The sequence below is a fragment of the Paraburkholderia sp. XV genome, assembly GCF_020177535.1.
Classification (GTDB): domain Bacteria; phylum Pseudomonadota; class Gammaproteobacteria; order Burkholderiales; family Burkholderiaceae; genus Paraburkholderia; species Paraburkholderia caribensis.
In genome coordinates this window covers 1-57,531 of the sequence record NZ_JAGUUD010000014.1, presented here as the reverse complement: position 1 = coordinate 57,531, position 57,531 = coordinate 1, and the positions used below count along the sequence as shown (strand labels likewise).

The following is a 57,531-nucleotide window of genomic DNA, read 5'->3' as shown; positions in this document are numbered from 1 at the left end:
CTAGTCGGGATTCGGCTATTTTCGTGATATAAAGCCGTGCGCACAACCCATTTCGAACGGAATAAGCCCGGACGCACACCTCACGGCCGGGGCGGACAGACCGCAGCGAGGAAAGCATCGCATCAGATGAAAAAAGGTTTTTACACCATTATGGCCGCGCAGTTTTTTTCGTCGCTGGCCGACAATGCGCTTCTGATCGCTGCTATTGCACTGCTGAAAGATCTTCACGCCCCGAACTGGATGACGCCGCTGCTCAAGCTGTTTTTTGTGCTGTCGTACGTCGTGCTCGCGGCTTTTGTCGGCGCCTTCGCGGATTCCCGTCCGAAGGGCCGTGTGATGTTCGTGACCAATACGATCAAGGTGGTCGGTTGCCTCGCGATGCTGATCGGCGCGCATCCGCTGCTGGCGTACGGCATCGTCGGCTTTGGCGCCGCCGCCTACTCGCCCGCCAAGTACGGCATTCTCACCGAACTGCTGCCGCCTGACCGACTCGTCGCCGCCAACGGCTGGATAGAAGGCACGACCGTCGGCTCGATCATTCTCGGCACCGTGCTCGGCGGCGCGCTGATCAGCCCGCATATCGCCTCGCATATCATCAAGCACACGCCCGCCGCGATCCATACGCCGGCGGAAGCCGCGATGCTCATCATCATCGTGATCTACGCTATCGCCGCGCTCTTCAATCTGCGCATTCCCGACACGGGCGCCCGCTATCCGCGCCAGGCACACGGCCCGATCAAGCTCATCACCGACTTCGCCGACTGCTTCGTCGTGCTGTGGCGCGACAAGCTGGGCCAGATCTCGCTCGCCGTCACGACGCTGTTCTGGGGCGCCGGCGCGACGCTGCAATTCATCGTGCTGAAGTGGGCAGAAGTGTCGCTCGGCATGTCGCTGTCGGAAGGCGCGATCCTGCAGGCCGTCGTCGCCGTGGGCGTCGCGGCGGGCGCGATGGTCGCCGCCGCGCGCGTGCCGCTGAAGAAGTCGCTGTCGGTGCTGCCCGTCGGCATCATCATGGGCATCGCGGTGATGCTGATGGCCTTCTATACGAAACATCTGTTTCCGACTCACTGGGGCTTTTACTTCGGCAGGATGCACGTCCCCGGTTATCTGATTTTTGCCTATATCTTCCTGATGATCGTCGGTGCGCTGTCGGGGTTCTTCGTCGTGCCGATGAATGCGCTGCTCCAGCATCGCGGGCACGTGCTGCTGTCGGCGGGTCACTCGATCGCCGTGCAGAACTTCAACGAGAATCTCTCCGTGCTCGTCATGCTGTGCCTGTACGCCGTGCTGGTGTGGCTCGACGTGCCCGTCGCCATCGTGATCGTGCTGTTCGGCACCTTCGTGTGCGTGATGATGTGGCTCGTGATGCGTCGCCATCAGGCGAACCAGCGCGCGTTCGATTCCGTGTCGCTGATCGGCGAAGCGCGGCACTGACGCCGCGCTGACACCCGCCGCTGCCGCACCTTGGCTGCCGCCGCGCATCCGTCTTCTTTCAATGCGTCACGCGCGCTCCGCTTTTCAGGTTCTTCCATGACCCGACCGATTCCCAACGTCCTGACGATCGCCGGTTCCGACTCCGGCGGCGGCGCCGGCATTCAGGCCGATCTCAAGGCTTTCTCGGCGCTCGGCGCGTACGGCGCGAGCGTGATCACCGCGTTGACGGCGCAGAATACGCGCGGCGTGACGGCCATCCACACGCCCGATCCCGGCTTCGTCACCGCGCAACTGGACGCCGTATTCGACGACATCCGCATCGACGCGGTGAAGATCGGCATGCTGGCGAACGCGTCGATCGTGCGCGCCGTCGCCGATGCGCTGCGCCGTCACCAGCCGAAGCACGTGGTGCTCGATACCGTGATGATCTCGAAGAGCAATCACGCGCTGCTCGCGCCCGAAGCCGTCGACGCCGTGCGCAGCGAACTGCTGCCGCTCGCCGATCTGCTGACGCCGAACCTGCCGGAAGCGGCCGCGCTGCTCGGCACATCGAGCGCGGCCGACGAAGCCGCGATGGTCGATCAGGGCGAAGCGCTACGCAAGCTGGGCGCGCGCGCCGTGCTGATGAAAGGCGGCCATCTCGCCGCTGCCGACAGCCCCGACTGGCTGATCCAGGACAGCGGCACGATGCGCCTCGCCGGACCGCGCGTGCCCGTCAAGAATACGCACGGCACGGGCTGCTCGCTGTCGTCGGCGATCGCGGCGCTGATTCCGCAGCGCGACGACCTCGCGAGCGCCGTCGCCGACGCGAAAGTCTGGTTGACGGGCGCGCTCGAGCAGAGCGGCCGGCTCGACGTCGGTCATGGCGTCGGGCCGGTGCATCATTTCTATCGCTGGTGGTGACGCCCTGGCGCTGAGCGCCTGGTCAGCGGCGCGTCGGCTCGCGCGCAAATGCCTGCGCGCGCTCGGGCCAGTCGTCGGGCACGATGAAGCCGCGCGAGCGCTCGGTCCACTGTCCATCGGCACGCTCGACGAACGCCGCGACCATCGTGGGGCCGGTCTGTTGCGCGAGTTGCTGCGCGAGCGCAGCCGCTGACATGAAACCCGGCGCGTGACGCCCATCACGCACGCGCGGTGCGAGCCATTCGAGCCTGGGCAGCAGCATCCACGCATCGGCCTGCGTGCCGGCAAACGACGCCCAGTCGGCGCGCGTCGTCCACCAGCCGCGCGCGTGCGCCGGATCGATTTCGACGGGATCGCGCTCCGCGCGTCCATTCCGATAGAACAGCCAGCCCTTGACGAACATCTGCGGCGCCCACGGCCCCCGATGTCCGAGCGACGCAAACTCTTCGCGCGCACTGAGCGGCAGTTGATGATCGAGCAGATGCGTGAGCTTCAGATCGAAGCGGTCCTGCAGATTCGGGCCCACGTAATCGGCCAGCTCGCCGCGGCCATCGCCCGCGTGCAGATAGCATTTGACAGCCAGTTCCCAATGCAGCCGCCTGCCCGCCTGCGTCTCGACGAGAAAATCGCATTCGCCTAGCGTCACGCCCGCGCGGCGCAGCGCGACGTTCGCCGCAATCAGGTGGGCCGCCGGGCCCTGCTGCAGAAACCATCCGAGCAGGCACTCGGCGTAGCGCCCGAGGCGCGTCACGCGCGCCGCCGCGATATGCCGATGCAACGCGGCGGGGTCGGCATCCTGCGCTTCGAGCCAGTCCAGCGACGCAGCGACTTCATCGGGCGATTCGAACGGCGTCGCGAGCACGCCGGGTGGCCGTTGGGCGCGCAACAGACCGGGACTGAACAGCAACCACGCGATGTCGCGTACGGCGGCATCGGCCAGCGCATCGAGCCGGACCGTTGACGGCGCATCGAGTGAGGCGGCCGGCCCGGCGTCCTCGCTCATTTCGCCGCTTCTCCTTGCGCGGCTGCGTTGCGCCAGGTGTCGCGAGCGAGGCACAAGTCCTGCCAGGACTTCGCCTTGTCGCCGAGGCTGCGCAGCAGATACGCGGGATGATAAGTAACGATGACGGGCACGCCTTCGTATTCGTGAACGCGTCCGCGCAGCGACGAGATGCTCGCCTCCGTCTTCAGCAGACTCTGCGCGGCGAAACGCCCAAGCGCCACGATCAGCTTCGGCTTCACGAGCGCGACCTGGCGTTGCAGATACGGCTCGCAGCGCGCGACCTCGTCCGGTTCCGGATTGCGGTTGCCAGGCGGCCGGCACTTGATCACATTGGCGATGTAGACGTTCGTGCCGCGCGCGAGATCGAGCGATTGCAGCATGTTGTCGAGCAGCTTGCCCGCCTGACCGACGAACGGTTCGCCCTGCTTGTCCTCGTTCTCGCCTGGCGCTTCGCCGATCAGCATCCAGTCGGCTTCGCGATCGCCGACGCCGAACACCGTGTTCGTGCGCCGCTCGCACAGACGGCAGCGTTCGCATGCCGACACGCGAGCTTCGAGCGCGGGCCAGTCGAGCGTATCGATGGCGGGCTGCGCGGGGCTGTCCGCTCTGGCTTCGACCTCGGACGCAGGCGACGGCGGTTCGGCGGGAAGGTCGTCGAACCAGGCGAAGTCGTCGTCGGCCGGCGGCGATGGCGTGTCGGCTGCGGGTGGCGGCGCGCGGCGGGATTGGGGTGCAGGCGCCCCTTGCGCTTCGGCTCGCGCAACGGGTTTGATTGCAGGCTCAACGATGTCACCCGGCATTGCAGTGCCCGATTGCGCTTCGATCGGACCCGTTGCTTCCGCGCGAACCGCCTGGTTGCTACCAGCCGCGTCCCGATCGGCGCGCGCAAGCGGCGCTTGGCTCACCACGGCATCGGCGGAGATTACGGGTGGAGGCTGGTCTGCCGCGCCTTGCGTGATCCCGCGACGCACCCACATCGGCGCCAGGCCGAGTTCTTCCATTGCAGATTCATGCAGCGCCATCTGCGCCCTCCTTTGCGAAACTGAAACGCATGACGATGGCGTCCTCCCGACTGCGATGCCGCGCCGGATAATAGTTCTTGCGACGGCCAATCGACGTGAAGCCAAAGCGCTCGTACAGCTTGATCGCGCGATGGTTCGACGGCCGCACTTCGAGCAGCATGCCCGCGAGCTTCTCGCCGCGCGTGATGCGCACGGCTTCGCGCAGCAGTGCGAGCCCCGCGCCCGCATGCTGCGCCACGGGCGCGACACACAGGTTCAGCAGATGCATTTCATCGACGACGGGCATCAGCACGCAATAGCCGATCAGCGTACCCGTCACGTGCCGCAGGCACATGCCAAAGTAACCGTTGCGTAGCGAGTCTTCGAAGTTGCCCCGGCTCCATGGAAATTCATACGCGAGCTTTTCGACGGCGGCGACCTCATCGAGATCGCCTTCCGTCATTGGCGACATGTAGCGGTCCGCCAGCAACACACCACTCATCGCGTGCCCTCGTCGTGCGCGGTTTGGGCCGACCGGCCCGTTTTATCCGTTTTACCCGGCTGGGACTCGTTGCCCGGCTGACCCGTCAGCGCTGCCGCGGCCCGCACTTGCGCCGCTTTCGCGGCCATGCGCTCTTCCGTGGTCTGCGCGACCTTGTCGCGGATGTATTCCGGCGCGGCCTGGTCGGCGGGTAGCGTGCGGCCCGCGCGGAACGCCCGCAGCGCGGCGAACGCAACCGGCAAGGCGTGCGGCACCGCTTCCCGATCGACGCTGCGCGCCGCCGACGCCGCCGTCAGACGCTCGCCGAACGCAGCTGCGGCATTGCCCGCGAGCGTGAACGGCTGATCCGGCAACGTCAGCGCATCCGGCGCGCCAAGCGACGCGGGATGAACCGTGTGCCATTCGCCCGCGCCGTCGTCCCACGCGTAGTCGGCCCAATAGACCTCGTCCATGCGGGCGTCGAGCGCGGCAAGCACGCGCGTCACCGACGGATCGCGCAGCCGCGCGCTTTCGGCACACGCGAGCAACGTGCCGACGGGCACCACCGGGCAGTCCAGCCCGAACGCGAGGCCCTGCGCGACGCCCGTCGCGGTGCGCAGACCCGTGAACGAGCCGGGACCAGCACCGAACCCGATCGCGTCGCAATCGGCGAGCGCGAGGCCCGCTTCGTCGAACAGTTCGCGGATCGCGGGAAGAAGCCGTGCGCTGGAGACCGCGCCCGTCGCCTCGTGGCGCGTCCACACACGCGGCGCGGACGCAGGCGCGCGCGGACCGGCCGGTGACGCAGCGTCGGCGGATTCGGCGGACAGGAGTGCGACCGAGCAGAATTCGGTCGAAGTATCGAGGGTAAGCAGCACGGTTTTCGTCATGACCGCTATTGTAATGCGGCACCCTGCGTCGCCGGATGCGAACAAAAGCCCATCCGCGCCCGGCGTTTGGAAGGATCGCTCCAGCCCCGCGTGACCGCGCGCCGCGCGTCGCTTGTTATGATCGACGCCCTATCTCGAATAAAGCATGGAGAATCTGATGAGCGACGTGGACGGTCTCTTCGCCAAGGCACAGGAAGACGTGAAGCAACTGCCGGAGCGTCCGGGCAATCTCACGCTGCTGCGCCTGTACGCGCTCTTCAAGCAGGCCACCGACGGCGACGTGCACGGCGACAAGCCCGGCTTTACGGATATCGTCGGCAAGTACAAATACGACGCGTGGGCCGCGCTGCAGGGCACGTCGCAGGAAACCGCGCGCCAGCAATATGTCGAGCTGGTCGAGTCGCTGAAAAACGGCACGGCCGCCTGATACGGCCGGCATTGAAGGCACGGCTGAGCATCTATTCGTCCCACGAATCAGCCATCTTCGTTCAGAAAGTTCTTAATGGTGGCGCGGTGCAGCAAAATTCGGTACAATGCTGACTGCGCTTCACCGCTTATGTCCGGCCTGTTCCGGCGACGCTGCGGAAAAGCGTCTCGTAGCGTTTTGCTCCAATCCAGTTTAGAACCTGTCCCCTCCTGCATGGCCCTACGGGCCGTCAAGTCCAGGCTGGCGGCACGCCAATTCCGGCATGTCGCATTCGATACAGCTTCTAACGAGAAACTCGCCTTCATTGTTGCGAGTTGCCCCCGTTTTTCGATTTGCTCGCTGATTTTTTGCTCGCTGAATCCGACGACTTGGGTATGCCGATTGGCGCCGACGTGTTATTTCCCATGTTTCAAGGATTCTCATGACTTCGAGCAATACCACCAGCCCGCTGAACGCCATCGCCGAACAAGCCCTCGGTCTCGACACGCCGGAAACGGCCGTGCAAGCCGTTGAAGCTGAAGGCCCGACGTTCGCTGAGCTGGGTCTGTCGGCGGATATCGTCTCTGCGCTGACGGCAGCCGGCTACAAGACGCCGACGCCCGTCCAGCAGCGCGCCATCCCCGCCGGCATCGCGGGCCGCGATCTGCTGGTCTCGAGCCCGACGGGTTCGGGCAAGACGGCGGCGTTCATGCTGCCCGCGATCGAGCGTTTCGCACAGCTGCAAAAAGCCCAGGCCAGCCAACCGCGCGAGCCGCGCAGCGACAGCGCCGCGGGTGGCCGTGGCCGCCGTCCGATGCCCGTCGCGCGTCCGGGCCTGCTCGTCCTCACGCCGACTCGCGAACTCGCGATGCAGGTGACGACGGCAGCGTCCACGTACGGCAAGCACCTCAAGCGCCTGCGCACCGTCAGCATTCTGGGCGGCGTCGCCTACGGCCAGCAGCTGATGCTGCTGGCGAAGAACCCCGAAATCCTGGTTGCCACGCCGGGCCGTCTGCTCGACCATCTGGAACGCGGCCGTATCGACCTGTCGCAACTGCAGATGCTGGTGCTCGACGAAGCCGACCGTATGCTCGACATGGGCTTCATCGACGACATCGAGACGATCGTCGCCGCGACGCCCGCGACGCGTCAAACCATGCTGTTCTCGGCCACGCTCGACGGCAAGATCGGTTCGCTGACGGGCCGTCTGCTGAAGGATCCGGAGCGTATCGAGATCGTCCAGCGCATGGAACAGCGCACGAACATCGCGCAAACCGTGCATTACGTCGACGACCGCGATCACAAGGATCGTCTGCTCGACCATCTGCTGCGCGCCGACGGCCTCGACCAGGCCATCGTCTTCACGGCGACCAAGAGCGACGCCGACTCGCTGGCCGGCCGTCTGGCCGATGCCGGTTTCGAATCGGCTGCGCTGCACGGCGACCTGCCGCAAGGCGCGCGTAACCGCACGATCCGCGCGCTGCGCGAGCGCCGCGTGCGCGTGCTGGTGGCTACCGACGTCGCTGCGCGCGGCATCGACATCCCCGGCATCACCCACGTGTTCAACTACGACCTGCCGAAGTTCGCCGAAGACTACGTGCACCGTATCGGCCGTACGGGCCGCGCGGGCCGCTCGGGCATCGCGGTGAGCCTCGTGCATCACGCGGAACAGGGCGCGCTGAAGCGCATCGAGCGTTTCGTGCGTTCGCCGCTGCCCGTCAACGTCGTCGAAGGCTTCGAGCCGCGTAAGTCACCGCCGGCCAACGGTCGCGGCGGTTTCGGCGGCGGCCGTGGCCGTCCGGGCGGCGGAAATGGCGGCCGACGCTTCGGCAGCGGCGGCGGCAAGCCGGGCTACGCTGGTTCGCGTGACGGCAACGGCGGCGGCTATGGCGCCCGTGAAGGCGGTAATGGCGGCGGCTTCGGCGCGCCGCGCGAAGCCGGCAGCGGCGGTGGCCGCAGCTGGGGCAACAAGCCGGCAGGCGGTTCGCGTGAAGGCGGCTTCGGCGGCGGTAACCGCGAAGGCGGCTATCGCGGCGGCAATCGCGAAGGCGGTTTCTCGCGCGACGGCGGCTACGGCGCTCGCCGCAACGACGGCCCGCGCAACACGCGCCGCGGCGACTGATTGTCCGCACGGGCGCCCTCACGGCGCCCGGTACGCACTGGCGAAAATCTGCTGCATCCCGAAAAACCGACGTTCCGGCGTCGGTTTTTTTTCGTCCCCGTCGTTATTTCACGATGCGAAAAATTTTTTTGCGTCGTAAAAAATCGTGTTGCACGGCACAACAAGCGCTGTTGCAACATGGAAAATTTCATTTCTTATTGTGAAATGACTAACGTAACCCGTTGAAAAACATCAAATAAAAAACACCGAAAAAGCTTCGATGGTGTCTGGCCCGCCCAATGTCTTTTGCCTAGACTCTTATATAAGACTTCACGAAACGGAACGCCGCCGGCGGTCTCGCCTCGCGGAGGTCACGAGTCCAGCGAACCCTCTTACAAGGCAAAAGGAGCACACCATGACGCGCAACGAACAGGCAAAGCAGCTTCAACAGCAATGGGAAACGGACAGTCGCTGGAAAGGCATCAAGCGCGGCTTCACGGCGGACGACGTGGTGCGCCTGCGTGGCTCGCTGCAAGCCGAACACACCATTGCCCGCCGCGGTGCTGAAAAGCTGTGGAACGACATGCACGAGCAGCCGTTCGTGAACGCGCTCGGCGCGCTGACGGGCAACCAGGCGATGCAGCAGGTCAAGGCCGGCCTGAAGGCAATCTATCTGTCGGGCTGGCAGGTCGCTGGCGACGCCAACGTGGCAGGCGAAATGTATCCCGACCAGTCGCTGTATCCGGCGAACTCGGTGCCGCTCGTCGTGAAGCGCATCAACAACACGCTCACACGCGCTGACCAGATTCAATGGTCGGAAGGCAAGAATCCCGGCGACGAAGGGTATATCGATTACTTCGCGCCGATCGTCGCGGACGCGGAAGCCGGTTTCGGCGGCGTGCTGAACGCGTTCGAACTGATGAAGGCGATGATCGAAGCGGGCGCGGCCGGTGTGCACTTCGAAGACCAGTTGGCGTCCGTCAAGAAGTGCGGCCACATGGGCGGCAAGGTGCTCGTGCCGACCCGCGAAAATGTCGCGAAGCTGACGGCCGCGCGTCTGGCCGCCGACGTCTGCGGCGTGCCGACCGTGCTGATCGCCCGCACCGACGCGGAAGCCGCCGATCTGATCACGTCGGACGTCGATGACAACGACAAGCCGTTCCTCACGGGCGAACGCACGGTGGAAGGCTTCTTCCGCACCAGGCCGGGCCTCGAGCAAGCCGTGTCGCGCGGTCTCGCCTATGCGCCGTACGCCGACCTGATCTGGTGCGAGACGGGCAAGCCGGATCTCGAATACGCGAAGAAATTCGCCGAAGCGATCCACAAGCAGTTCCCCGGCAAGATGCTGTCGTACAACTGCTCGCCGTCGTTCAACTGGAAGAAGAACCTCGACGACGCGACGATCGCCAAGTTCCAGAAGGAACTCGGCGCGATGGGCTACAAGTTCCAGTTCATCACGCTGGCGGGCTTCCACGCGCTGAACTACTCGATGTTCAACCTCGCCCACGGCTATGCGCGCCAGCAGATGAGCGCGTTCGTCGAACTGCAGCAGGCCGAGTTCGCCGCCGCCGAAAAGGGCTTCACGGCCGTGAAACATCAGCGCGAAGTCGGTACGGGCTACTTCGACGCCGTCACGCAGACGGTTGAGCGCGATGCGTCGACGACGGCCCTGCACGGTTCGACGGAAGACGAACAGTTCTTCGACAACAAGAAGGTCGCCTGAAACGTCTGCCGTCCTTCGACGTCGACGGGTGTCAGCGGCAAGAAGATACGCGCTTCTCACTCGCAGCATCGTAAAAAACGGCCCCGAAGAGGGCCGGTTTCCAATACTTCCAGGGAGGAAGTTCGGGTGGTCTGTCCATGACGCCCGATATGAATGAGACGAATCTGAGAGAACCGAAAGGACGCATTCGTCGGTCAGCCCGATCAAGGCTGCCGACGTCATGAATTCGCGCGCCGGCGATCCGCTGGCGCGCGTTTTTCAGACACACCGGGCGAAGACCCGGCATCCACAAAGACGACGGCCGAGAGCGCCGATCACCGATACACAATCACGGGAATTTTCGTATGTGTGAGCACGCGCTGCGTCTCGCTGCCGATCAGCAGACTCCCGAGCCCCCGCCGCCCATGCGACGCCATGAAGATCACGTCACAGCCGCCCGACTCGGCCGCTTCGATGATGCCCAGATACGGCGACGGATGCACGCTCGTCTGGCTCGTGCATTCGACACCCGCACCGCGCGCGGCCTCCTCGACTTCCTGCAGATGCTGGCGCGCTTCGCGCTCGCTGCGGTCCTGGAAGTCCACGGGCGGCTCGATCACGACTTCGGAAAACGGCGAGTACGGATATTGCGGCAGGCACGCGTACGCAGTCACGCGCGCGCCGACGGCCTGGGCGAGATCGATCGCCCCGTCGATCGCCTTCTTCGACAGGTCCGAACCATCCGTCGGAACGAGGATGTGCTTGAACATGGTGCCCTCCGTCGTCGACTGCAGGTGTGGAATGCGCGCGCATGCGATTCGCGTCTCGCGGCCTGGCAAGCAGGAACGCGAATACCGGTATGCGCGTGCAACCGCCTGCGCCGCAGCGGTCGCGATGCCGCGCGGCGGGCCGTCAAAACGATTGTAGTGCGCCGAAAAGTCGCGCAAGCGGCGCGTGCGGGCATGTCCGCATATCGGAAACCCGCGCGCCATCTGGGCTTCGCAGCACGGCGCGCGCCGCGCTCAGCCCCAATACGCGGGATTGCCGTACGTATGCTTGAGGAAATCGAGAAAAAGACGCACGCGCAGCGGCAGATGCCGCCGTTGCGGGAACACCGCGTGAATGCCGATGGGCGGCGCGGCGAATTCGTCGAGCACGCTGACGAGGCGCCCCGCCGCGATGTCCATGCCGACTTCCCACCACGAGCGCCACGCGAGCCCATAGCCTTCCAGACACCATTCGTGAAGCACCGCGCCGTCCGAGCATTCCATCGTGCCCGACACCTTGATCGTGACGACCTTGTCGCCCTGCTGGAACACCCAGCCGCGCTGCTGGTTCGCGCTTGCGCCGAGCGCGAGACAGTTGTGATGCGCGAGATCGGCGAGCGTCTGCGGCGCCGCGCGGTGCGCAAGGTAAGTCGGCGATGCCACGCATACGCGCTTGTTCTCACCGAGTCTCAACGAGACAAGCGACGAGTCAGGCAATTCGCCGAGCCGTATCGCGCAGTCGAATCCTTCGTTAACGAGATCGACCATGCGATCGGACAGATCGAGAGAAATCGACACGTCGGGATGCGCGACGGTGAACGCGGGCACGAGCGGCGCGACATGCCGCCGCCCAAATCCTGCCGGTGCCGACACGCGCAGATGGCCGCTCGCCTTCACGCCGCCCGCCGACACGCTCGCCTCGGCATTCTGCATGTCGTGAATGATGCGCTGACAGTCTTCGAGAAACGCCGAGCCTTCGTAGGTCAGCGTGATACGGCGCGTGGTGCGCACCAGCAACTTGACGCCCAGCCGCTCCTCGAGCGCGTCGATGCGACGCCCAATGATGGCAGGTGCGACGCCTTCGGACTGGGCCGCCGCCGACAGGCTGCCACGCGCCGCGACGGTCACGAAGGTCTCGATCTGTTTGAATCGGTCCACGGCGGATGATGGCGCGCGTCGATCGCGCACGAATAAGAAGTGGCGTCAGATTAGGTTGATGAAAGTAAAAGATCAAGTGATCTTTAGAGTCTTTTTTAGCACAAGCCGTCACGAATAGAATCGATCCTGACCTCTGATGGAGCGCAAGGCAATGTCGGCCACAACGACACTCTTACCCAAGGCAGTGATTTTCGACGCATACGGCACGCTGTTCGACGTGCATTCCGTCGTCGCTGCCGCGGAGCAGATGTTTCCGGGCCACGGCGATGCGCTTTCGCAGTTGTGGCGGCAAAAACAGATCGAATACACGCAGCTGCGCACCGCCTCCGATCCCGCCGGCGCACGCTACCAGCCGTTCTGGAACATCACGCTCGACGCGCTGCGTTTCTCCGCGCGCAAGCTCGGCCTCGCGCTGAACGCGGCGGGTGAAAAACGCCTGATGGACGAATACGCGTGCCTGTCGGCATTTCCCGACGTGCTGCCCGCGTTGCGCCAGTTGCGCGACGCGCGCACGGCGGGACGCCACGCGCCGATCGGTCTCGCGATCCTGTCGAACGGCAACCCGCAAATGCTCGACATCGCGGTGAAGAGCGCGGGCATGTCGGGACTGTTCGATCACGTGCTGTCGGTCGACGCCGTGCGCGCATTCAAGCCTGCGCCCGCGACCTATGCGCTCGGCACGCAGGCGTTCGGCGTGGCCGCGCGCGAGATCGTATTCGTGTCGTCGAACGGCTGGGACGCGAGCGGTGCGAACTGGTTCGGCTACACCGTGTTCTGGTTGAACCGCCAGGGCGCGCCCGCCGAAGAACTCGGCGTCACGCCGCACGGCACAGGCACGAGCATGAGCGATCTGATGACGTTTATCGAGCACCAGACGCCGCCCGCAAAACCAGCGAAACGGGGGGCAAGCCGCCCCGCGCGCCACAGCCCTGGCACGTGACGGCAGCCAACCCCGTGAAGCAACGCAGTGGCATCACCACGCATTTTTGAAACTGACCGACCAAGGAGAAATCATGGCGAACACGTTGTCGCTCCCGCAGGGCATGAAAATTACCGGTGAGATCAAGCCCGGCTTCGAAGCGATTCTGACGCCGCAAGCGCTCGAGCTCGTTGCCAGCCTGCACCGGACGTTCGAGCCGCGTCGCCAGCAACTGTTGAAGGCGCGCGCCGAGCGGGCCCAGCGTCTCGACGCGGGCGAGCGCCCCGATTTCCTCGCGGAAACGAAGAACATCCGCGAAGCCGACTGGACGATCGCCCCGCTGCCGCAGGACCTGCAATGCCGCCGCGTGGAGATCACGGGTCCCGTCGATCGCAAGATGATCATCAACGCGCTGAACTCGGGCGCGGACTCCTACATGACCGACTTCGAGGATTCGAATGCGCCGAGCTGGGACAACCAGATCACCGGCCATATCAACCTGAAGGAAGCCGTGCGCCGCACCATCGCGCTGGAACAGAACGGCAAGTCGTACCAGCTGAACGACAAAATCGCGACGCTGATCGTTCGGCCGCGCGGCTGGCATCTCGACGAGAAGCATGTGAGCGTCGATGGCCAGCGCGTGTCGGGCGGCATCTTCGACTTCGCGTTGTTCCTGCATCACAACGCGAAGGAGCAACTGTCGCGCGGCACCGGCCCCTACTTCTATCTGCCGAAGCTGGAGAGCCATCTCGAAGCGCGCCTGTGGAACGATATCTTCGTCGCCGCTCAGGAAGCCGTGGGTGTGCCGCGCGGCACGATTCGCGCGACCGTACTGATCGAAACGATCCTCGCTGCGTTCGAAATGGATGAGATCCTGTACGAACTCCGTGAACACAGCTCGGGTCTGAACGCTGGGCGTTGGGACTACATCTTCTCTGCAATCAAGAAGTTCAAGAACGACAAGGACTTCTGCCTGGCTGACCGTTCGCAGATCACGATGACCGTGCCTTTCATGCGCGCGTACGCGTTGCAACTTCTGAAGACGTGCCACCGCCGCAAAGCGCCTGCCATCGGCGGCATGAGCGCGCTGATTCCGATCAAAAGCGATGCGGCCGCGAACGACAAGGCGATGGCAGGCGTGCGCTCGGACAAGGCACGCGACGCGACGGACGGCTACGACGGCGGCTGGGTTGCGCACCCGGGACTCGTGCCCATCGCGATGGAAGAATTCGTGAAGGTGCTCGGCGACAAGCCGAACCAGATCGGCAAGCAACGCGTCGACGTCCAGGTGACGGGCAAGGATCTGCTCGATTTCCGTCCGGAAGCGCCCATCACCGAGGCAGGACTGCGCAACAACATCAACGTCGGCATCCACTACCTCGGCTCGTGGCTCGCGGGCAATGGCTGCGTCCCCATTCACAACCTGATGGAAGACGCGGCGACGGCGGAAATCTCGCGCTCGCAGGTGTGGCAGTGGATCCGCTCGCCGAAGGGTAAGCTCGACGATGGCCGCAAGGTGACGGCCGGACTCGTGCGCGACCTGACGGCGCAGGAACTCGACAAGGTCAAGGCCGCGATTACTGGCGATACGAAGCCGTACGATCGCGCCGCGCAGATCTTCAGCGACATGTCGACGTCGGAGAATTTCACCGAGTTCCTGACGCTGCCGCTTTACGAAGAACTCTGAGCAACACCACTGCTCGATGGTTGACCGACCGGGATGGCCTGGCGGGCGTCATGCCTGCTGGGCCATTCTTTTATAGACTGCGTCCTGCCGATTGCGGCGCGGCCCTTAGCGCCCGTTCGAACGCCGGTGCTCGACCCAATCGCCGCTGCGTATCTCCGGCAGTCCTTTGACAGCGTCCCGCTGCACGGGATAGTAACGGCACGTGACGGGCGTGCCTTCGACGTCGACGGTCACTTCACGCGGCATGAACAGCCCCTCGATGCCCGGATACACCTGCTCGATCTCATCGAGCACGGCGACGAGTTCGTCGTCGATCGCGTAGACGTCGCCGCGCACGTGCACGCCGGCGTCGTCGGGCACCAGGCCCGGGTACGCGCCGAAATCGAACAAACGGCCACGCAAGGTGGCCGGGCCGACCAGCGTCGGCGAAGCGATGTCGTTACGCGCCGCCGCCGCGCCAATGTCATTGATCTCACCGGCACGCAAAGTGCCATATACAAAGACGTTTTGCATCAGTTCACTACCCTCCGTTCAGACACCATCCATTCATGACGCGACGCCTTACATGAGCGGTGCGCTCGCCGCCAGTACCCCGTCGCCGTCCGCATACACCCATTCGCCCGGCCGCACGGCCGAGCCGGGCAAACGCACGGGCACATCGCGCTCTCCGCCGCCGCGCTTCTCGCTGCGCTGCGGATGGGTCGCGAGAGCGACGATGCCGATGTTGCATTCGTTCAGTTCGAGCACGTCGCGCACGCAACCGAACACGACGATGCCTGCCCAGCCATTCTTCTCGGCAAGCTTGCCCAGATTGCCGCCGACCAGCGCGCAACGCAGACTGCCGCCTCCGTCGATCACCAGCACACGGCCTGCGCCCTTTTCTTCGAGCGTGGCGCGCACCAGCGTGTTGTCTTCGAACACCTTGAGCGTGACAGCCTCGCCGCCGAAACATGACGCGCGCCCGAAACGGCTGAAGACGGGATCGAGCACGCGCAACGTGCCGGCGGCTAGCTGATCTTCGTGCGCGTCGCACAAGTCGGCTGTGGCAAAGTTCATGAGCTTCTCCCGTTGACGAAAGGAATCGGGAGCATTATGCCGTGCCATCTTTTCGATGTCGCATCGTCCATTCGGCCAATGTTCGGATGACCTGCACGACCCTACAATGACAAGCGTCATACGGCAGATTCGCTGCCGCCCACTCCGTTACGCCATGACTGAAGCCGCCCCATCCACTACCCGCGCGACGCCGCCCGCCACAAATGCGTCCGCCGAAATGTCGACGCGCGTCGATTTCGCCGACATTCCGCCGGAGTTCGCGCCCACCCCGACGCATCCTATCCGCGTGCGCTCGCGGCCCATGCCGGCTGGCGTGCGCATCGCGCGGCACACCCACGCGTGGGCGCAAGTCGCGTATGCGTCGCGCGGCGTACTGCGGGTGGGCACGTCCGGCACGACGTGGATGGTGCCGCCGTCGCGCGCAATCTGGGTGCCGCCGTACGTGCTGCACGAAGTGACCATCGTCGAAGAGGCCTTTTTGCGCACGCTTTATGTCAACGAGACGGTCGTGCCGCCGGGACTGGACGCGTGCCGGGTCGTCGAAGTCTCGGGGCTGCTGCGCGAGGTCATTGCCTCGCTGGACACGCCCGGCTTGCCACCCGGCCGCGAACGCCTGCTCGGCTCGCTGGCGCTCGACGAAATCACCCGGTCGCAGCCTCTGCCGCTATCCGTGCCCATGCCGACGGAAAAACGTCTGCGTGCGTTGTGCGAGGCGGTGCTGGCCGATCCCGCGAATACGGAGTCACTGGAGCGATGGGCGTCGACGGCGGGTGCGAGCACGCGCACCATCGCGCGGCTTTTTCGTCAGGAACTTGGGGTGAGCTTTTCGCAATGGCGTCAGCAAGCCGTGCTGGCTCGCGCGATCCCCTTGCTCAGTCAGGGGTGGCCGCTGTCGCACGTCGCGCGGGAGCTGGGCTACCAGAGTCAGAGTGCGTTTTCCGCGATGTTCCGGCGCGCGTTCGGCGAAAGTCCACGGGCATTCATGGTGCGAGGCGCGGAGCATAGGCGTGACGAACGGGAGCGGGACGAAGACGACGATCAGGACGAACAGCGTTGATCAAATGGGCTGCCGCGACGAGCGGAAGTACGCAGTCGATGCGCCCGCAACGTCCTCAGACGCGCCGGGCCATGTGCCGGATCGAGCCGAGCTGCGCGAGTCGTGGGCCGGCGAGCCGGTAGCCCATCCGTTGATAGAGTCGCGCCGCAGGGTTGTCGACGAATACGCGCAACTGCAGTTCGGAGAGACCGCGGGCGCGCGCCCAACGGTGCGACGTATTCAGCAGATAGGTGCCCGCGCCGCGCCGCCGATGCCCCTCGGCGATCTGCACGTCGCGGATATGCAGCGAGTCACCCTCTTCCGTGATGCGCAATACGCCGATCCGCTCGCCGTCCGCTTCGAGAATGAAATTTTCCGACTCCCGCCAGCTCGCCAGAAACAGATCGCTGCGCCACACGAGGTGATGCCGGCGGTAGTACCCGCCCATGTTGTTGCGCGTCAGCGCCTCGGCAAACGAGAAGTCGTCCATGCTGGCCTTGCGCAAATGGAAGGGAGATGGATCGTCAGTCGGGTCGAGCATCGTGCAAGGACGAAAGAGTCGGTCCGCTCAACGTTAAGACACGCGGACCTCGCTGGCAATGGCTGTTTGCCCCACGGCGGCGCACCCGGCGACCTGGCTGCCTTTGCAAGCGGTGTCGAATGGTAAGCAAGATAAGCGCAAAACAAAAAGCCCGCTGACAATTCAGCGGGCTTCTTATTTCTGGCGGAGCGGACGGGACTCGAACCCGCGACCCCCGGCGTGACAGGCCGGTATTCTAACCGACTGAACTACCGCTCCAGTCTTGCTACCTGACTTGCGAGCGTCGGTTACTTCTCGCAAGCGCATTACTTGAATCTCAAGCAACGCCAGTATTTTGGCGTCCCCTAGGGGATTCGAACCCCTGTACTCACCGTGAAAGGGTGATGTCCTAGGCCTCTAGACGAAGGGGACAACGTACTTCACATGCTACTGCTTACACCTTTAACGAAAAAGCCCGCTCACCGAACGGGCTTAATCTGGCGGAGTGGACGGGACTCGAACCCGCGACCCCCGGCGTGACAGGCCGGTATTCTAACCGACTGAACTACCACTCCAGTCTTGCTACCTGACTTGCGAGCGTCGGTTACTTCTCGCAAGCGCATTACTTGAATCTCAAGCAACGCCAGTATTTTGGCGTCCCCTAGGGGATTCGAACCCCTGTACTCACCGTGAAAGGGTGATGTCCTAGGCCTCTAGACGAAGGGGACATAATCTTTTCAGATCTGTCTCGTTCTTGCTGCTAACTTCATTCATCAGCAGCGAAGACCGCCATTCTAACAACTTTACTACCGTTTGTGAAGTCTTTTTTCTACAACTTCCGGCTAACCGGAAGACTTCACTCTGCTCTGATGGTGGAGGTAAGCGGGATCGAACCGCTGACCTCTTGCATGCCATGCAAGCGCTCTCCCAGCTGAGCTATACCCCCTTGCAGAACAGAAGCGAGATTGTAGTGAGCAAATTTCGCTTTGTAAATACCTCTTGAGTCGCTTTCTACAATTTTTTTGCGAGGCCGCGCAACGATCTCCGGCGGCCCCGCTTCGCCTGTTCAGGCAAGCGCCTTTTCGATGCGGCTCACGACCACGTCGCGACCGAACAGCATCAGCACGCTATCGATGGACGGCGTATGCGTCGTGCCTGCCACCAGCAGACGCACGGGCATCGCGAGCTGCGGCATCTTCAGTTTGTGCGCGCCGAGCGTCGCCTTCAACGAGGCGGCGATACCCTCCTTCGTCCACTCGCAGGTCTTCAATGCCGTAGCGAGATCCGCGAGCGCGGGACGCACGACGTCCGTCACATGCTGTGCGAGCGCGTCGGCATCAGGATTCGGTTCGCGATAAAACATCGCGGCGTTGTCCACGATCTCCTTCACCGTCGACGCGCGATCCTTCATCAGCCCGATCACCGCCGCCAGATCCGCGCCCTTCGCGAGCGTCGCTTCGTCGATGCCGAGCGCCGCGAAGAACGGCTTGCTCAGATCGGCGAGACGCGCGTTGTCCGCTTCCTTGATGTAGTGGTTGTTCAGCCAGTTGAGCTTGGCGTGGTCGTACTGAGCCGGCGACTTACCGAGGTGCTCGAGATCGAACCATTCGATCAGTTGCTCCCGCGAAAAAATCTCCGCGTCGCCATGCGACCAGCCCAGACGCGCGAGATAGTTCAACACGGCCTCTGGCAGATAGCCCGCGTCGCGGTAGCCCATCACGCTCATCGCGCCATGCCGTTTGCTCATCTTCTCGCCCTGCTCGTTCAGCACGGTCGGCAGGTGCGCGTAGACAGGCGGCTCGGCGCCGAGCGCACGCAGGATATTGATCTGGCGCGGCGTGTTGTTCACGTGGTCGTCACCGCGAATCACGTGCGTGATCTTCATGTCGAGATCGTCGACGACCACGCAGAAGTTATAGGTCGGCGTGCCGTCCGGACGCGCGATCACGAGATCGTCGAGTTCTTCGTTCGAGATTTCGACGCGGCCCTTCACGGCATCGTCCCACGCGACCACACCCGTCAGCGGATTACGAAAACGCAGCACGGGTTCCACGCCGGCGGGCGGCTCGGGCAGCACTTTCCCCGGCTCTGGACGCCACGTGCCGTCATAGCGTGGCTTTTCGCCCGCGGCACGCTGACGCTCGCGCAACGCGTCGAGTTCTTCCGTCGACATGTAGCAGGGATACACGAGCCCCTGCTCCTGCATCTGCTTGAGCACCTCGCGATAACGGTCCATGCGCTGCATCTGGTAGAACGGACCTTCGTCGTAGTCGAGGCCGAGCCATTGCATGCCTTCGAGAATCGCGTCGACGGATTGCTCGGTCGAGCGCTCGACGTCGGTATCCTCGATACGCAGCACGAACACGCCCTTCGTTTTGCGCGCAAACGCCCACGGATACAGCGCAGAGCGAATGTTGCCGAGGTGAATGAAGCCGGTGGGGCTCGGTGCGAAGCGGGTGCGAACGGGAGTGGTCATGTGCGGTAACTCGGAGGCAGACGCCTGCGCCGGCGAACATCGAAGCCAGGCGCGGCAACGGAAACGGATCGCGCCCGGCAACGGTGACAACGCCTGCCGACGGCGCGAACGCGATTGAAAAGAGAGACGAATTATACCCGTCGAATACTGACAACATCGGTTTGCAGGCGCGTCCGGCAGCGCGCCGGAAGGCATAAGCCGAAACATCGGACCGAGGATGCCGTCAGCACACGAGACTGACCACTGCACATGTAGACGGTTTCCTCGACGGATTGTCGCCGCGCGTCTGCTTTGCATTATGATGTGCGCGCGCTGCCTGCCTGCTCCCGCCGGCTCCGTGTAGCGCGCCAAGGATCGCCGCCGGCGATCGCTTTTGCATGACCCGCGGCACGACACTTCCGCCTGGACGTCGGCGCCGTCGCTGGAGAATTCGTTGAAACCGTCATCGCCACGCTTGTCCCGCCGCACGTTCTCGATTGCCGCGGCCTCCGCTGTTCTCTCCGCCTGCGCGTCGACGGGCAGCAAGCCCGACACGGTCACGCCCACGCCCAGCACCGCGTCTGTCCCGCCGACGCCGACCGTCAAGCCAGAACGGCCGCTGCGCATCGGGCTCGCGCTCGGCGGCGGCGCGGCGCGCGGCTTTGCGCATATCGGCGTGATCAAGGCACTCGAGGCGCGCAACATCCGGATCGATCTGGTGTGCGGGACGAGCGCCGGGTCGGTGGTCGGCGCGCTGTATGCGTCGGGCCTGAACGGTTTCGCGCTCAACAAGCTCGCGCTGACGATGGACGAAGCGTCGATCAGCGACTGGGCGATGCCGTTTCGCACACGCGGCTTTCTGCAAGGCGTCGCGCTACAGAACTATCTGAACAAGACGCTCGACAATCGGCCGATCGAAAAGATGGCGAAGCCGCTCGGCGTCGTCGCGACGGATCTGAAAACGGGCCAGCCGATTCTTTTTCAGCGCGGCAACACGGGCATCGCGGTGCGCGCGTCGTCGAGCGTGCCGTCGGTGTTCGAGCCGGTGAAAATCGGCGGGCACGAATATGTCGACGGCGGTCTCGTCAGCCCGGTGCCGGCGTCGTTCGCGCGCAAGATGGGCGCGGACTTCGTGATCGCCGTCGATATTTCCGCGCGGCCCGAAACGGCGCTCACCGAAAGCTCGTTCGACGTGCTGATGCAGACGTTCACCATCATGGGTCAGACGATCAAGGCATATGAGCTCGACAAATACGCCGATGTCGTGATCCGTCCGAATCTGAACGCGATGAGCGGCACCGACTTCGGACAGCGCAATGCGGCGATTCTGGCGGGCGAGGAAGCCGCCGCCCGTATCGCGCCGGAACTGCTGCGCAAGCTGGCGGCGGCGCGCGCGACCGCCTGAGCGGCGGCGGCCTCATACGCGAAAACGGGCGCGGCAAAACAAAAGGCCCGCTTCAGATGAAGCGGGCCCTTCTTTTGAAACCAGTCAACCGACGATCGTCTTAGTTGCTGCCACCGATCGTCGCGCTCACGCGTTGGCGCAGCTCCTGCTGCTGCGGCACCGTCGATTCGATACGACGCGCGCCCGTGAAGCGCTTTTCCCAGTAACCGTCATCCATGTCGTCGACGCGGATCGTGCTGCCCGTAGAAGGCGAATGCACGAACTTGTTGTCGCCGATGTAAATGCCGACGTGCGAGAACGTACGGCGCATCGTGTTGAAGAACACGAGGTCGCCCGGCTTCAGGTCGGAAACCCGAACCTTCTCGCCGACCCGGCTCATTTCTTCCGCGCGGCGCGGCAGTGCCATGCCAAGCGTGTCCTGGAACACGTAGCGCACGAAGCCACTGCAATCGAGGCCGGAATCCGGCGTGTCGCCACCCCAGCGGTAACGCACGCCGATCATGTTGAGGGCGCCGACCACCACATCACCCGCCTTGCCGGCCATGCCGGACAAAAACGAACGAGCGCCGCTCTCGGAACTCGAGGCAGCGCTTTGCGTGCTTTGTGTGGTGGAGGACACGGAACTCGACCCGGAAGAGGTCGAGAATGAGGCATTCTGGTTAAAGCTGCTTACTTCATCGGCGAAAGCGCCGGGAGCTGCGGCCATCAGTACGCCAATGAACATCCCGGCGACGACGCGCGTGCAAGCCTGGGTTAGGTTTTGGTGCTGCATTGGTCTGGTGGTTGGTCTTGGTTAGGGCTTGGGGTGCGGCGGTAGTTTTTGCCTGAAAATCAACAGGCTAGGAAAAAAGTTTGGTCGATACTAGCCAGTAAGTATTCCAATGTCAAAACAAATAGAAAAAAACAATGACTCGTCGCACCCAATTGGTGAATGTCAAGTCGTCAAGGCCGCTTTCAACAGCTTACGTGTGTAAGGGTGACTCGGTTCCGCAAAGATCCGCTCGACCTCGCCCGTCTCCACGATCGCCCCGTTCTGCATCACCGCGACGCGATGCGCCATGGCGCCAATCACGGCCAGATCGTGGCTGATGAACACGAACCCCAGGTTGTATTTGCGTTGCAAACCCGCGAGCAACTTCAAAACCTGTTGCTGGATCGAGACGTCCAGCGCGCTCGTCGGCTCGTCGAGAATCAGGATGCGCGGCTCCAGCACCAGCGCACGCGCAATCGCAATGCGCTGCCGCTGTCCGCCGGAGAATTCGTGCGGATACCGCTGCAGCGCCGTCCGGTCGATGCCCACTTCGCGCAGCACGCCGATCACCTTGTCGCGCAGCGCGTCGGCATTCAGCTGCGGGCGATGCAGCGCGAGCCCTTCGCCGACGATCCGTTCGATCGTCTGCCGGGGTGAAAGTGAACTAAAAGGGTCCTGAAAGACGACCTGCATATTCGAGCGCAGCGTCGTCTGCTCGCGCCCCCGATAGCTGCCGAGCGCCCTGCCCTGAAAATCGATTGCGCCGTGTGAGGTTCTTTGCAGGCCGAGCAGCGCCATCGCAAGCGTCGATTTTCCCGAGCCCGACTCGCCGACGATACCCAGGGTTTCGCCCTGCCGCACCGACACCGTCGCGTCGTTTACCGCACGAAAGCGCCCCGACTGGAACCAGCCGGCGATGCCCGGCAGTTTCGTCCTGAAATCGACGCACACGTCGCGCGCGTCGAGCAGCACGGGGGCGATCGGCAGCACGGGCACGACGGTGCGCTCCGGGCGGCTGCGCAACAGCCGCTCAGTGTACGGATGCTGCGGCGATGCGAACAGGGTGTCGACCGGCCCGCTCTCGACGAGCACGCCCTTCTCCATCACCGCGACGCGTTGCGCGAAGTGGCGCACGAGGTTCAGGTCGTGCGTGATCAGCAGCACGGCCATGCCGCGCTTTTCGGCTTCCTCGCGCTGCAGTTCGAGCAGCAGTTCGACGATCTGCGCACGGATCGTCACGTCGAGTGCCGTAGTCGGCTCGTCGGCGAGCAGCAGGCGCGGACGGCACGCGAGCGCCATCGCGATCATCGCGCGTTGGCGCTGGCCGCCCGACAACTGGTGCGGATAGCTGTTCACGCGCTTGCCCGGCTCCGTGATGCCCGTGCGGTCGAGCAGCGCCACGGCGCGCTTGCGCGCCTCATTGGCGCTGACGCCGTCGTGCAGCACGATGGTTTCCGCGATCTGGTCGCCGACCGTGTAGAGCGGATTGAGCGCCGTCATCGGCTCCTGAAAGATCATCGCGATATCGGAGCCGCGCATTCCGCGCATTTCGCGCTCGCTCTTCGCGAGCAGATCTTCACCGTCGAAGCGCACCACGCCGCTCGTCTGCGCATCGTTCAACAGACGGAGGATAGACAGCGCCGTCACGCTCTTTCCGGAGCCCGACTCGCCGACCAGCGCGACGCGCTCGCCGCGGCCGATCGTGAGCGACACATCGTCGACGGCCACCGTGTCGCCGAAGGTCACGCGCAGATGTTCGAGTTCGAGCAGCGGTCCGTCGTGTTTCGTCGCGCCTGGCCTCACTGGTTGCCTCCCGCCTTCATCGCATCGGAGATACGCGTGTCGAGCGCGTTGCGCAGCGCGTCGCCCATGAACGTCAACAACAGCAGCGTGACGACCAGCACGCCGAACGTCCACATCGAGATCCACCATGCATCGAGGTTCGCCTTGCCTTGCGCGAGCAGTTCGCCGAGGCTGGGCGTCGGCGGCGGCACGCCGAGACCGAGAAAATCGAGGCTTGTCAGCGCGAGGATCGCGCCGCTCATGCGAAACGGCAGGAACGTGATGACGGGCGTCAGACTGTTGGGCAGTACATGCCGCCAGATGATCTGCCAGTTCGACAGGCCCATGGCACGTGCGGCGCGCACGTAGTCCTGTTGCCGGTTGCGCAGAAACTCGGCGCGCACGTAGTCGGCAAGGCCGATCCAGCCGAACAGCGACAACAGCACGATCAGCAGGATGAAGCCCGGCTCGAAGATCGACGCGAAGATGATCAGCAGATACAGCTCCGGCATCGCACTCCAGATTTCGATCAGACGCTGCCCGAAGATGTCCGTCTTGCCGCCGAAGTAACCCTGCACGGCGCCCGCCAGCACGCCGAGCACCGTGCCGATAAAAGTCAGCACCAGCGCGAACTCCACCGACACGCGAAAGCCGTACACGAGACGCGCGAACAGATCGCGGCCCCGGTCGTCGGTGCCGAGCCAGTTGTCGCGCGAAGGCGGCGCCGGATTCGGCCGCTTCGAAAAATAGTTGAGCGTGTCGTAGTAGTAGCGGTTCAGCGGATAGATCGCGAAGTTGCCCGGCGCGTCGATGCGCTGCTTGACGTACGGATCGAGATAGTCGGCGGGCGTCGGGAAGTCGCCGCCGAAGGTCGTCTCCGCGTAGTCCTTCACGAGCGGGAAATAGTAGTGGCCGTCGTAGCGCACGACGACCGGCTTGTCGTTCGACCACAGCGGCGCGGCAAGGCTCGCCGCGAAGGCGACGACGAACACGATCAGACTCCAGTAGCCAAGCCGCTGCTGCCGGAAACGCAGCCACACCCGGCGTGCCGGCGACGGCGACACGAACGCGCGCACCGGCTGCGCGCGCGATACTTCGGCATCTGTACGAACGCGGCTCAAATCAGCGCTCCAGTTGTTCGAATTGAATGCGTGGGTCGACCCACACATAGCAGAGATCGGAGACGAGCTTGGTCGCGAGTCCGATCAATGTGAAGAGATAGAGCGTGCCGAGCACGACGGGATAATCGCGCCGCACGACCGACTCGTACGACAGCAGCCCGAGGCCGTCGAGCGAGAACAGCGTTTCGATCAGCAGGCTGCCCGTGAAGAACGCGCCGATGAACGCGGCCGGAAAACCGACGATCAACGGCAGCAGCGCGTTGCGGAACACGTGCTTCCATAGCACGCGCCGCTCGGACAGCCCTTTCGCGCGCGCGGTCAACACATACTGCTTGCGGATTTCGTCGAGGAACGCGTTCTTGGTGAGCATCGTGACGACGGCAAAACTGCCGACCACGGAAGCCACGATCGGCAACGTGATGTGCCACAGGTAATCGAGAATCTTGCCGAACAAGCTCAGCTGATCCCAGTTGTCGGACGTGAGATTGCGCAGCGGAAACAGTTGCAGGAACGAGCCGCCGCCGAACAGCACGAGCAGCAGCACGCCGAGCACGAAGCCGGGAATCGCATAGCCGATCAGCACGACGAGGCTCGTCGCGACGTCGAAGCGCGAGCCGTTGCGCACCGCCTTCGCGATGCCGAGCGGCACCGATATCAGATACGTGAGGAAGAACGTCCACAACCCGATGCTGATCGATACGGGCAACTTCGACACGATCAGCGACCACACGCTTTGATGCCGGAAATAGCTTTGCCCAAGATCGAAGTGAGAGAAGCGCTTGAGCATCAGCCAGTAGCGTTCGAGCGGCGGTTTGTCGAAGCCATACAGTGCCTTGAGTTGTGCGATCTGCTGCGCGTCGACACCGCTATGGGCGCGCAGGCCGAATGGCGTGCCGCCTTCGGCGGTACTGCGCCGCAACTCGTGCACCGCCTGCTCGACGGGCCCGCCCGGCACGAACTGGATCACGACGAAAGTCAGCGTGAGGACGCCGATCAACGTCGGGATCATCAATAGCAGACGTTTGAGGATGTAGCTCCACATGGCGGCCGTCCAGAATCAGAAGTACATGTTGGGGTACGCGGTCAGCGCGCTCATTGCGGCGTGGCGAACCACCACATCGAGGTGATCCATCCCTCCGCCGAATAGTACAGCGGCAAGGTCGACGGCCACGCCATGCCGCGCTTGAACGCCACGCGATGCGTCGCGCTGTACCAGTGCGGGACCATGTAGTAACCATTGATCAGCACGCGATCGAGCGCGTGCGTGGCATCGACGAGTTGTTCGCGGGTTTGCGCGCCGACCAGCGCGCGCAGGATCGCGTCGACGGCGGGCGATTTCAACCCGATCAGATTGCCCGAGCCCGGTTCGCCCGCAGCCTTGCTGCCGAACCGGTCGATCATGTCCGCGCCCGGCACTTGCACGTCGGGAAAACGGATGGTCGTGACGTCGAAATCGAACGCGTCGAGGCGCTTCTGGTACACCGCGAAGTCCGCCGTACGCGTGCGCGCATCGATACCGAGCTTCTTCAGATTGCGGATGTAGGTGGCGTAGACCGGGTCGAACGTAGACGACGAGCCCGAGTCGTCGAGTATCTCGAACACGAACGGCTCGCCCTTCGCGTTGCGCAACGCGCCGTCGCGATACGTCCAGCCGGCCTGCGCGAGCAGCGCGCGCGCTTCGAGCAGATTCGCGCGCAACGAACCGGGCGGGTCCGTGTCGGGTTGTTTCGGCGGCACGCCGAACACGCCCGGCTCGAGCTGCACGCGCCATGGTTCGAGCAGTTTCAGTTCGCCCGGCGACGGCAGACCTTTAGCTTGCAGATCCGTATTGACGAAGTAGCTGTCGATCCGCCTGTACTGGCTGTAAAACAGTTGCCGGTTGAGCCACTGGAAGTCGAGCGCGAGATCGAGCGCCTTGCGCACGCGCACGTCCGAGAAAAGCGGCCGGCGCTGGTTCAGGATGAAGCCCTGCATCCCCGTGCCGTTATGTTGCGGAAACTCGCGCTTGATCAGTTCGCCGCTGTCGAATCTCTTGCCCACGTCGCGGCGCACCCAGTTACGCGCGACGTACTCGACGAGCGCATCGTATTCGCCCGCCTTGAACGCTTCGAGGCGCGCCGTCGTATCCGAGTAGAGCTTGTAGTTGATGCGCTCGAAGTTATACATGCCGACGCGCACGGGCAGCTTGTCGCCCCAGTACTTCGGGTCGCGCTTATACGTGATCGTGCGGCCGTTGTCGTAGCTCTCGATCAGATACGGCCCGCTGCCGATCGGCTTTTCGAACGCGAGCTGATCGAACGCCGTGCGGCGGCCGTCCGGCTTCATGCCCCACTTGCGCGAGAACACGGGCATGCCGCCCGCGAGCAGCGGCAACTCGCGATCGTGCTGCTTGAATTCGAAGCGCACCGTCGCCGGATCGACGATCACGACGCGCGCGATCTCTGCGAAATACGCGGCGAATTGCGGCGCGGCCTGCGGGCTCTTCAACGTATCGAACGAGAACTTCACGTCTTCGGCCGTGACAGGATCGCCGTTCGAAAAACGCGCGCGCGGATTGATGTGGAAAGTCGTGGACAGGCCGTCCGGCGCGACGGCGATGTCGTCTGCCAGCAGGCCGTAGGCGGACGCGACTTCGTCGGCGCTGCCCGTCGTCAGGCTCTCGAACAGCAGGCCTATGCCGGGCGCCGCGCTGCCGCGCATCGTGAACGGATTGAACTTGTCGAAGCTGGTCGAGCGGTCGGGATTCGCGAGTACCAGCGTGCCGCCGCGCGGGGCGTCGGGATTGACGTAGTCGAAGTGCTTGAAGCCGGGCGGATACTTCGGATTGCCGTACTGCGCGATCGCATACGCTGCCTGCGCATGCTGCGCCGTCACGGACGACAAGGCGAGCAGCGAGGCGACACACGCGGCGAGCACGGCGCGCGGCGTCGCATCGCAACGGATACGCGGGAGGGAATGCAACAGCGGACGAATCAGAGTGCGCCATCTCCGGCGTGGCGCTTCAACCCGTCGCGTGCCTGCGGTCATAGGTGCCTTGTTGGTCGGTGGGCAGTTGCAATGTGAGAGAATTCTACCCAAAATCCCGCGCGTTCCCGCACTCTGTCATCGCGGCGCACTGACCTCATTAGGAGAATCCATGGGCATCCTCGCTGGTAAACGAATCTTGCTGACGGGCCTGCTGTCGAACCGTTCGATCGCGTACGGTATCGCGCAGGCCTGCAAGCGCGAAGGCGCAGAACTCGCGTTCACGTATGTCGGCGACCGCTTCAAGGATCGCATCACCGAATTCGCGAACGAATTCGGCAGCAATCTGATCTTCCCGTGCGACGTCGCCGACGATGCGCAAATCGACGCGCTGTTCACGTCGCTGAAAACACACTGGGACAGCCTCGACGGCCTCGTTCATTCGATCGGCTTCGCGCCGCGCGAAGCGATCGCCGGCGATTTCCTCGACGGCATGACGCGCGAAAACTTCCGCATCGCGCACGACATCTCCGCCTACAGCTTCCCCGCTCTCGCGAAGGCTGCGCTGCCCATGCTGTCGAACGACGCGGCGCTGCTCACGCTGTCGTACCTCGGCGCAGAAAAAGCCATCCCGAACTACAACACGATGGGTCTCGCGAAGGCATCGCTCGAAGCGAGCGTGCGTTATCTCGCCGTGTCGCTGGGCGGCAAGGGCATTCGTGTGAACGGCATTTCGGCAGGCCCGATCAAGACGCTCGCGGCAAGCGGCATCAAGGGCTTCGGCAAGATTCTGGATTTCGTCGAGGGCAATGCGCCGCTCAAGCGCAATGTCACGATCGAACAGGTCGGCAATGCAGCCGCATTCCTGATGTCGGACCTCGCTGCCGGCGTGACGGCTGAGATCATGCACGTCGATAGCGGCTTCAGCGCCGTGGTCGGCGGGATGGCCGCCGTCGCCGAGTAAGCACGCGCGCTGATGCGCGTGCACGCGTCGTTGCGCGTGCAACCAGAAAAAAAACCGCCCCTTGGGGCGGTTTTTTGTTGGGCGCATGCGACCCAGTGCGGGATCAATGCCAGCCGTTGTGACGGCCGTTGTCCCAGTGGTCGTGACCATGGCCACGATCGTAGCCGCCGTGATGACGATAGTAGTCGTCGCGGCCCCAGTAGCGGCGGCCATCCCAGTAACGATCGCCGTGCCAGCCGATCACGATGGCAGGTCCAGCCACGACGGGCACGGGCTGATACGGCTGATACACGACGGGCGGCGGCGGGGGCGGCGGAGGCGCATACACAGGCGCCGGCGCGACGTAGACGGGAGCGGGAATACCGATGTTGACACCGACGTTCAGTCCCCCAGCCATCGCCGCACTCGACGCGCTAATCGCGAGCACGCCAGCGATCAACGGGATAAGACGCGTGGACTTCATGGTTTCACCTTTCTTTGCGGGAGTTGTGTTTATCGACTGCTTGATTCGAATATAACAAAGCGACGCTTAACGCGTATTTCAACTTTGTAATAACTGATGCATAACTTCGCGTCGCAAGGCGCTTCGTAACGTACTGTTACATGCGATGGTATTTGGTGATATGCCCAGCGCTTGCACTGTTGCGTGCACGCACATTTCGCGCGATCTTGCCGGTTTCTTTGCGATTTGCAAACGGCAGACAGTTCGTTTGGTTATCCCAAACAAAAAGACATCCCACGTAAATCGCGTGAATGGCGCATTCATCGCGAACGCAATTCACCAATACCGATGTTTACGGGCAATGGAATGAAAAGTTGAGCCTGAACGGAGAAAATCACGCAGGCAAATGAAACAGGCGCGCAAAAAACAAAACCCCGCAGAGCCGCAGCTCTACGGGGTTCCACCGCCATTTCTGGCGGAGACGGAGGGATTCGAACCCTCGATCCAGGTTTTGGCCCAGATGCTCCCTTAGCAGGGGAGTGCCTTCGACCTCTCGGCCACGTCTCCCAAACTTTCGCTTGCGCCAGGGAGGCAGCGCAACGAAGCCAAGATAATAGCGGGTTCGAAGGCCCAGGTCAATTTTTACTTCACACTTTTTGTGCCTGAAACGTCATTTCGATGACATCTCAAAGACCCGGCGCAACAACACCCGCTTCACCTTCACCAACCTTCACACACATGCCCTTCGCCGCAGCGAACGGACATGTCGTGCACATCACGCCTGGTCGAGTTCGAATGCCTTATGCAGCGCGCGCACGGCGAGCTCCATGTACTTCTCGTCGATCAGCACCGAGATCTTGATTTCCGACGTCGAGATCATCTGAATGTTGATGCCCTCTTCCGACAACGTGCGGAACATCTTGCTTGCGATGCCCACGTGCGAACGCATGCCGACGCCGACCACCGACACCTTCGACACCTTCGGATCGCCAAGCACCTGCTCCGCACTCACGTGACCCTTCACCTGGTTCGTGAGGATCTCCATGGCGCGCTGATAATCGCCGCGACCGACCGTGAACGTGAACGCCGTTTTGCCTTCGACGCTCTGGTTCTGGATGATCATGTCGACATCGATATTCGCATCGGCAACCGGGCCGAGGATCTGATATGCGATGCCCGGCTTGTCGGGCACACCCATCACGGCGATACGGGCTTCGTCACGCTGAAACGCGATTCCCGAGATGACTGCTTTTTCCATGGTTTCGTCTTCTTCAAAAGTAATCAGGGTGCCCGACTTCATTTCTTCGTCGAGCGACATCAGCGGATCGGTCAGGCTGGACAGCACGCGCGTCTTCACCTGATATTTGCCGGCGAATTCCACCGAGCGGATCTGCAGCACCTTCGAACCGAGGCTGGCCATTTCCAGCATTTCCTCGAACGTCACGCGATCCAGACGGCGCGCTTCTTCGACCACGCGCGGGTCCGTCGTGTACACGCCGTCAACGTCCGTATAGATCAGGCATTCGTCCGCTTTCAGCGCCGCGGCAACCGCGACGGCCGACGTGTCCGAGCCGCCACGGCCGAGTGTCGTGATGTGGCCTTCGGGGTCGATGCCCTGGAAGCCCGTGATGACGACGACCTTGCCTTCGTCGAGATCGCGCAGCACGCGTTCGCCGTCGATGTCGCTGATACGCGCTTTCGTGAATGCGCTATCCGTTTTGACGGGCACTTGCCAGCCGGTATAGCTGACGGCATCGACGCCTGCGTCATGCAGCGCGATGGACAGCAGGCCGACGCTGACCTGTTCGCCCGTCGACGCGATCATGTCGAGTTCGCGCGGGCTGGGCTGGGGCGAAATCTCTTTCGCGAGACCCAGCAGGCGGTTCGTTTCGCCGGACATCGCCGAAGGCACGACGACCATCTTGTGGCCTGCCTTGTGCCATTTCGCGACGCGCTTCGCGACGTTCTTGATGCGCTCGACCGAGCCCATCGATGTGCCGCCGTATTTGTGTACGATGAGTGCCATTGTCGTTCTGAACTGAAGGGAAACTGATACGCCAACCGGCGCGCGCCGGGCGCGCTGGAGACGGCCGCACATGAAAGCACAGGGCACAACGTTCGGGAACGACGGCGCAGTGTGGCGGCGCAGATGCAGCGTGCGTAGGGTACGCGCGGATTTGCCGGGTTTGCTTTTTCCGGCCCTGCCGAAACCTGCCGGTAAACAGGGCTGACGGACGCTAACGGGGTGGCTAACGGCTTGGAGCGCGCCCCGGACGTCCGCGTAAGAACAGCCAGGTAACACGACAAAAAGCGAGTCGGGCAAACAAGTTACCCTACCTGATCGGCAATAAAAAGACAAGCCGCAATCCGGGCAAAGGCCGTTGCAAATGCTTGTCGTAGAAGGATTTGCGGCGATTGTTGCGCGCGCATGACAATGTCCGTCCGGCCGGTCGGGCGTCGGCCGCGGGCGACGCGAAGGTCCGTCAAACGGAATGCGCGCCTAACGCGAGCGTTACGCGAGCGTCAGATCCTCGCGCCAGTCGATCCGGATGTAACGCGCGCCCGCAGGCTGAGCCGGGTCGAAGCGCGCGGCGCGGTTGACGCCGATCAGCGGCACGAACAGCAGTGCATCACCGGCGAAAAGCAACGGCACGTCGCGCTTCCACGACGGCACGCCGCGCTCCTGAAACAGATTCTTCAACGTGCGGCTCGGGCCGTTCGCGACGCAGCGCAGCCGTTCGCCGCCGCGGCGCGAGCGCGCAATGAGCGGCGCGCGTGTGAGCGCATCGGCGGGAATCGCGTCGGGCGAATCGGCGCTCGCATCGCCGAACACAAACGTGCCGCGCCACTGCGGCAAACGCCACACGCTTTGCCCTTGCCATACGAGAACGCTTTCGGCGCGTTCGACGAGTGCCGTTTCGTCGGCGGGATCGGCGCTGTCGCCCGCTTCCCAATAGACCTGCCCGCGATAGCTGCGCAATGCCTGGCCGGCGTGATCGACTCGCAAGCTGTGTGCATCGCCGATCGCGCGCAACTGCCGCAGCGCATCCGTCAGACGCGCAGTCGATGCAGCGGGCAAGCCGAGCATGCGCATCCAGTAACGCAGCAGATTCGCCGCGCGATCGTCGTCGAGCGCGAGCAGCGCGTCGCGCGACAATGCGCCCTCTTCTTCGCCACGAGCCGTTTGCAGATCGATGCGCGCAAGCTCGTCGAGCAGGCGCTGCGCCGAAGCCGCGTGCGCCGCCGTGCGGGCGAGCGCATCGCGGAAGCCCGGAAAATGGACGGCGAGCGACGGCAGCACATCGTGACGCAGCGCGTTTCGCGCGTAGCGCGTGTCGGTGTTCGACTCGTCGTCGATCCAGCGCAGATCGCGCGCGTGTGCGTATTGCTCCAGTTGCGCGCGCAGCAGATGCAGCAGCGGACGCACCCTTGGAACGGACGCGCGGGACGGCAGATATTCCGGCGCCATCGCCGCCAGCCCCGCAAGCCCTGCTCCGCGCAGCAGTTGCAGCAGCACGGTCTCCGCCTGATCGTCGGCATGCTGCGCGAGCCACAGCGTGCGCACGTCATGCTGCGCGCAAAGCGCATCGAGCGCACGATAGCGCGCGTCGCGCGCCGTGGCTTCGAGGCTCAGACCGCTCGCGCGTGATACGTCGACATGAAGCGACGCAAACTCGACACTGCGTTCGCGCGCAAACGCGTCGCAATGGGCAAGCCATGCGTCGGCATTGGCGCTCAGACCGTGATGAACATGAAACGCGAGGCAGCGCGACGCACCAGCGACACGCACTGCGGCGTCGAGCAGCACCGTCGAATCGACGCCGCCGCTAAACGCAATCGCGATGCGCGCATCGTCGGGCAAGGCAGCAAACGCAACGCCGACCGCATCGAGAACGAGGCGGTCGGCGGGCGTGTCAGCGGAGGGAGTCACGGTGTGACGGCGCTTGCGGTACGCAAGGCGCCTTCGAAAGAGAACGCAAGGCTTACGCGCCCGGCGTCGTTTCCTTGAACTTGCCGTAGGCCATCAGGCGTTCAAAGCGGCGTTGACGCAGATCGTTCGTGCTCATGCCCTGGAACTGGCGCAGCGAATCGGCGAGCGCGCGGCGCAGCAACGCCGCCATGCCCTTCGGATCGCGATGCGCGCCGCCGAGCGGCTCATTCACGATCTTGTCGATCAGGTTCAGCGCCTTCAGCCGATGTGCAGTCAAGCCCAGCGCTTCCGCCGCTTCCGGCGCTTTCGCGGCGCTCTTCCACAGAATCGACGCGCAGCCTTCCGGCGAGATCACCGAGTACGTCGAGAACTGCAGCATCAGCACGCTATCCGCGACGGCGACGGCCAATGCGCCGCCCGAACCGCCTTCGCCGATGATCGTCGAGATGATGGGCGTCTTCAATTCGGCCATCACATACAGATTGCGGCCGATCGCTTCGGACTGGCCGCGTTCTTCCGCGCCGATGCCGGGATACGCGCCCGGCGTGTCGATGAACGTGAAGAGCGGCAGGCCGAACTTCTCGGCGAGACGCATCAGACGTTCAGCCTTGCGATAGCCTTCGGGGCGCGGCATGCCGAAATTGCGCAGCGCGCGCTCTTTCGTGTCGCGGCCCTTCTGATGACCGATCACCATGCACGGCTGGCCGTTGAAACGCGCGAGGCCGCCGACGATCGACAGGTCGTCCGCATACGAGCGGTCGCCATGCAGTTCGTGGAAATCGGTGAACAGTTCGTTGATGTAGTCCTGCGTGTACGGACGCTGCGGATGACGCGCAATCTGCGAAACCTGCCATGGCGTCAGGTTGGTATACAGATCTTTCGTGAGCTGCTGGCTTTTCTTCGACAGCCGCTCGATCTCTTCCGAAATATCGACGGCCGAATCGTCCTGCACGAAGCGCAATTCTTCGATTTTCGCTTCGAGCTCCGCGATCGGCTGCTCGAAATCCAGAAAGGTGGTCTTCATTGGTTTTTAATCCTTCGACTTACCGGCAGCGCGTATTCTAACCGCGCGCGCCCATGTCAAAACCGTCTCGAATCTATCAATTTTACCAAATCGATAGATTCCGACGGTTTTTGCCTTCTTGCTTCAATGCTTCGCTTCAGCCGCCGGCCGGCGCGGGATCGAGGCTGCGCCACATGTACCAGGTCGCGACGGTGCGCCACGGCTCCCAGTTCGCGGCGACTTCACGCGCTTCGCTGCGCGTCACCGGCTCACCGCTGAAATAGTTCTGGCTGATCGCGTGGATCAGATTCGGGTCGTCGAGCGGCAGCACGTCCGGACGCGACAGATCGAAAATCAGGAACATTTCGGCCGTCCAGCGGCTGATGCCGCGAATCTGCGTCAGTTCGGCGATCACGTCCTCGTCTTCCATCGACGTCCACTTGCCGACGTGCAATGCACCCGAGACGAAGTGATGCGCGAGATCGAGAATGTACTCGGCCTTGCGCTTCGAGACGCCGCAGCTCATCAGATTGTCCTGGCCGAGCTTGATGATCTGTTGCGGCACGAGCTTCGGACAGGCGGCAACGATGCGCTGCCACATCGACTGCGCGGACGCGACGGAAATCTGCTGGCCGATCACCGAGCGCGCGAGCGTGACGAACGGATCGGCGCGGCTCGACAGATGCACGGGGCCGAACTTCGGGATCAGCTTCTTCAGAATGCGGTCGCGCTTGACGAGATCGGCACAGGCCTTGTCCCAATACGCCGGACGCGTGACGACGGACGACTGCGGGTCGCCCTGCACAGCCTGTTCGCTTTCCGCCGACGGCACGGCCGCGCGCAGCTTGCGCACCGTTTCGCCCTCGCGGGTTTCGTGCGCGAGATCCTGCAGATCGCCTGCGAGTTCCGCTGGCAGCGAGCCGTTGCCCTTCGCGTGCGCGGCCCGCGCGCGCGACGGCTTCACAGCGGTTGCTTCGGGCAGGTCCGCGCCGTTGGGCAGGTGTCGGGACGACGCCTGCTTTGCCAGCGCGCCGTGCGAACCCGTCGTCTTGCGCGGGCCATGCAAACCCGCCTTGGCGCCTTTCGCCGACGCCGATTTCACCGCCACCTTCGCTGCGCCGCTTCGCGCCCGTACTACCTTTACCTTAGCTGCCGCGTTTGATTGAGACGTGGCCCGTTTAGCCGGCGTCTTCGTGGCCGTTGCCATCCTGCCTCCTGCCTGGCGAGTCGATCAGTGGGAAGTGCGAGGTGCGCTCAAACGCGCCGCCACTCGGTCAACCCGCCCGGTTTGTCTTCGAGCGCAACACCGGCATCCAGCAATTCCTTGCGGATCCGGTCTGCCTCGGCGTAGTCCTTTGCCTGCTTTGCGGCGACGCGCGCGGCGATCTTCGATTCGATCGCTGCGACATCGAGCGCACCCTCGCTTTCGCTGCCCGCCGCCTGCTGCAAATAGGCGCGCGGTTCGCGCCTGAGCAATCCGAGCACCAGCGCCAGACCGTGCAACTGACGGGCCAGCGCGGCATCACGCGTGCGGTTCACTTCGCTCGCCAGCTCGAACAGCACCGACACGGCAACAGGCGTATTGAAGTCGTCGTTCATCGCCGCGCGAAAACGCTGCGCGTGCGCTTCGTTCCAGTCGATCTCGCCCGCTTCCGGCGGCGTGTCCTTCAGCGCGGTATACAGACGCGCAAGCGCGCTGCGCGCGTCGTCGAGATGCGTGTCGCTGTAGTTCAGCGGCGAGCGGTAATGCGCGCGCGCAATGAAGAACCGCACGACTTCGGCATCGTACTTCGCGAGCACCTCGCGGATCGTGAAGAAGTTGCCGAGCGACTTCGACATCTTCTCATTGTCGATCTGCACGTAGCCGTTGTGCATCCAGTAATTGACGAAGGTTTGATGTGTCGCGCCTTCACTTTGCGCGATTTCGTTTTCGTGGTGCGGAAACTGCAGGTCCTGGCCGCCGCCATGAATGTCGAAATGTTCGCCGAGCAGCGTGCAGCCCATCGCCGAGCACTCGATGTGCCAGCCGGGACGGCCGCGCCCGTACTTCGAATCCCAACCGGTGTCGGCGGGCTCGTCGGGCTTCGACTGCTTCCACAGCACGAAGTCGAGCGGGTCCTGCTTCGCGTCGTTGGCGGCGACGCGCTCGCCCGCGCGCAGGTCCTCGAGCGACTTGCCCGACAGCGCGCCATAGTTCGCGAACTTGCGCACCGCGTAGTTCACGTCGCCGTCCGCGGCCTGATACGCGTAGCCGTTCTGCTCGAGCTTCTCGATCATGCCGAGCATCTGCGGAATGAAGTCCGTCGCGCGCGGCTCGAGATCGGGCCGCTCGATACCGAGCGCGTCCGCATCCTCGTGCAGCGCCGCGATGAAGCGGTCCGTCAGCGCGCGGATCGACTCGCCGTTCTCGACTGCGCGACGAATGATCTTGTCCTCGATGTCGGTGATATTGCGCACGTAGGTGACCTTGTAGCCGAGCGTGCGCAGCCAGCGCTGCACGATGTCGAATACGACCATCACCCGCGCATGGCCCACGTGACAGTAGTCGTACACCGTCATCCCGCAGACATACATACGCACTTCGCCTTCATGAAGCGGCACGAAATTTTGCTTGTCACGCGCGAGCGTGTTGTAAATGCGCAGAGATTCCATAGAGACGATGCGTGGGCCGAAAGAAATCCGCTTGGTCTTCGTTCATACCGCGCCCGAAGCAATCATGCAACTGCATGCTGTACGAACACGGGCGGTGCGGCATGACTGACAGCCGTCGCGCAACGGCGCGGGATCAGGCTGACGTCAAGGCGGAGACGACCACGAGTGGCGAAAAGACAGTCTGTGGTTCGACGGAACGCGCAGACCTTTTGTTAGAATGGGTCGGAGTATAACATCCCGACCTGAGCCTATGAAACACTCCAGCGGCCGCGCGCGAGGCGCCACGCCCCTCTTCGCGACGGCGCTCCGCTCGACGCTACGCCCGATTTCCGGCATCTCGTTCCGTGCGGGTGCCCGTCCGGGTTTGCTCGCGGCGCTGAGCACGGCAGCGGGCGCGACCTGCTGCGGCCTCGCCCTCATGGTCCTGCCTGCCGCGCCCGCCTTCGCGCAGAAAACGCCGACCGTCGCACACGGTCCGGCCGTGCGCGACGCGACACCCGACGCCGACGCGTCGATCCAGCAGAAAAACTGGACGGCCGCGCTCACGCAGCTCGATGCGCGCATCGCGACGAATCCGCGCGACGCGCAAGCCAAGTTCAAGCGCGCCACCGTGCTTGCGCGTCTGAACCGCGACGACGAAGCGATCGCCGCATTCACTGAACTCACCGAGACATTCCCCGAACTGCCCGAACCGTACAACAACCTCGCTGCGCTCTACGCGAAGCAGGGCCGCTATACGGAAGCGCGCGCCGCGCTGGAAACGGCCGTCAAGGCGAGCCCCGGCTACGGCCTCGCGTACGAGAATCTCGGCGACCTCTATCTGCGTATGGCGGATCAGGCGTATCGCCGCGCACAAAGTCTGGGCGCAGGCAACGGCACGACAACGCAGCGTATCGCCGACATCGAGAAAATCGTCACGCCGCGCAAGACGCCCGTGACGAAGACCAGCCAGCCGGCTGATACCGGCTACACGAATCGCGCCATGCAGAACGTTACCGAGACGCCCGGTTTCACGTTCGGCGGCCCGAACGGTTCGCTCGCGACGCCGCCGTACGTTGCACCATCGCAGTGAGCGCCGGCACGCATGCCTTCAGGCAGCGCGCCTGTCGACGTCTTTCATCTGAGTTCACCCTGTTTTCACCCCGAGGATTTACATGAAATGGTTGATGTTGGCGCTCGGCAGCGCCGCCCTGATCGCGAACGCACCGGCTTTTGCGCAAAACGGATCACAGGCTGCGCATCCGTCCGTTCTCTTGAAGACGTCGGAAGGCGATATCCGCGTCGAGTTGTATCCTGAGAAAGCGCCAAAGACGGTTGCCAATTTCCTCGACTACGTGAAATCCGGTCAATATAACGGGACGATCTTCCATCGCGTGATTCCCGGCTTCATGGTCCAGGGCGGCGGCTACACGACGAGCTACGCGGAAAAACCGACGCGCGCGCCGATTCCGCTCGAAAGCCGCAACGGCCTGAAGAACATGACGGGCACGATCGCGATGGCACGCACGAGCGACCCGAATTCGGCCACCGCGCAGTTCTTCATCAACACGGTCGACAATGCGGGCCTCGACTATCCGAATCCGGACGGCAACGGCTACGCGGTGTTCGGCAAGGTCACGTCGGGCATGGACGTCGTGAAGAAGATCGAGGGCACGCCGACCACCTCGCGCGGCCCGATGAGCGATGTGCCGCAAAAGCAGATCGTGCTCCAGTCGGCGACAATCGTCGGTAAGTAACCCGGCAAGTAAGCCAGGAACAGAATTTGGCAATGAAGCGGCCCTGCGGACCGCGAGAAGGCGCTCGGTAGCACACGGGCAAACAAAGCATTTGCAAACAGGGTGACGCGCACGCCGCCGGCAACTCGATGCACGGCGCCAGCGCGGCACCGGAACTAACCATGCCACGGGCGCAGGCCGATGGCCGCACAGACGGCGATGCACCGCGCCCTCCACTCACCTAGACCCAAAGGAAATCATCATGGTTGAACTGCACACGAACCACGGCGTCATCAAGCTGGAACTGGACGCAGAGAAGGCGCCGAAGTCGGTTGAAAACTTCCTCGCCTACGTGAAGGCCGGCCACTACGACAACACGGTGTTCCATCGCGTGATCGACGGCTTCATGATCCAGGGCGGCGGTTTCGAGCCCGGCATGACGCAGAAGCCGACCAGCACGCCGATCGCCAACGAAGCGAACAACGGTCTGAAGAACGTGAAGGGTTCGATCGCGATGGCGCGCACGAACGACCCGCACTCGGCGACGGCTCAGTTCTTCATCAACGTCAATGACAACGACTTCCTGAACCACTCGTCGCCGACGCCGCAAGGCTGGGGCTACGCGGTGTTCGGCAAGGTCGTCGAAGGCCTCGAAGTCGTCGACGCGATCCGCAAGGTGAAGACGGGCTCGAAGGGCTTCCACCAGGACGTGCCCGTCGACGACGTGATCATTGAAAAGGCCGTTGTCGTCGAGTAAGAGAATTACTCATACGAACAGCCTATTCTTTAAGAAGCGCTGAGCAACTAGAGAAGCACACTTCCATGCTGCAAGAGACGCCGCTGCGAAGCGTCGCTGCGGGCGTGCCTGGCGAGGGCAAACGCCCGCACGCGGCGCGCCCGTTTTTCTTTATCGCCGACCTGCATCTGAGCGAGGCGATCCCACAGACGGTCCACGCGTTCGAGCATTTCATCCGCGTGACGGCCGAGCATGCGGATTCCGTTTTTATTCTCGGCGACCTGTTCGAATACTGGATCGGCGACGACATGCTCGCCGAACCTTTTCCCGCCCGCATGGCTGCGCTGATGCACACGCTCTCGGAGCGCGGCATCGCGCTCTACATCATGCACGGCAATCGCGACTTCCTTCTGGGCAAGCGCTTCATGAAAGCGGCGGGTGCCATCTGGCTGCCCGATCCGTTCGTCATCACCGCGTTCGGCACGAAAATCGCGCTCACCCACGGCGACGCGCAATGCACGTCGGACCGCAAATATCAGCGCTTTCGCGGCTTCGCGCGCAACCATTTCGCGCAGTGGCTGTTTCTTGTGTGGCCGTATCGCTGGCGTAAGGCTCTGGCGGAAAAAATGCGCAGGTCGAGTGAAGCGGGACGCCAGCGCCCCGTATCGCCGCGTTACGACGTGACGTCGGAAGGCATCGCCGCGCTCTTCAAGAAGACGAAGACGGCCACCATCATTCACGGCCATACCCACAGGCCAGCGCTGCATCATGAAAAAGGCGGTATGCGCTGGGTGTTGCCCGACTGGGATCTCGACCACGGCGAGCGTCGCGGCGGTTATGTACGCATCGATTCCGAAGGGATCAAGGCGCTGCGGCTGGACAAGTAGTCGTTTTCACTCTCTTTCGTCCCCGCACCCTTCGATCTGGCGCCGCTCAGCGCGCCGTTTCCTCGACCTTCCCCTCGATCGCCGCCGACAGACGGCGCAGATCGAGCAATGCCGCGTCCGCGCCATGCAGCGCTTCAAGGCTGGCGCCGAGCCGCTCGAGCGCCGCGACGACTTCGTCGATGCGCTGCGATTGCGTCGACGCGTGATTGACCAGCCCATGAATGGCAAGCGAGACGGGATCGTCGGCGTTCGGTGTGATGCCGTACGCGCAGAACCCCGGGCGAGCCGTCGTCGCCTTCCCGTCGGCACCCGCGGATGCGGGAGCCGACGTCACCGACGCCGTCGCCGGCATGATCACGCGCGCCGGATTGCCGACGGCCGTGCCGCCTGCCGGCACCGGCTTCACGACGACCGCGTTCGAGCCGATCTTCGCGTCCGCGCCAATCGTGAAGCCGCCGAGCACCTTTGCACCCGCGCCGACGATCACGCCGCGCTCCAGCGTTGGATGGCGTTTCGCGCCGCGCGTGAGCGACGTGCCGCCTAGCGTGACGCCCTGATAGATCGTGCAGTCGTCGCCGATTTCCGCCGTCTCGCCGATCACGACGCCCATGCCGTGGTCGATGAATACACGCCGCCCGACTGTCGCGCCCGGGTGAATCTCGATCCCGGTCATGAACCGGCCGAACTGCGACACGAAACGCGCGATCCAGCGGCGGTTGGCGCGCCAGCAGGCATGCGCGACGCGGTGGAATATCAGCGCGTGCAGGCCCGGGTAACACGTGAGGACTTCCCAGGCGCTGCGGGCGGCGGGATCGCGCTCGCGGATCGTGGCGATGTCTTCGCGGAGTCTCGTGAACATGGCAGTGAGGCTGTCGTAGGGATTGATCGCCGCCGCGCATTGCGCGGGGAGCGGGCCGCCGGTGCGTGCGCTGTCGCGTCCGCGGTTACGGGCGCAATCATGTGCATTCCAGCCGGCGAGCTTTGCTTATGACGTTTCGGGCCATTGTAGGGCGAATGCGCGGAACCTGCCGGAAGCCCACGCGGACGACAAGGTTTGCGCTTTCGCGGAAAGCGAAGGCCGCCGCGCACGCGGCTGCGCCCGGCATGAGACGCGCGCGCCGCTCAACGCTCGTCGCCGTCGCGCCCTTTCGCCTTCAGCAGAATGTGCTTCGCGATTCCACGCACGATGTTGACCTCTTCACGCTCCAGACCCGAACGCGCGAAGAGCCGCCGCAAGCGCGACATCAGTTTTTTCGGGTTGCCGGGATCGAGAAAGTCGAGCGCGATCAGCGCGTTTTCGAGGTGCACGTACATGCGCTCGATCTCGTCGCTCGCGGCGAGCGTGCCCGCGCCGCCCGCCACCGGCTCCGATCCGTCGCTGTCGACCAGATAGGCCATGCGCAGTTCGTACGACAGGACCTGAATGGCCTGCGACAGATTCAGCGAGCTGTACGCAGGATTGGCGGGAATATGGGCGAGCGCGCTGCACCGCTCGACGTCCTCGTTGGACAGCCCCGTGCGCTCGTTGCCGAACACCAGCGCGATATCGCCATGCACGGCGTGTTCGCGCGCCTGGGTCGCGGCCGCGCGCGGCGCGAGCTGGGGCGGCCCGTATTCGCGCGCGCGCGCCGTCAGCGCCAACGACCAGTGCGCGCCCGACAGCGCATCGGCGAGCGTCGGCACGACATGGGCGGACGCGAGCACGTCGTCCGCGCCGGAGGCCATCGCGATCGCCTCGGGGTCGTTTTTCACGTCCGCAACGCGCGGCGACACGAGAACGAGCCGTGAAAAGCCCATGGTCTTCAACGCGCGCGCCGCCGCGCCGACGTTGCCGGGATGACTCGGCTCGACGAGCACGAAACGCGTCGACGTGAAACCGCCGCCGATGCTGGAACTGTCGGAAGCGATACTGGAGGAAGGCGAAGCAGGCGTTTGAACCACGATGAGCTTTGGAAACGAGGAAACAGTAATGTTAGCGCCAACCCGCCGCCTCTTTCCATCTGCCGACCGGCCGATGCCGTACCGGGCGAACGTCATAGGCCCGGTTGCCTGCGCGCGGGTCCGCCCCAACCGCCTCGAAACGGCGAGACTCAGGTAAAATCCCGATATTCGCGCCGTGCCACATTGTCTCTCACGGGGACATCGGTCACGGCGCACCGCTCTTCTTCAATTTGTCTCCGTCGACGGAATGTGCTGCCAGATTTCGACTCAATCGTGTCGGGCGCCCGTTTCGCATGATTAACAGCTTATTTTCAGCTCAACACCGGGCAGCCGCCGCGCGCGTCCGGCACAAGGATCCAGACTCATGCATCCCATGCTCAATATCGCTGTCAAGGCCGCTCGCCGCGCCGGGCAGATCATCAACCGCGCGTCGCTCGATCTCGACCTCGTGCAGGTCAGCAAGAAGCAGCACAACGATTTCGTCACGGAGGTCGACAAGGCGTCCGAAGCCGCCATCATCGAAACGCTGACCACCGCCTACCCCGATCACGCAATCCTCGCCGAAGAGTCCGGCGAATCGGGCAACGAGTCCGAATTCCAGTGGATCATCGATCCCCTCGACGGCACCACGAACTTCATCCACGGCTTCCAGTATTACTGCGTGTCGATCGCGCTTGCGCACAAGGGCATCATCACGCAGGCAGTCGTCTACGACCCGACGCGCAACGACCTGTTCACGGCCTCGCGCGGCCGCGGCGCGTATCTGAACGACCGGCGCATCCGCGTCGGCCGCCGCGACCGGCTCGCCGACAGCCTGATCGGCACGGGCTTCCCGTTCCGCGAAAAAGACACGCTCGAAGCGTACACGCAGCTCTTCGCCGACATGACGAAGGCTTGCGCGGGCCTGCGCCGCCCGGGCGCCGCAGCGCTCGATCTGGCGAACGTCGCGGCGGGACGCCTCGACGGTTTCTTCGAGCAAGGCATCAGCGCGTGGGACATGGCGGCGGGCAGTCTGCTCGTCACGGAAGCGGGCGGCCTGGTCGGCAATTACACGGGCGACTCGGACTTCCTGCATCTGCATGAGATCGTCGCCGGCAACCCGAAGGTGTATGCGCAGATGATTCCGATTCTGTCGCGTTACACCAAGACGAAAGAGCAGGCAGCTTAAGACGCTGCGTGCGGTTGAAAGCGGCCTCGGCCGCTTTTTTCTTTTTGGGCTCGCGACTCGCGATACATCGCGCACCTCATCGGCACACCCGCATCACATCCACGGCAAAATTGCGGGCGCTGTGTTTCAATCGGGACCATGAAGAAAGGTTTCTACACGATCATCGCGGCGCAGTTCGTGTCGTCGCTCGCCGATAACGCGCTGCTGATCGCGGCCATTGCGCTGCTCACCGAGATCCGTTCGGCTGCGTGGATCACGCCGCTGCTGCAGATCTTCTTCACGATTTCCTACGTGCTGCTCGCGCCGTTCGTCGGCGCATTCGCCGACGCGCTGCAAAAGCGCCACGTGATGTTCATCTCGAACGCGCTGAAGGCGTGCGGCTGCCTGCTGATGATCGGCGGCGTGCATCCGATGATCGCGTACGGCGTGGTCGGCTTCGGCGCAGCCGCGTACTCGCCCGCGAAGTACGGCATTCTCACCGAACTGCTGCCCGCCGACCGGCTCGTCGCCGCGAATGCGTGGCTCGAATCGGCGACCGTGCTGTCGACCATCGTCGGCACGATGCTGGGCGGCGCGCTGATCAGCACTTACGCGTCGCGTTTCGTGCAGCACGCGCATTGGCCGCTGATCCATTCCGCCGCCGACCTCGCAATGCTCGCCGTGATGATCACCTATGCGATCGCGGCCGCGCTCAATGTCGGCATTCCCGACACGGGCGCGCGCTATCCGAACCGGTTGACGGAGCCGGGCGAACTGGTCGGCGAATTCGTGCGCTGCTTCAACGTGCTGTGGGCCGACCGTCTCGCGCAGATCGCGCTGTGGGTCACGACGCTGCTGTGGGGCGGCGCGGTCACGCTGCAACTGCTGGTGCTCAAATGGGCCGACGCGAATCTCGGGCTGTCGCTGTCGAAAGCGGCCGTCATGCAGGGTGTGGCCGGCCTTGGCATCGCCGTGGGTGCCGCCGCCGCCGCCGCGTGGATTCCGTTGCGCGCGTCGCTCAAAGTGTTGCCCGTCGGTCTGATCATGGGTGCCGTGACCGTCGCGATGGCCTTCTACAACAAGAACCTGTTTCCGCCCGGCGCGGGTCTGCGCGTCGGTGAACTCTTTGCGCCCGCGTACATCATCTTCGCGTATCCGCTGATGGTGCTGCTCGGCGCGCTGTCAGGCTTTTTCATCGTGCCCATGAACGCGATTCTCCAGCATCGCGGCGCAACCCTCCTCACTGCCGGCCACTCGATCGCCGTGCAGAACTTCAACCAGAATCTCGCCGTGCTGCTGATGCTCGGCGCGTACGCAATCCTGCTGACGGCGAAGATGCCCGTGCAGTGGATCATCACCGTGTTCGGCGTGTTCATCACGGGCATGATGTGGCTTGCGCAGCGGCGCAGCGCCGCGAACGCGCACAAGGTCGACATGCGCGCGCTGATCGAAGAATGAACGAAGCGTACGCGCGTCTGTAAGGCGACGGCAACCTGGCCATCCGGCCAGGTTCGCTCGGCGCGTCGGCGGGTTAAACTCACGCCCTGAACAGTCACGCAAGAAAGACACGAGGATGGGCACTCAAACCGCAGCCGCAAGCGACAACGCGCAACACACCCCCATGATGCAGCAGTATTTGCGCATTAAAGGGGAGCATCCGGGCACGCTCGTGTTCTACCGGATGGGCGACTTCTATGAACTGTTCTTCGACGACGCCGAAAAGGCCGCGCGCCTGCTCGATCTGACGCTCACGCAGCGCGGCGCGTCGGGCGGCAATCCGATCAAGATGGCGGGCGTGCCGCATCACGCCGTCGAACAGTATCTGGCGAAGCTCGTCAAGCTCGGAGAATCGGTCGCGATCTGCGAGCAGATCGGCGATCCCGCGACCTCGAAGGGCCCCGTCGAGCGCAAGGTCGTGCGCGTGGTGACGCCTGGCACGCTGACGGACGCCGCCCTGCTGTCCGACAAGAACGACACGTATCTGCTTGCCGCGTGCGCAGGGCACAACCGGCGCGGCGTCGTGACCACGATCGGCCTTGCATGGCTCAATCTGGCAAGCGGCGCGCTGCGCCTCGCGGAAGTCGCGCCCGATCAGGTCGCGGCCGCCCTCGAACGCATCCGCCCTGCTGAAATTCTCGTTGCCGACGCGCCGTCGTCAAACGATGCGAACGCGTGGACAGTGCCCACCGGTTTCGGCGCGACGACGCGCGTGCCCGTCTGGCACTTCGACGTCGCCTCGGGCACGCAGCGGCTGTGCGATCAACTGGAAGTGGCGGGCCTCGACGGCTTCGGCGCGCATTCGCTGTCGAGCGCGTGCGGCGCGGCGGGCGCGCTGCTGCTGTACGCGGCGGCGACCCAGGGCCAGCAGTTGCGCCATGTGCGCAGCCTGAAAGTCGAATACGAATCGGAATACATCGGCCTCGATCCGTCCACGCGCCGCAATCTCGAACTGACGGAAACACTGCGCGGCACGGATTCGCCCACGCTCTGCTCGCTGCTCGATACCTGCTGCACGACCATGGGCAGCCGTCTGCTGCGTCACTGGCTGCACCACCCGCCGCGCGACGCGTCGTTCGCGCAGGCCCGTCAGCAGGCGATCGGCGCACTGCTCGACGCGCCGCCTCAAGCCAGCCTCGACGGGCTGCGCAGCGCGCTGCGGCAAATCTCGGATATCGAACGGATCACCGGGCGGCTCGCGTTGCTGTCGGCACGTCCGCGCGATCTGTCGAGCCTGCGCGACACGTTCATCGCGCTGCCCGAACTGCGCGCGCAACTCGCCGCCGTGACGGCCGCTGCCGATTCGCTCGCGCGCATCGATACGGCGCTGGTGCCGCCCGCCGACTGCGTTGACCTGCTGAAGCGCGCAGTCGCGCAAGAACCCGCTGCGATGGTGCGCGACGGCGGCGTGATCGCACGCGGTTACGATGCGGAACTCGATGAACTACGAGATATTTCGGAGAACTGCGGACAGTTCCTGATCGATCTCGAAACGCGCGAACGTGCGCGCACGGGCATCGGCAATCTGCGCGTCGAATACAACAAGGTGCATGGCTTCTATATCGAAGTGACGCGCGGCCAGACGGACAAGGTGCCCGACGACTATCGCCGCCGTCAGACGCTGAAGAACGCCGAGCGCTACATTACGCCCGAGCTGAAAACCTTCGAGGACAAGGCGCTGTCCGCGCAGGAACGCGCACTGTCGCGTGAGAAAGCGCTGTACGACGCGCTGCTGCAATCGTTGCTGCCGTTTATCGCCGACTGCCAGCGCGTTGCGTTGGCGCTCGCCGAGCTCGATCTGCTGGCCGCCTTCGCCGAGCGCGCCCGCGCGCTCGACTGGGTTGCGCCGAGCTTCACGCCGACGGGCGGTATCGATATCGAACAGGGCCGGCACCCCGTGGTCGAAGCGCAGGTCGAGCAGTTCATCGCCAACGACTGCGTGCTCAACGCCGAACGCAAGCTGCTGTTGATCACCGGCCCGAACATGGGCGGTAAATCGACGTTCATGCGTCAGACCGCGTTGATCGCGCTGATGGCCTACGTGGGCAGCTACGTGCCTGCGCGGCACGCGTCGTTTGGTCCGATCGACCGCATTTTCACGCGCATCGGCGCAGCCGACGACCTGGCGGGCGGCCGCTCCACCTTCATGGTTGAGATGACGGAAGCCGCCGCCATCCTGAACGACGCAACGCCGCAAAGCCTCGTGCTGATGGACGAAATCGGGCGCGGCACGTCGACCTTCGACGGCCTTGCGCTTGCGTGGGCGATCGCGCGGCATCTGCTTGCGCACAACAACTGCCACACGCTGTTCGCAACGCACTATTTCGAACTGACGCAATTGCCTGCCGAATTTCCCCATGCGGCGAACGTGCATCTGTCGGCAGTTGAGCATGGGCACGGCATCGTGTTCCTGCACGCCGTCAACGAAGGTCCCGCTAACCAGAGCTACGGCCTGCAGGTCGCGCAACTGGCGGGCGTGCCGAACGCGGTGATTCGCGCGGCGCGCAAGCACCTCGCCTATCTGGAGCAGCAGTCGGCGGCGCAGCCCGCGCCGCAACTCGATCTGTTCGCGGCGCCCCTTGCGGTGCTCGAAGATGCCGACGACGAGCCGCCCGCGCCGGCAATCGATCCCGCCACGCAGGCGCTCGTCGAACGCCTGCGCGAGATCGACCCGAACGACCTGCGCCCGCGCGACGCGCTCGACCTGCTGTTCGAACTGCATGAACTGGCCAAGTCGCCAGATGCGCGACACTGACGCGCGCGATCGCCACGCGCCGCCCCGCCTTCGCCGCCGCTCGCGCAACGCAGCGCGCGCGATCGCGTTGGTGGTCGCGCACGCGGTCGCGCTCTCGCTCGCGGCGCCCGCGCGCGTGTCGTTCGCCAGGGAACCCGCGCCGCCTTACGCGTTCGCGGTCATCGGCGGCACGCTGCAAAGTCCCGCCGACGAAGCGCTCACGCAGCGGCTGCTCGACGCGATCGGGCGCGATTCCGACGTGTCGTTCATCGTCTATGACGGCAACCTGAAAAGCAGCAAGGAAGCCTGCCGCGATTCGCTGTTCGAGACGCGCCATACCCTGCTCGAAACTTCGAAGCCCGCGCTCGTCTTCATTCCCGGCCAGCACGACTGGACCGATTGCGGCACCGCCGAGGCAGGCGGCTACGATCCCGTCGAGCGGCTCGATCTGCTGCGGCAGACGCTGTTCGCCGATGCATCGTCGATGGGACAAAATCCGATTCCGCTCGCTCGCGAAAGCGAAGTGTCGCGGTTTCGGCCGTATCGCGAGAATGTGCGCTGGCTCGTTGGCGATACGGTGTTCGTCGGACTGAACGTGCCGGGCCCGAACAATCATTTTCTGTATGCGGGCGGGCGCAACGGCGAGTTCGAAGACCGTGTGATCGCGAATGCGTTCTGGCTCGATCACGCCGCCGAGTACGCAAAGCGCCGCGGCGCGCGTGCAATCGTCGTGCTGGTTCAGGGCGACTTCGATCCCGAGCGTTACGAGCGCCCCGAGCGCTTCGCGTGGCTGCGCTTCGGGCATCGCTCGAAGCGCGATGGATTCATGGAATTCAAGCGCAGTCTGGTGAAGCTGGCCGAGACGTTTCGCGGCCCGGTCGTCGTGATTCATCAGGATGACGACAGATCGCATACCGGCTTCATGATCGACCAGCCGCTGCGCAACGATAAGGGCGATCTGGTGACGAATCTGACGCGTATCGCATTCGCGCCGCGCAGCCCTCAGAACCAGTGGATACAGATCGATGTCGATCTGCAGAAGCGGCCGCCGTTTCGCGTGACCGTGCGGGATGTGCCGAAGAATCTGCCGCTGCCCGCGGCGCCCACCATGCCGTCGCACAACGAAAACGCCGTACCGCCGATGCCACCGTCGATGCCCGCCGTGCCCGACTCCGCACCCGCTTCCGAGCTGCCGCCCATCCTGCCCGAACCGTCGCGCACGACGCCGCCGGATTAGGGCAACGGCATCAGATACCACGGTACGGCGCTGCGGCACCGCAGATGCGACAACGGGCGCTTACGCGCCCGTTTCGTGAACTGCTTCGCCGCCCGCCCTCGACCCGGGCGCCGACACCCTGCAAGCTCAGTGCAGCGTGGGCCGGGACGGTTCGGCGTCGTCGCCGTCGTCTTCATCATCGTCTTCGTCGACGATTTCGAGGCCGCTCGCACCGTGTGCATGCTCGTGCTGGATTTCGTCTTCCGTCGCTTCGCGCACGTCCTTCACGGTCAGGCTGAAACGCAGCGCCATGCCCGCGAGCGGGTGATTGCCGTCGAGCACGACCTTGTCTTCGGCTACGTCGGTGACCGTGTAGATCAGCGAGTCCAGGTCTTCGTCACCCTCTTCCGGCGTGCCTTCGAACTGCATGCCGACTTCGAGCGGCTCGGGGAAACGGCTGCGCGGCTCGATCTTCACGAGTTCAGGATCATATTCGCCGAACGCGTCGCCCGGTTCCAGCTGGATCTGGGTTTCGAAGCCGGGCTCATGGCCGTCAAGCTCTTCCTCGATCTTGGGGAACGTGCCATCATAGCCGCCGTGCAGATAAACCATCGGCTCGTCGCTTTCCTCAATCAGATTGTCTTGCGCATCCGACAGTTTGTAAGCGACCGATACGACGGTGTTCTTTGCGATTTTCATTCGATTCTCCAGATTACGACTCACATTATACGATGCCCGTGCGGCCCCCTGACTACACCGCTGGCAAAGCTGCAGCGCGTTCCTCTTCGACTCCCGTCTCCGCTTCTTCCGCGCCTGCGCCCGATCAGCCCGCGTCGTTGCTGGGCAATCTGACGCCCTCGCAATTCATGCGGCGCTACTGGCAGAAAAAACCGTTGCTGATCCGCCAGGCCATCCCGGATATCGCCGCGCCGCTCACGCGCGACGAACTGTTCGAACTGGCCGATCAGGACGAAGTCGAGTCGCGCCTCATCACGTACTTCCGCAAAAAATGGCAGCTCGAACATGGTCCATTTGCTGCAGACGAATTGCCTTCCGTCAAGCAGCGTGCGTGGACCTTGCTCGTGCAAGGCGTCGATCTGCATAACGACCGCGCGCGCGCACTACTTGACCGTTTTCGCTTTGTGCCCGACGCGCGTCTCGACGATCTGATGATCTCGTACGCGACCGACGGCGGCGGCGTCGGTCCTCACTTCGACTCTTACGATGTCTTCCTGTTGCAGGTTCATGGCAAGCGTCGCTGGCGCATCGGCGCGCAACGCGATCTGTCGTTGCAGCCCGGCCTGCCCCTGAAAGTTCTACAACGCTTCGAGCCAGAAGAGGAATGGGTACTGGAGCCGGGCGACATGCTCTACCTGCCGCCCCACATCGCCCACGACGGCGTGGCCGAAGGTGAATGCATGACGTGCTCGATCGGCTTTCGCGCACCGTCGACGGCCGAACTCGCCGCGCAGTTCCTGTATTACCTTGCGGAGCGCGGCGAAGCGGCCGGCTCGCCGGAAGGCGCTGCGCTCTATCGCGATCCGCAGCAGCCGGCCGTCGCGACGCCCGCGGCACTGCCCGCCGCGCTCGTCGACCGGGTGGGCGCGATCCTTGCTAAGATCGACTGGACCGAGAAGGACGTGTCGTCGTTCCTCGGTACGTATCTGAGCGAGCCGAAGCCAAGCGTCGTGTTCGATCCGCCCGCGCGACCGCTCGATGAAGCGCGTTTCGTCAAGCGCGCAAGCAACGAAGGCGTGCGCCTGGATCGCAAGACTGTGCTGCTTTACGACAGTCGTGCTTACTACCTGAATGGAGAAGAAAGCAGGCTGTCGGGAGTAAAAAACGCGGTGATTGAACTCGCCGACAACCGCTATCTGAGTGCGAAACGCTTTGTAACACTCTCGGGGCAATCGTCGGTGACAGCACTACTTCACGAGTGGTATCGTGCGGGCTGGATACAGATGGGTGAACTGAGATAAGATTCGCTCCGCTGTCATACCGTATAGCGAAAAATTGTCTGAGAAAGACAACGTATTGGCCCCGGATTTGTCGACGGTCGATACGAAAGTGCATATAATTTCCGCCCAAGCCGTAGGGAAGATTCACGCTCATGAAGTGCGGTCTCCACCAGCGGCCCAGGTCGGTGTTGGAGCACATTACCGGTATTATTTTGCGCTGTTGCTTACCTTTAACCATAAAAGGACGTGATCATGAAGAAATCCCTCCTCGTAGCATCCCTGTTGGCAGCTGTGGCACTGGCTGCATGCAACAAGAGCAGCGACCAGGCAGCTGCCCCGGCTAGCGACGCTGCTGCCGCTTCGGCACCGGCTGCTGCTGCTTCGGATTCGGCTGCTGCTGCTTCGGGCGCTGCTGCTGCTGCGAGCGACGCTGCTGCTTCGGCTACGACGGCTGCTTCGGACGCAGGCGCTGCTGCTTCGGACGCTGCTGCGTCGGCAGCTGCTCCGGCTTCGGGCGCAAGCCAGTAAGCTGTAGCACAGGGTTCGCCCTCCGGGCGAAAACTGCAACGGGAAGTCCGAGGGCTTCCCGGGCAAAAAGCAAAACGCCACGAGTTCAAACTCGTGGCGTTTTGCTTTATGCGCTGTTATTAATCGCGATTATTCGGCTTGCATGTATTCGATGCATTTTGGTCAATTCATGTCGTTAAGCCACACCATGTAGTCCGGCCTTAAAAACAGAATGATTTGCCCGCTGCATCGCAAGCCTGTGTTGTCGATGTAGCTGTAGCGGGCGTCTTTCTCAAGCTTGCGCTTTCTCTTCGAAGAACTCGCGCACCACGTCGATTTCACGCGTGCGCTTGAATGGCGGCAGGCTCTGCCATATCCGGCGCCCATACGGTTTGTCGACGAGTCGCGTGTCGCAGATCATCAGCACGCCGCGATCGGTCTCCGAGCGAATCAGACGTCCTGCGCCCTGCTTCAGCGTAATGACCGCCTGCGGCAGCTGATGCACGGCAAACGGACTCAAGCCCTTCTTCGTCAGCGCATCGAGCCGCGCGGACAGCACGGGGTCGTCGGGCGGTGCGAACGGCAGCTTGTCGATGACGACGAGCGACAGCGCATCGCCGCGCACATCGACGCCTTCCCAGAAACTCTGGCTGCCGACGAGAATCGCGTTGCCATACGAGCGGAACCGGTCGAGCAGTTCAGTACGGCTCGCATCGCCCTGCACGAGTAACGGCATGTTCCAGCCACGCGACTCGATCACGTCGCGCAGCTTGTTGGCGATGCGATCGACGGCGCGAAGCGTCGTGCACAGCATGAACACACCGCCGCCCGATGCTTCGATCGCAGGCAGCGCGGCATCGAATACGGCATCGGTGAACGCCGGCGACGACGGCTGCGGCAGATTGCGCGGCACGTAAAGCAGGCCCTGCGTGCCGTAGTCGAACGGGCTGGGCAGTGTCATCGAGCGACGCGAATTGAGGCCCATCTGCGCTGCATAGTGCGCGAAGTCCCCACGCACCGACAACGTCGCCGACGTGAAGACCCACGCACGCGGCACGCCCGCGCGCTGCTTCGCGAAAATAGGCGCGACGGATAGCGGCGTCTCATGGAGTTGCACGGTATGCGAGAACACTTCGATCCAGCGGACCTTCTCGTTCGGATCGCTTTTCTCCGCTGCTTTCGCGGCATCGCTTGCCGCGTCGCGTTCGGTTTCCGTGGGCGGCGTGGTCCAGCCCGACAGCACCTCCTGCAACTCGCGCGCGCGCCGGACCAGCGCAGCCAGCGACTCGGCACGCTCCGACTGTCCAGCGAGCGCGCTTGCGAGCGCATCGAGTTCGGTTTCGACGGCTTCGAGCGCGGGGAACAGCGGATGGTCGTCGGGTAACTGGCCAATCGACAGCCGCACCGAATCTTCCTTGAATGCGAGCCGCACGTCGCGCGCCGAGCGTTCGAGCGCTGCGCCGAGCTTCACCCAATCGACTGCATCGCGCGCGTGGCCGAGGCCTTCCGCGACCGAATCGCGCGCGAGTTCGAGAAACTGCGTGGTCGACAGCGTCTCGCCGAAAAACAGCGTCGCGGTTTCGGGCAGTTGATGCGCTTCGTCGAAAATCACGGTGTTCGCCGTCGGCAACAGCTCGGCCATGCCCGTGTCGCGCAGCATGATGTCGGCGAAGAACAGGTGGTGATTGACCACCACGATATCGGCCTGCTGCGCCTCGCGGCGCGCCTGCATCACGAAGCAGTCCTTGTAGTGCGGACATTCCTGACCGAGGCAGTTGTCGCGCGTCGACGTCACCATCGACCACACGGCTGCCGTCTCCGGCACGCTTGCAAGCTCGGCCTTGTCGCCCGTGCGCGTGATCTTCGCGAAACGGATGATGTCCTGCAGATACGACGTTTCCTGCCGCGACGGCAGGCGGCCATTGTCGGCCGTGCGTTGCAGATAGTAGTGACACAGATAGTTCGCGCGGCCCTTGAGCATCGCCACGGACACAGGTACCGCGAGTGCGTCGCGCACGGTCGGAATGTCGCGCTGGAAGAGCTGGTCCTGCAAGTGCTTGGTGCCCGTCGAGACGACCACCTTGCCGCCCCACAGCATGGCCGGCACGAGGTACGCGTAGGTCTTGCCCGTACCCGTGCCTGCTTCGACGATCAGCGTGTTCTCGCCGCCTTCGGAATTGCTGTCTGCGGTCGCTGCGTCTTCAGATTCGGACTGCGCCGCCGATGCCGATTGCTGCAAACGCCGCGCCGGACGCTTTTGCGCCTCGAACATCGCGGGCTCCGGCATCGCGCGACCCGATGCTTCCATCGCGGCGGCCACGGCGCGCGCCATCTCGATCTGCGACGCGCGCGGCCGGTAGCCCTCTATCTGGCGCGCGAGCAGCCCGTCGGCGGCGAAGATGTCGGCGAGTTCGGATGATCGCTTGTGACTCAGCGACGCGGCCAGCGCGCCGCCACCCGACGCGGGCTTTGCCGCCCGGTCGTCGGCGAGCGTCGCGGCGGCGTCCGTAGCACCCGCCGACGCAGCGGAAGAAGATTGAAGCGATGAATTCAAGGCAAGCGATTCCTGCAAAGTCCGGCGCGCCACAGGCTGAACGGGGCCGGCGCCTGGCTGGCCGCTGCGTCAGTTGCGTGCTTCCGGTTCAAGCTGCAATTGCAGCAAGATGATGGTGTCCTTGACCTTGAGCTTGCGCTTTTTCAGGCGCTGGATCTCGAGGTCGTCGATGCCGGGTTCCTCGGACATTCTGTCGATCAACCGATCAAGTCCACTATGCTCCGATTCCAGTTGCAGAATGCGGTCGCGCAGTGTGTCCGAATTGACGACGCGATGATGGTCGCGCATGCTCGCCTCCTCTTTCGAAAGGGCGAAGGCCGCGCTGTGCGGTCGCTCCGCTCGAGGTTGCTGTCCGGCCTGAAACGCGTTACGGCTGTTGCTGATTGATGCTCACTGCTGCTGTTGCTGCTTTTGTTGCTGCTCGAGCTGCTGTTGCTGCTTCGCCTGCTCTTCCTGCTTCTGCCTGGCCTTATCGGCCGCCTGCTTCTGACGCGCTTCGACGTCGGCCTTATGCTGCGCCGCTTCCGACTGCTTCTGCTGGAAACGCTGCTGCTTCTCGGTGCGCTCCTGAGCTTTCTGAGCGGCCTGCTGGTGCGCCTCGTCGAGCTTGCGCTGGAAGTCGGCCTGCTTCGCATCGTAGGCCTTCTGGTTCGCGGCCGCTTGCGAAGGCGAAATGCCGCGCTGCGCCTGGTCGATGGCGTGCTGTTGCTGCTTCTGCTGGAACGCCTGCTCGTTCGCGGCGCGCTGCGGCGCTTCCGCGGCGCGCTGCGCCTGACTCAACTGATGCTGACGCTGCTTGTCTTCGTACGCCTGCGCGTTGCGCTCGTCCTGTGCGGCGCGCGCGGGCGCGTCGGCTTCGTATTGCGCGCGCTTGATGGCTGCCTGCTCGTCGCGTTGCCGCGCATGCTCGACGCGCTTTTCGTCGTCGAGCGCGAGTTGCTCCTTGCGAATGTCGGCGGCGACGACGCGCATGTCTTCACGCGCCTTGTTCAGGCAGTGATTGACGAAAAACTTGCTATAACAGTTGTGCTGGGCGACGCCGTAACGGTAGTCGTTCTCCGCCGTGCGGGAATCGAGCGTCTTTTGACGCGCGTCAAAATCATTCGCGGCCGGTACGCCAGAAGCCGCATCCGAAGTCGAAGCGGCCGACGATGCCGCCCCGGCATTTTCCTGCGCCGCGGCGAACGCGGGCACAAGCGCCGCGCTCGCAACGAACGCCAGCGACGCGGCGAGCGCGAACCGGCGGACAGACCCCGCAAACCAAAAGGCAACGGACGCGGCCTCGGGCCTGAAGACGGGCGATGCGAGCGGAGACCGGCGTGAAGATCCGGGCAGATTTCCGGACGTGAGGCGTGAGGTCGGCAACGTCGTAGATGGGCAGCGGAACATGCCCGAAATTCTATCACCCCGAGCTTGAGCGCTCGGGCATTTATGGCAAAATGCCCCGCTTCAGCAAGCTTTCACGAGCTTTGACGACTTTTCCGCAACCCGGCCGCCGCGTGTTTCGCGCAGCACGGCCACAGTCGAATCCGGCAGGAACATCAAGACCCTATGACGGACACCGTAGCAATCAAGATCGTACAGCGCATCGCCACCGAACTCACCGTCCAGCCGCGCCAGGTCGCGGCCGCGGTGGAACTACTCGATGAAGGAGCGACTGTTCCGTTTATCGCCCGGTACCGGAAGGAAGTCACCGGCAATCTCGACGACACGCAATTGCGCACGCTCGAAGAACGCCTGCTCTATCTGCGCGAGCTGGAAGACCGGCGCGCCGCGATCATCGCCAGCATCGACGAGCAAGGCAAGCTCAGCGACGAACTGCGCGCCGCGATCGAAGGCGCCGACAGCAAGCAGGTTCTCGAAGACCTCTATCTGCCGTACAAACCGAAGCGCCGCACGCGCGCGCAGATCGCCCGCGAAGCCGGCCTGCAGCCGCTCGCCGACGCCCTGCTCGCGAACCCGCTGCTCGATCCGCAGACGGAAGCCGCGCAATACGTCGATGCCGAGAAAGGCGTCGCGGACGTGAAGGCCGCGCTCGACGGCGCGCGCGACATTCTCTCCGAGCAGTTCGGCGAGACGGCCGAAGTGCTCGGCAAGCTGCGCGACTACCTGTTCAATCAGGGCGTCGTGAGCTCGGCGGTGGTCGAAGGCAAGGAAGGAGAAGAAGGCGAGAAATTCCGCGACTACTACGAGTATTCGGAAACGATCCGCACCGTGCCGTCGCACCGCGCGCTCGCCCTGTTCCGCGGCCGCAATGCAGGCGTGCTGATGATCAAGCTGGGACTCGGCGAGGAACTCGACGCACAGGTGCCGCATCCCGGCGAGGCGATGATCGCGCGCCACTTCGGCATTGCGAATCAGGGGCGGCCGGCGGACAAGTGGCTGTCGGATGTGTGCCGCTGGTGCTGGCGCGTGAAGGTGCAGCCGCACATCGAAAACGAACTGTTGACGAATCTGCGCGAAGAAGCCGAAAGCGAAGCGATCCGGGTGTTCGCGCGCAATCTGAAGGATCTGCTGCTGGCCGCTCCGGCGGGCCCGAAGGCCGTGATCGGCCTCGATCCGGGTCTGCGCACGGGCGTGAAGGTGGCCGTCGTCGACCGCACGGGCAAGGTGCTCGCCACGGATACGATTTATCCGCACGAGCCGCGCCGTGACTGGGACGGTTCGATCGCGAAGCTCGCGCGCATCGCCGCGCAGACGCAGGCGGAACTGGTGAGTATCGGTAACGGCACGGCGTCGCGCGAAACGGACAAGCTCGCCAGCGAATTGATGGCGCGTCATCCGGAACTGAAGTTGCAGAAGATCGTCGTGTCGGAAGCGGGCGCTTCCGTGTACTCGGCATCGGAACTCGCGGCCAAGGAATTCCCGGATATGGATGTGTCGCTGCGCGGCGCGGTGTCGATCGCGCGCCGCCTGCAGGACCCGCTCGCCGAACTCGTGAAGATCGAGCCGAAGGCGATTGGCGTCGGGCAGTATCAGCATGACGTGAATCAGCGCGATCTCGCGCGTTCGCTCGATGCCGTCGTCGAAGACTGCGTGAATGCTGTCGGCGTGGACGCGAACACGGCTTCCGTTGCGTTGCTCGCGCGCGTGTCCGGCCTGAACGCGACGCTCGCGCGCAATATCGTCGATTATCGCGATGCGAACGGTCCGTTCCCGACGCGTGACCATCTGCGCAAGGTGCCGCGTCTCGGCGACAAGACGTTCGAGCAGGCTGCGGGTTTCTTGCGTATCAATGGTGGCGAGAATCCGCTCGACCGCTCGTCGGTGCACCCGGAAGCGTATCCCGTCGTTGAACGGATGCTGGCGAAGATCAGCAGGAGCATCGGTGATGTGCTGGGTAATCGCGATGCGTTGTCGCGGCTGTCACCTGCCGAGTTCGTGGACGATCGTTTCGGGCTGCCGACTGTGCGGGACATTCTTTCGGAACTTGAAAAGCCAGGGCGCGATCCGCGTCCCGAGTTCAAGACGGCGACTTTCCGCGAAGGCGTGGAGAAGATTTCCGACTTGTCGCCGGGGATGGTGCTCGAAGGTGTCGTGACCAACGTGGCTGCGTTTGGTGCGTTTGTCGATATCGGCGTGCATCAGGATGGGCTTGTGCATGTGTCGGCGATGTCGACGAAATTCATCAAGGACCCGCATGAAGTCGTGAAGGCCGGGCAGATCGTCAAGGTGAAAGTGCTGGAGGTCGACGTCAAGCGTCAGCGGATTTCGTTGACCATGCGGATGGATGATGATGTTGCTGCGGGGGCGCCGCAGGAGCGCTCGGGTGGGCGTTCGGGGGCCGGGTCGGGCGCGGGCGCGGGTGCGGGGCGTTCGCAGCAACGCGGGCGCGGGCCCGAGCCGGTTAATGCTATGGCCGCGGCTTTTGCTAAATTGAAACGGTAAGTGGGGGCGGGGCTTGGCCCCGTGTGCCCCGGGTTTGTGTTGGGACGACGGTTTGGCTTTGTGCTTTGAGCGTTGCTCGTTGATGTTCTGGGCTTTGCGCTGGTGTCCGCCATTTGCGTCTTCGCTGGCATTCGCTATTTGCGTCTTCGCTGGCATCCGCGCATTGTTAGCGTACTTCACGCGTCGCCCCTGTGCGGGGCGGCACCTACTTTTCTTT

The 57,531-nt window shown here is 63.8% G+C and carries 48 protein-coding genes and 6 tRNA genes; 21 read left to right on the top strand and 33 right to left on the bottom strand.

The features are described from left to right. Positions 1 to 126 precede the first annotated feature (126 nt). Entirely contained in the window at positions 127 to 1,434 is a 1,308-nt protein-coding gene (gene lplT, locus KFO72_RS10470; protein ID WP_054934453.1) for a lysophospholipid transporter LplT, read from the top strand. 96 nt (positions 1,435 to 1,530) lie between these two features. Then, on the top strand, positions 1,531 to 2,337 hold the full coding sequence (gene thiD, locus KFO72_RS10465) for a bifunctional hydroxymethylpyrimidine kinase/phosphomethylpyrimidine kinase (protein ID WP_054934452.1): 807 nt from the start codon (positions 1,531 to 1,533) through the stop codon (positions 2,335 to 2,337). A gap of 22 nt (positions 2,338 to 2,359) precedes the next feature. On the opposite strand, the gene KFO72_RS10460 is transcribed toward thiD, so the two are convergent. The 4 genes from KFO72_RS10460 to tsaB are packed head-to-tail and all read right to left on the bottom strand — an operon-like array spanning position 2,360 to position 5,712. Beyond that, entirely contained in the window at positions 2,360 to 3,340 is a 981-nt protein-coding gene (locus tag KFO72_RS10460) for a DUF1853 family protein (RefSeq protein WP_225031995.1), read from the bottom strand. Then, positions 3,337 to 4,362 (bottom strand): uracil-DNA glycosylase, encoded by a 1,026-nt coding sequence (locus KFO72_RS10455; RefSeq protein WP_225031994.1) that lies wholly within the window; start codon positions 4,360 to 4,362, stop codon positions 3,337 to 3,339. Before KFO72_RS10455 ends, KFO72_RS10460 begins: the two co-directional genes overlap by 4 nt. After that, the gene (gene rimI, locus KFO72_RS10450; protein WP_054934449.1) at positions 4,349 to 4,843 is read right to left on the bottom strand and encodes a ribosomal protein S18-alanine N-acetyltransferase; all 495 of its coding nucleotides are present in this window, start codon (positions 4,841 to 4,843) and stop codon (positions 4,349 to 4,351) included. The genes KFO72_RS10455 and rimI overlap by 14 nt, the downstream gene beginning before the upstream one ends. Continuing rightward, positions 4,840 to 5,712, bottom strand: a complete 873-nt coding sequence (gene tsaB / locus KFO72_RS10445) for a tRNA (adenosine(37)-N6)-threonylcarbamoyltransferase complex dimerization subunit type 1 TsaB (RefSeq protein ID WP_225031993.1) — start codon at positions 5,710 to 5,712, stop codon at positions 4,840 to 4,842. Before tsaB ends, rimI begins: the two co-directional genes overlap by 4 nt. Before the next feature lie 157 nt (positions 5,713 to 5,869). On the opposite strand from tsaB, the gene KFO72_RS10440 reads away from it, so the two are divergent. From KFO72_RS10440 to aceA, 3 genes are all read left to right on the top strand, one after another. Then, complete coding sequence (locus tag KFO72_RS10440) at positions 5,870 to 6,139, top strand: acyl-CoA-binding protein (protein WP_054934464.1); 270 nt, start codon at positions 5,870 to 5,872, stop codon at positions 6,137 to 6,139. 421 nt (positions 6,140 to 6,560) lie between these two features. Continuing rightward, the gene (locus tag KFO72_RS10435) at positions 6,561 to 8,240 is read left to right on the top strand and encodes a DEAD/DEAH box helicase (RefSeq protein WP_060601313.1); all 1,680 of its coding nucleotides are present in this window, start codon (positions 6,561 to 6,563) and stop codon (positions 8,238 to 8,240) included. Positions 8,241 to 8,634: 394 nt separating this feature from the next. Next, positions 8,635 to 9,942: an isocitrate lyase gene (gene aceA / locus KFO72_RS10430; RefSeq protein ID WP_054934446.1), complete on the top strand. Its 1,308-nt coding sequence runs from the start codon at positions 8,635 to 8,637 to the stop codon at positions 9,940 to 9,942. Positions 9,943 to 10,256: 314 nt separating this feature from the next. Here aceA and KFO72_RS10425 read toward each other — a convergent pair whose 3' ends face one another. After that, positions 10,257 to 10,691: a universal stress protein gene (locus tag KFO72_RS10425; RefSeq protein WP_007580518.1), complete on the bottom strand. Its 435-nt coding sequence runs from the start codon at positions 10,689 to 10,691 to the stop codon at positions 10,257 to 10,259. Between the two features lie 252 nt (positions 10,692 to 10,943). Then, positions 10,944 to 11,846 carry a LysR family transcriptional regulator gene (locus KFO72_RS10420; protein ID WP_060601318.1) on the bottom strand — a complete coding sequence of 301 codons (903 nt, stop codon included), beginning with the start codon at positions 11,844 to 11,846 and terminating at the stop codon, positions 10,944 to 10,946. Between the two features lie 151 nt (positions 11,847 to 11,997). Between KFO72_RS10420 and KFO72_RS10415 the strand changes: the two genes are divergently transcribed. After that, positions 11,998 to 12,786 carry a haloacid dehalogenase type II gene (locus KFO72_RS10415; RefSeq protein WP_060602716.1) on the top strand — a complete coding sequence of 263 codons (789 nt, stop codon included), beginning with the start codon at positions 11,998 to 12,000 and terminating at the stop codon, positions 12,784 to 12,786. 73 nt (positions 12,787 to 12,859) lie between these two features. After that, positions 12,860 to 14,452: a malate synthase A gene (aceB, locus tag KFO72_RS10410; RefSeq protein ID WP_107200926.1), complete on the top strand. Its 1,593-nt coding sequence runs from the start codon at positions 12,860 to 12,862 to the stop codon at positions 14,450 to 14,452. A gap of 105 nt (positions 14,453 to 14,557) precedes the next feature. Here the strand turns inward: aceB and KFO72_RS10405 are convergent, their stop codons facing one another. Beyond that, a complete protein-coding gene (locus tag KFO72_RS10405) occupies positions 14,558 to 14,965 on the bottom strand; it encodes a gamma-glutamylcyclotransferase (RefSeq protein WP_062915244.1) in 408 nt (135 codons plus the stop codon). Positions 14,966 to 15,013: 48 nt separating this feature from the next. Further along, a complete protein-coding gene (gene rraA, locus KFO72_RS10400) occupies positions 15,014 to 15,508 on the bottom strand; it encodes a ribonuclease E activity regulator RraA (protein ID WP_054934440.1) in 495 nt (164 codons plus the stop codon). 217 nt (positions 15,509 to 15,725) lie between these two features. On the opposite strand from rraA, the gene KFO72_RS10395 reads away from it, so the two are divergent. After that, on the top strand, positions 15,726 to 16,565 hold the full coding sequence (locus KFO72_RS10395; RefSeq protein ID WP_225032004.1) for an AraC family transcriptional regulator: 840 nt from the start codon (positions 15,726 to 15,728) through the stop codon (positions 16,563 to 16,565). Between the two features lie 55 nt (positions 16,566 to 16,620). Here the strand turns inward: KFO72_RS10395 and KFO72_RS10390 are convergent, their stop codons facing one another. From KFO72_RS10390 to gltX, 7 genes are all read right to left on the bottom strand, one after another. Beyond that, positions 16,621 to 17,085: a GNAT family N-acetyltransferase gene (locus KFO72_RS10390; RefSeq protein ID WP_035990767.1), complete on the bottom strand. Its 465-nt coding sequence runs from the start codon at positions 17,083 to 17,085 to the stop codon at positions 16,621 to 16,623. Positions 17,086 to 17,266: 181 nt separating this feature from the next. Further along, positions 17,267 to 17,343 (bottom strand) — tRNA-Asp (locus KFO72_RS10385). 77 nt (positions 17,344 to 17,420) lie between these two features. Then, positions 17,421 to 17,496 (bottom strand) — tRNA-Glu (locus KFO72_RS10380). Positions 17,497 to 17,562: 66 nt separating this feature from the next. After that, positions 17,563 to 17,639 (bottom strand) — tRNA-Asp (locus KFO72_RS10375). Between the two features lie 77 nt (positions 17,640 to 17,716). Then, a tRNA-Glu gene (locus KFO72_RS10370) sits at positions 17,717 to 17,792 on the bottom strand. 142 nt (positions 17,793 to 17,934) lie between these two features. Then, positions 17,935 to 18,010, bottom strand: a tRNA-Ala gene (locus tag KFO72_RS10365). Positions 18,011 to 18,130: 120 nt separating this feature from the next. Continuing rightward, a complete protein-coding gene (gene gltX / locus KFO72_RS10360; protein ID WP_054934438.1) occupies positions 18,131 to 19,540 on the bottom strand; it encodes a glutamate--tRNA ligase in 1,410 nt (469 codons plus the stop codon). Positions 19,541 to 19,973: 433 nt separating this feature from the next. Between gltX and KFO72_RS10355 the strand changes: the two genes are divergently transcribed. Further along, positions 19,974 to 20,924: a patatin-like phospholipase family protein gene (locus KFO72_RS10355; RefSeq protein ID WP_062915243.1), complete on the top strand. Its 951-nt coding sequence runs from the start codon at positions 19,974 to 19,976 to the stop codon at positions 20,922 to 20,924. Positions 20,925 to 21,024: 100 nt separating this feature from the next. On the opposite strand, the gene KFO72_RS10350 is transcribed toward KFO72_RS10355, so the two are convergent. The 5 genes from KFO72_RS10350 to KFO72_RS10330 form a co-directional block, all read right to left on the bottom strand. Beyond that, complete coding sequence (locus KFO72_RS10350; protein ID WP_054934437.1) at positions 21,025 to 21,696, bottom strand: C40 family peptidase; 672 nt, start codon at positions 21,694 to 21,696, stop codon at positions 21,025 to 21,027. A 162-nt stretch (positions 21,697 to 21,858) separates the two neighbouring features. After that, a complete protein-coding gene (locus KFO72_RS10345; protein ID WP_225031992.1) occupies positions 21,859 to 23,478 on the bottom strand; it encodes an ABC transporter ATP-binding protein in 1,620 nt (539 codons plus the stop codon). After that, complete coding sequence (locus tag KFO72_RS10340) at positions 23,475 to 24,578, bottom strand: ABC transporter permease (protein WP_007580495.1); 1,104 nt, start codon at positions 24,576 to 24,578, stop codon at positions 23,475 to 23,477. Before KFO72_RS10340 ends, KFO72_RS10345 begins: the two co-directional genes overlap by 4 nt. A gap of 1 nt (position 24,579) precedes the next feature. Beyond that, positions 24,580 to 25,620: a microcin C ABC transporter permease YejB gene (locus KFO72_RS10335; RefSeq protein WP_007580494.1), complete on the bottom strand. Its 1,041-nt coding sequence runs from the start codon at positions 25,618 to 25,620 to the stop codon at positions 24,580 to 24,582. Between the two features lie 50 nt (positions 25,621 to 25,670). Continuing rightward, positions 25,671 to 27,605 (bottom strand): extracellular solute-binding protein, encoded by a 1,935-nt coding sequence (locus tag KFO72_RS10330; RefSeq protein ID WP_225031991.1) that lies wholly within the window; start codon positions 27,603 to 27,605, stop codon positions 25,671 to 25,673. Positions 27,606 to 27,714: 109 nt separating this feature from the next. Between KFO72_RS10330 and fabI the strand changes: the two genes are divergently transcribed. Further along, positions 27,715 to 28,506: an enoyl-ACP reductase FabI gene (fabI, locus tag KFO72_RS10325; protein ID WP_035990752.1), complete on the top strand. Its 792-nt coding sequence runs from the start codon at positions 27,715 to 27,717 to the stop codon at positions 28,504 to 28,506. 103 nt (positions 28,507 to 28,609) lie between these two features. On the opposite strand, the gene KFO72_RS10320 is transcribed toward fabI, so the two are convergent. The 7 genes from KFO72_RS10320 to cysS form a co-directional block, all read right to left on the bottom strand. Beyond that, complete coding sequence (locus tag KFO72_RS10320) at positions 28,610 to 28,969, bottom strand: hypothetical protein (RefSeq protein ID WP_054934435.1); 360 nt, start codon at positions 28,967 to 28,969, stop codon at positions 28,610 to 28,612. 452 nt (positions 28,970 to 29,421) lie between these two features. Then, positions 29,422 to 29,515: transfer RNA gene (locus KFO72_RS10315), tRNA-Ser, on the bottom strand. 208 nt (positions 29,516 to 29,723) lie between these two features. Beyond that, a complete protein-coding gene (locus tag KFO72_RS10310; protein WP_054934434.1) occupies positions 29,724 to 30,974 on the bottom strand; it encodes an aspartate kinase in 1,251 nt (416 codons plus the stop codon). A gap of 486 nt (positions 30,975 to 31,460) precedes the next feature. Next, positions 31,461 to 32,879 carry a tRNA lysidine(34) synthetase TilS gene (gene tilS, locus KFO72_RS10305; protein ID WP_225031990.1) on the bottom strand — a complete coding sequence of 473 codons (1,419 nt, stop codon included), beginning with the start codon at positions 32,877 to 32,879 and terminating at the stop codon, positions 31,461 to 31,463. 52 nt (positions 32,880 to 32,931) lie between these two features. After that, a complete protein-coding gene (locus tag KFO72_RS10300; protein WP_054934431.1) occupies positions 32,932 to 33,903 on the bottom strand; it encodes an acetyl-CoA carboxylase carboxyltransferase subunit alpha in 972 nt (323 codons plus the stop codon). A 136-nt stretch (positions 33,904 to 34,039) separates the two neighbouring features. Beyond that, the gene (locus KFO72_RS10295) at positions 34,040 to 35,089 is read right to left on the bottom strand and encodes a DNA-3-methyladenine glycosylase family protein (RefSeq protein ID WP_224100945.1); all 1,050 of its coding nucleotides are present in this window, start codon (positions 35,087 to 35,089) and stop codon (positions 34,040 to 34,042) included. A gap of 47 nt (positions 35,090 to 35,136) precedes the next feature. Next, positions 35,137 to 36,534, bottom strand: coding sequence for a cysteine--tRNA ligase (gene cysS, locus KFO72_RS10290; protein WP_054934429.1), 1,398 nt, complete (start codon positions 36,532 to 36,534; stop codon positions 35,137 to 35,139). A gap of 250 nt (positions 36,535 to 36,784) precedes the next feature. Here cysS and KFO72_RS10285 point away from each other — a divergent pair, with 250 nt between their 5' ends. The 4 genes from KFO72_RS10285 to KFO72_RS10270 all read left to right on the top strand — a co-directional run bounded on the left by KFO72_RS10285 (position 36,785) and on the right by KFO72_RS10270 (position 39,872). Next, positions 36,785 to 37,606 (top strand): tetratricopeptide repeat protein, encoded by an 822-nt coding sequence (locus KFO72_RS10285; protein ID WP_107203904.1) that lies wholly within the window; start codon positions 36,785 to 36,787, stop codon positions 37,604 to 37,606. Positions 37,607 to 37,688: 82 nt separating this feature from the next. Beyond that, positions 37,689 to 38,270: a peptidylprolyl isomerase gene (locus tag KFO72_RS10280; RefSeq protein WP_035990737.1), complete on the top strand. Its 582-nt coding sequence runs from the start codon at positions 37,689 to 37,691 to the stop codon at positions 38,268 to 38,270. Between the two features lie 241 nt (positions 38,271 to 38,511). Further along, entirely contained in the window at positions 38,512 to 39,006 is a 495-nt protein-coding gene (locus KFO72_RS10275; RefSeq protein ID WP_035990735.1) for a peptidylprolyl isomerase, read from the top strand. Positions 39,007 to 39,071: 65 nt separating this feature from the next. Beyond that, positions 39,072 to 39,872 carry a UDP-2,3-diacylglucosamine diphosphatase gene (locus KFO72_RS10270; protein WP_035990733.1) on the top strand — a complete coding sequence of 267 codons (801 nt, stop codon included), beginning with the start codon at positions 39,072 to 39,074 and terminating at the stop codon, positions 39,870 to 39,872. Positions 39,873 to 39,918: 46 nt separating this feature from the next. Here KFO72_RS10270 and cysE read toward each other — a convergent pair whose 3' ends face one another. Together cysE and KFO72_RS10260 are read right to left on the bottom strand one after the other, a co-directional pair. Beyond that, complete coding sequence (gene cysE, locus KFO72_RS10265; RefSeq protein ID WP_054934427.1) at positions 39,919 to 40,731, bottom strand: serine O-acetyltransferase; 813 nt, start codon at positions 40,729 to 40,731, stop codon at positions 39,919 to 39,921. Between the two features lie 263 nt (positions 40,732 to 40,994). Beyond that, positions 40,995 to 41,813 carry an RNA methyltransferase gene (locus KFO72_RS10260; protein WP_176052555.1) on the bottom strand — a complete coding sequence of 273 codons (819 nt, stop codon included), beginning with the start codon at positions 41,811 to 41,813 and terminating at the stop codon, positions 40,995 to 40,997. A 364-nt stretch (positions 41,814 to 42,177) separates the two neighbouring features. Between KFO72_RS10260 and KFO72_RS10255 the strand changes: the two genes are divergently transcribed. The 4 genes from KFO72_RS10255 (at position 42,178) to KFO72_RS10240 (ending at position 48,428) form a co-directional block, all read left to right on the top strand. Next, positions 42,178 to 42,981 carry an inositol monophosphatase family protein gene (locus KFO72_RS10255; RefSeq protein WP_054934426.1) on the top strand — a complete coding sequence of 268 codons (804 nt, stop codon included), beginning with the start codon at positions 42,178 to 42,180 and terminating at the stop codon, positions 42,979 to 42,981. Positions 42,982 to 43,119: 138 nt separating this feature from the next. Then, on the top strand, positions 43,120 to 44,418 hold the full coding sequence (gene lplT, locus KFO72_RS10250; protein ID WP_060601339.1) for a lysophospholipid transporter LplT: 1,299 nt from the start codon (positions 43,120 to 43,122) through the stop codon (positions 44,416 to 44,418). 115 nt (positions 44,419 to 44,533) lie between these two features. Further along, positions 44,534 to 47,212 (top strand): DNA mismatch repair protein MutS, encoded by a 2,679-nt coding sequence (mutS, locus tag KFO72_RS10245; RefSeq protein WP_225031989.1) that lies wholly within the window; start codon positions 44,534 to 44,536, stop codon positions 47,210 to 47,212. Further along, positions 47,199 to 48,428, top strand: coding sequence for a hypothetical protein (locus KFO72_RS10240; protein ID WP_054934424.1), 1,230 nt, complete (start codon positions 47,199 to 47,201; stop codon positions 48,426 to 48,428). The genes mutS and KFO72_RS10240 overlap by 14 nt, the downstream gene beginning before the upstream one ends. 126 nt (positions 48,429 to 48,554) lie before the next feature. Here KFO72_RS10240 and KFO72_RS10235 read toward each other — a convergent pair whose 3' ends face one another. Continuing rightward, positions 48,555 to 49,106: an FKBP-type peptidyl-prolyl cis-trans isomerase gene (locus tag KFO72_RS10235; protein WP_054934423.1), complete on the bottom strand. Its 552-nt coding sequence runs from the start codon at positions 49,104 to 49,106 to the stop codon at positions 48,555 to 48,557. Positions 49,107 to 49,138: 32 nt separating this feature from the next. Between KFO72_RS10235 and KFO72_RS10230 the strand changes: the two genes are divergently transcribed. Further along, on the top strand, positions 49,139 to 50,386 hold the full coding sequence (locus tag KFO72_RS10230; protein ID WP_225031988.1) for a cupin domain-containing protein: 1,248 nt from the start codon (positions 49,139 to 49,141) through the stop codon (positions 50,384 to 50,386). A 231-nt stretch (positions 50,387 to 50,617) separates the two neighbouring features. Further along, positions 50,618 to 50,893: a hypothetical protein gene (locus tag KFO72_RS10225; protein ID WP_079482153.1), complete on the top strand. Its 276-nt coding sequence runs from the start codon at positions 50,618 to 50,620 to the stop codon at positions 50,891 to 50,893. 271 nt (positions 50,894 to 51,164) lie between these two features. Here the strand turns inward: KFO72_RS10225 and KFO72_RS10220 are convergent, their stop codons facing one another. The 3 genes from KFO72_RS10220 to KFO72_RS10210 form a co-directional block, all read right to left on the bottom strand. After that, positions 51,165 to 53,426 carry an ATP-dependent DNA helicase gene (locus KFO72_RS10220; protein WP_225031987.1) on the bottom strand — a complete coding sequence of 754 codons (2,262 nt, stop codon included), beginning with the start codon at positions 53,424 to 53,426 and terminating at the stop codon, positions 51,165 to 51,167. Between the two features lie 69 nt (positions 53,427 to 53,495). Beyond that, complete coding sequence (locus KFO72_RS10215; protein WP_035990715.1) at positions 53,496 to 53,714, bottom strand: DUF465 domain-containing protein; 219 nt, start codon at positions 53,712 to 53,714, stop codon at positions 53,496 to 53,498. A gap of 102 nt (positions 53,715 to 53,816) precedes the next feature. Further along, positions 53,817 to 54,815 (bottom strand): colicin transporter, encoded by a 999-nt coding sequence (locus tag KFO72_RS10210; RefSeq protein WP_225031986.1) that lies wholly within the window; start codon positions 54,813 to 54,815, stop codon positions 53,817 to 53,819. Positions 54,816 to 54,977: 162 nt separating this feature from the next. Here KFO72_RS10210 and KFO72_RS10205 point away from each other — a divergent pair, with 162 nt between their 5' ends. Then, positions 54,978 to 57,314, top strand: coding sequence for a Tex family protein (locus tag KFO72_RS10205; protein ID WP_176956753.1), 2,337 nt, complete (start codon positions 54,978 to 54,980; stop codon positions 57,312 to 57,314). The last annotated feature ends 217 nt before the right edge of the window (positions 57,315 to 57,531 follow it).

Excerpts from the sequence above, each read along its gene's own strand:
- lplT (WP_054934453.1), top strand. The coding sequence starts at position 127 with ATGAAAAAAGGTTTTTACACCATTATGGCCGCGCAGTTTTTTTCGTCG.
- thiD (WP_054934452.1), top strand. The coding sequence starts at position 1,531 with ATGACCCGACCGATTCCCAACGTCCTGACGATCGCCGGTTCCGACTCC.
- KFO72_RS10460 (WP_225031995.1), bottom strand. The coding sequence starts at position 3,340 with ATGAGCGAGGACGCCGGGCCGGCCGCCTCACTCGATGCGCCGTCAACG.
- KFO72_RS10455 (WP_225031994.1), bottom strand. The coding sequence starts at position 4,362 with ATGGCGCTGCATGAATCTGCAATGGAAGAACTCGGCCTGGCGCCGATG.
- rimI (WP_054934449.1), bottom strand. The coding sequence starts at position 4,843 with ATGAGTGGTGTGTTGCTGGCGGACCGCTACATGTCGCCAATGACGGAA.
- tsaB (WP_225031993.1), bottom strand. The coding sequence starts at position 5,712 with ATGACGAAAACCGTGCTGCTTACCCTCGATACTTCGACCGAATTCTGC.
- KFO72_RS10440 (WP_054934464.1), top strand. The coding sequence starts at position 5,870 with ATGAGCGACGTGGACGGTCTCTTCGCCAAGGCACAGGAAGACGTGAAG.
- KFO72_RS10435 (WP_060601313.1), top strand. The coding sequence starts at position 6,561 with ATGACTTCGAGCAATACCACCAGCCCGCTGAACGCCATCGCCGAACAA.
- aceA (WP_054934446.1), top strand. The coding sequence starts at position 8,635 with ATGACGCGCAACGAACAGGCAAAGCAGCTTCAACAGCAATGGGAAACG.
- KFO72_RS10425 (WP_007580518.1), bottom strand. The coding sequence starts at position 10,691 with ATGTTCAAGCACATCCTCGTTCCGACGGATGGTTCGGACCTGTCGAAG.
- KFO72_RS10415 (WP_060602716.1), top strand. The coding sequence starts at position 11,998 with ATGTCGGCCACAACGACACTCTTACCCAAGGCAGTGATTTTCGACGCA.
- aceB (WP_107200926.1), top strand. The coding sequence starts at position 12,860 with ATGGCGAACACGTTGTCGCTCCCGCAGGGCATGAAAATTACCGGTGAG.
- KFO72_RS10405 (WP_062915244.1), bottom strand. The coding sequence starts at position 14,965 with ATGCAAAACGTCTTTGTATATGGCACTTTGCGTGCCGGTGAGATCAAT.
- rraA (WP_054934440.1), bottom strand. The coding sequence starts at position 15,508 with ATGAACTTTGCCACAGCCGACTTGTGCGACGCGCACGAAGATCAGCTA.
- KFO72_RS10395 (WP_225032004.1), top strand. The coding sequence starts at position 15,726 with ATGTCGACGCGCGTCGATTTCGCCGACATTCCGCCGGAGTTCGCGCCC.
- KFO72_RS10390 (WP_035990767.1), bottom strand. The coding sequence starts at position 17,085 with ATGCTCGACCCGACTGACGATCCATCTCCCTTCCATTTGCGCAAGGCC.
- gltX (WP_054934438.1), bottom strand. The coding sequence starts at position 19,540 with ATGACCACTCCCGTTCGCACCCGCTTCGCACCGAGCCCCACCGGCTTC.
- KFO72_RS10350 (WP_054934437.1), bottom strand. The coding sequence starts at position 21,696 with ATGCAGCACCAAAACCTAACCCAGGCTTGCACGCGCGTCGTCGCCGGG.
- KFO72_RS10335 (WP_007580494.1), bottom strand. The coding sequence starts at position 25,620 with ATGTGGAGCTACATCCTCAAACGTCTGCTATTGATGATCCCGACGTTG.
- KFO72_RS10330 (WP_225031991.1), bottom strand. The coding sequence starts at position 27,605 with ATGACCGCAGGCACGCGACGGGTTGAAGCGCCACGCCGGAGATGGCGC.
- fabI (WP_035990752.1), top strand. The coding sequence starts at position 27,715 with ATGGGCATCCTCGCTGGTAAACGAATCTTGCTGACGGGCCTGCTGTCG.
- KFO72_RS10320 (WP_054934435.1), bottom strand. The coding sequence starts at position 28,969 with ATGAAGTCCACGCGTCTTATCCCGTTGATCGCTGGCGTGCTCGCGATT.
- KFO72_RS10310 (WP_054934434.1), bottom strand. The coding sequence starts at position 30,974 with ATGGCACTCATCGTACACAAATACGGCGGCACATCGATGGGCTCGGTC.
- KFO72_RS10300 (WP_054934431.1), bottom strand. The coding sequence starts at position 33,903 with ATGAAGACCACCTTTCTGGATTTCGAGCAGCCGATCGCGGAGCTCGAA.
- KFO72_RS10295 (WP_224100945.1), bottom strand. The coding sequence starts at position 35,089 with ATGGCAACGGCCACGAAGACGCCGGCTAAACGGGCCACGTCTCAATCA.
- cysS (WP_054934429.1), bottom strand. The coding sequence starts at position 36,534 with ATGGAATCTCTGCGCATTTACAACACGCTCGCGCGTGACAAGCAAAAT.
- KFO72_RS10285 (WP_107203904.1), top strand. The coding sequence starts at position 36,785 with ATGAAACACTCCAGCGGCCGCGCGCGAGGCGCCACGCCCCTCTTCGCG.
- KFO72_RS10280 (WP_035990737.1), top strand. The coding sequence starts at position 37,689 with ATGAAATGGTTGATGTTGGCGCTCGGCAGCGCCGCCCTGATCGCGAAC.
- KFO72_RS10275 (WP_035990735.1), top strand. The coding sequence starts at position 38,512 with ATGGTTGAACTGCACACGAACCACGGCGTCATCAAGCTGGAACTGGAC.
- KFO72_RS10270 (WP_035990733.1), top strand. The coding sequence starts at position 39,072 with ATGCTGCAAGAGACGCCGCTGCGAAGCGTCGCTGCGGGCGTGCCTGGC.
- cysE (WP_054934427.1), bottom strand. The coding sequence starts at position 40,731 with ATGTTCACGAGACTCCGCGAAGACATCGCCACGATCCGCGAGCGCGAT.
- KFO72_RS10255 (WP_054934426.1), top strand. The coding sequence starts at position 42,178 with ATGCATCCCATGCTCAATATCGCTGTCAAGGCCGCTCGCCGCGCCGGG.
- lplT (WP_060601339.1), top strand. The coding sequence starts at position 43,120 with ATGAAGAAAGGTTTCTACACGATCATCGCGGCGCAGTTCGTGTCGTCG.
- mutS (WP_225031989.1), top strand. The coding sequence starts at position 44,534 with ATGGGCACTCAAACCGCAGCCGCAAGCGACAACGCGCAACACACCCCC.
- KFO72_RS10240 (WP_054934424.1), top strand. The coding sequence starts at position 47,199 with ATGCGCGACACTGACGCGCGCGATCGCCACGCGCCGCCCCGCCTTCGC.
- KFO72_RS10235 (WP_054934423.1), bottom strand. The coding sequence starts at position 49,106 with ATGAAAATCGCAAAGAACACCGTCGTATCGGTCGCTTACAAACTGTCG.
- KFO72_RS10230 (WP_225031988.1), top strand. The coding sequence starts at position 49,139 with ATGCCCGTGCGGCCCCCTGACTACACCGCTGGCAAAGCTGCAGCGCGT.
- KFO72_RS10225 (WP_079482153.1), top strand. The coding sequence starts at position 50,618 with ATGAAGAAATCCCTCCTCGTAGCATCCCTGTTGGCAGCTGTGGCACTG.
- KFO72_RS10215 (WP_035990715.1), bottom strand. The coding sequence starts at position 53,714 with ATGCGCGACCATCATCGCGTCGTCAATTCGGACACACTGCGCGACCGC.
- KFO72_RS10210 (WP_225031986.1), bottom strand. The coding sequence starts at position 54,815 with ATGTTCCGCTGCCCATCTACGACGTTGCCGACCTCACGCCTCACGTCC.
- KFO72_RS10205 (WP_176956753.1), top strand. The coding sequence starts at position 54,978 with ATGACGGACACCGTAGCAATCAAGATCGTACAGCGCATCGCCACCGAA.